This is a genomic window from Anaeromyxobacter sp. SG66, assembly GCF_022690805.1.
GTDB lineage: Bacteria > Myxococcota > Myxococcia > Myxococcales > Anaeromyxobacteraceae > Anaeromyxobacter > Anaeromyxobacter soli.
Map to the genome: position 1 here is coordinate 1 of NZ_JALCZC010000006.1, position 54611 is coordinate 54611.

56 protein-coding genes and 2 tRNA genes (1 of these 58 running past the window's edge) are annotated in these 54611 nt (G+C 72.3%); 24 read left to right on the forward strand and 34 right to left on the reverse strand.

Translation table 11 applies throughout. The features are described 5' to 3' along the window. Positions 1-138 precede the first annotated feature (138 nt). Positions 139-1146 carry a YafY family protein gene (locus MNZ39_RS03440; RefSeq protein ID WP_242334517.1) on the reverse strand — a complete coding sequence of 336 codons (1008 nt, stop codon included), beginning with the start codon at positions 1144-1146 and terminating at the stop codon, positions 139-141. Positions 1147-1227: 81 nt separating this feature from the next. Between MNZ39_RS03440 and MNZ39_RS03445 the strand changes: the two genes are divergently transcribed. After that, positions 1228-1893: a DUF1054 family protein gene (locus tag MNZ39_RS03445; RefSeq protein ID WP_242334520.1), complete on the forward strand. Its 666-nt coding sequence runs from the start codon at positions 1228-1230 to the stop codon at positions 1891-1893. A gap of 28 nt (positions 1894-1921) precedes the next feature. On the opposite strand, the gene MNZ39_RS03450 is transcribed toward MNZ39_RS03445, so the two are convergent. After that, positions 1922-2749, reverse strand: a complete 828-nt coding sequence (locus MNZ39_RS03450) for a hypothetical protein (protein ID WP_242334523.1) — start codon at positions 2747-2749, stop codon at positions 1922-1924. A 165-nt stretch (positions 2750-2914) separates the two neighbouring features. Here MNZ39_RS03450 and MNZ39_RS03455 point away from each other — a divergent pair, with 165 nt between their 5' ends. The 4 genes from MNZ39_RS03455 (at position 2915) to MNZ39_RS03470 (ending at position 6838) form a co-directional block, all read left to right on the forward strand. Beyond that, a complete protein-coding gene (locus tag MNZ39_RS03455; protein ID WP_242334525.1) occupies positions 2915-4468 on the forward strand; it encodes a HAMP domain-containing sensor histidine kinase in 1554 nt (517 codons plus the stop codon). Beyond that, complete coding sequence (locus MNZ39_RS03460; RefSeq protein WP_242334528.1) at positions 4465-5886, forward strand: pitrilysin family protein; 1422 nt, start codon at positions 4465-4467, stop codon at positions 5884-5886. The genes MNZ39_RS03455 and MNZ39_RS03460 overlap by 4 nt, the downstream gene beginning before the upstream one ends. A gap of 136 nt (positions 5887-6022) precedes the next feature. Further along, the gene (locus MNZ39_RS03465; protein ID WP_242334531.1) at positions 6023-6481 is read left to right on the forward strand and encodes a bacteriohemerythrin; all 459 of its coding nucleotides are present in this window, start codon (positions 6023-6025) and stop codon (positions 6479-6481) included. Positions 6482-6526: 45 nt separating this feature from the next. Further along, a complete protein-coding gene (locus MNZ39_RS03470) occupies positions 6527-6838 on the forward strand; it encodes a hypothetical protein (RefSeq protein WP_242334534.1) in 312 nt (103 codons plus the stop codon). Here the strand turns inward: MNZ39_RS03470 and MNZ39_RS03475 are convergent. The 4 genes from MNZ39_RS03475 to dapF are packed head-to-tail and all read right to left on the reverse strand — an operon-like array spanning position 6835 to position 11790. Further along, positions 6835-7629, reverse strand: a complete 795-nt coding sequence (locus MNZ39_RS03475) for a PhzF family phenazine biosynthesis protein (RefSeq protein ID WP_242334537.1) — start codon at positions 7627-7629, stop codon at positions 6835-6837. The genes MNZ39_RS03470 and MNZ39_RS03475 overlap by 4 nt on opposite strands. Before the next feature lie 22 nt (positions 7630-7651). Next, positions 7652-9109: a DUF4388 domain-containing protein gene (locus tag MNZ39_RS03480; protein WP_242334540.1), complete on the reverse strand. Its 1458-nt coding sequence runs from the start codon at positions 9107-9109 to the stop codon at positions 7652-7654. Between the two features lie 9 nt (positions 9110-9118). Further along, the gene (locus MNZ39_RS03485) at positions 9119-10987 is read right to left on the reverse strand and encodes a response regulator (RefSeq protein ID WP_242334543.1); all 1869 of its coding nucleotides are present in this window, start codon (positions 10985-10987) and stop codon (positions 9119-9121) included. A gap of 2 nt (positions 10988-10989) precedes the next feature. Then, positions 10990-11790 (reverse strand): diaminopimelate epimerase, encoded by an 801-nt coding sequence (dapF, locus tag MNZ39_RS03490; RefSeq protein WP_242334546.1) that lies wholly within the window; start codon positions 11788-11790, stop codon positions 10990-10992. Here dapF and MNZ39_RS03495 point away from each other — a divergent pair. Both MNZ39_RS03495 and argE read left to right on the forward strand, forming a co-directional pair. After that, complete coding sequence (locus MNZ39_RS03495; protein WP_242334549.1) at positions 11735-13216, forward strand: formimidoylglutamate deiminase; 1482 nt, start codon at positions 11735-11737, stop codon at positions 13214-13216. The genes dapF and MNZ39_RS03495 overlap by 56 nt on opposite strands. 52 nt (positions 13217-13268) lie before the next feature. Next, positions 13269-14384, forward strand: a complete 1116-nt coding sequence (gene argE, locus MNZ39_RS03500; RefSeq protein ID WP_242334552.1) for an acetylornithine deacetylase — start codon at positions 13269-13271, stop codon at positions 14382-14384. A gap of 142 nt (positions 14385-14526) precedes the next feature. Here the strand turns inward: argE and MNZ39_RS03505 are convergent, their stop codons facing one another. Then, entirely contained in the window at positions 14527-17223 is a 2697-nt protein-coding gene (locus MNZ39_RS03505) for an SNF2-related protein (RefSeq protein WP_242334554.1), read from the reverse strand. Positions 17224-17370: 147 nt separating this feature from the next. Here MNZ39_RS03505 and MNZ39_RS03510 point away from each other — a divergent pair. Both MNZ39_RS03510 and MNZ39_RS03515 read left to right on the forward strand, forming a co-directional pair. After that, positions 17371-17442: transfer RNA gene (locus tag MNZ39_RS03510), tRNA-Val, on the forward strand. A 16-nt stretch (positions 17443-17458) separates the two neighbouring features. Continuing rightward, positions 17459-17535, forward strand: a tRNA-Asp gene (locus MNZ39_RS03515). Here the strand turns inward: MNZ39_RS03515 and xerC are convergent. The 10 genes from xerC to MNZ39_RS03565 form a co-directional block, all read right to left on the reverse strand. Next, positions 17523-18872, reverse strand: a complete 1350-nt coding sequence (gene xerC / locus MNZ39_RS03520; protein ID WP_242334556.1) for a tyrosine recombinase XerC — start codon at positions 18870-18872, stop codon at positions 17523-17525. The genes MNZ39_RS03515 and xerC overlap by 13 nt on opposite strands. Next, the gene (locus MNZ39_RS24795; protein ID WP_242334558.1) at positions 18869-19354 is read right to left on the reverse strand and encodes a helix-turn-helix domain-containing protein; all 486 of its coding nucleotides are present in this window, start codon (positions 19352-19354) and stop codon (positions 18869-18871) included. The genes xerC and MNZ39_RS24795 overlap by 4 nt, the downstream gene beginning before the upstream one ends. Next, positions 19351-20574, reverse strand: coding sequence for a hypothetical protein (locus MNZ39_RS03530; RefSeq protein ID WP_242334561.1), 1224 nt, complete (start codon positions 20572-20574; stop codon positions 19351-19353). The genes MNZ39_RS24795 and MNZ39_RS03530 overlap by 4 nt, the downstream gene beginning before the upstream one ends. Positions 20575-20577: 3 nt before the next feature. Next, a complete protein-coding gene (locus MNZ39_RS03535) occupies positions 20578-21897 on the reverse strand; it encodes a DUF3987 domain-containing protein (protein WP_242334564.1) in 1320 nt (439 codons plus the stop codon). An 88-nt stretch (positions 21898-21985) separates the two neighbouring features. Further along, a complete protein-coding gene (locus MNZ39_RS03540; RefSeq protein WP_242334567.1) occupies positions 21986-22189 on the reverse strand; it encodes a helix-turn-helix transcriptional regulator in 204 nt (67 codons plus the stop codon). A 57-nt stretch (positions 22190-22246) separates the two neighbouring features. Continuing rightward, the gene (locus MNZ39_RS03545; protein WP_242334570.1) at positions 22247-22987 is read right to left on the reverse strand and encodes a hypothetical protein; all 741 of its coding nucleotides are present in this window, start codon (positions 22985-22987) and stop codon (positions 22247-22249) included. Between the two features lie 4 nt (positions 22988-22991). Beyond that, complete coding sequence (locus MNZ39_RS03550) at positions 22992-23468, reverse strand: very short patch repair endonuclease (RefSeq protein ID WP_242334573.1); 477 nt, start codon at positions 23466-23468, stop codon at positions 22992-22994. Continuing rightward, positions 23465-24454, reverse strand: coding sequence for a hypothetical protein (locus tag MNZ39_RS03555; protein ID WP_242334576.1), 990 nt, complete (start codon positions 24452-24454; stop codon positions 23465-23467). Before MNZ39_RS03555 ends, MNZ39_RS03550 begins: the two co-directional genes overlap by 4 nt. Before the next feature lie 197 nt (positions 24455-24651). Continuing rightward, positions 24652-26391: an AAA family ATPase gene (locus MNZ39_RS03560; protein ID WP_242334579.1), complete on the reverse strand. Its 1740-nt coding sequence runs from the start codon at positions 26389-26391 to the stop codon at positions 24652-24654. Continuing rightward, positions 26384-27709, reverse strand: a complete 1326-nt coding sequence (locus tag MNZ39_RS03565) for a DNA cytosine methyltransferase (RefSeq protein WP_242334582.1) — start codon at positions 27707-27709, stop codon at positions 26384-26386. The genes MNZ39_RS03560 and MNZ39_RS03565 overlap by 8 nt, the downstream gene beginning before the upstream one ends. Before the next feature lie 343 nt (positions 27710-28052). On the opposite strand from MNZ39_RS03565, the gene MNZ39_RS03570 reads away from it, so the two are divergent. After that, positions 28053-28928, forward strand: coding sequence for a DUF6744 family protein (locus tag MNZ39_RS03570; RefSeq protein WP_242334585.1), 876 nt, complete (start codon positions 28053-28055; stop codon positions 28926-28928). A 69-nt stretch (positions 28929-28997) separates the two neighbouring features. Here MNZ39_RS03570 and MNZ39_RS03575 read toward each other — a convergent pair whose 3' ends face one another. Next, complete coding sequence (locus MNZ39_RS03575) at positions 28998-29549, reverse strand: hypothetical protein (RefSeq protein WP_242334588.1); 552 nt, start codon at positions 29547-29549, stop codon at positions 28998-29000. Between the two features lie 239 nt (positions 29550-29788). Further along, on the reverse strand, positions 29789-30241 hold the full coding sequence (locus tag MNZ39_RS03580; protein WP_242334590.1) for a hypothetical protein: 453 nt from the start codon (positions 30239-30241) through the stop codon (positions 29789-29791). Positions 30242-30599: 358 nt separating this feature from the next. Here MNZ39_RS03580 and MNZ39_RS03585 point away from each other — a divergent pair, with 358 nt between their 5' ends. Further along, positions 30600-31754, forward strand: a complete 1155-nt coding sequence (locus MNZ39_RS03585; protein WP_242334593.1) for an AAA family ATPase — start codon at positions 30600-30602, stop codon at positions 31752-31754. Continuing rightward, positions 31751-33019: a VWA domain-containing protein gene (locus MNZ39_RS03590; protein ID WP_242334595.1), complete on the forward strand. Its 1269-nt coding sequence runs from the start codon at positions 31751-31753 to the stop codon at positions 33017-33019. Before MNZ39_RS03585 ends, MNZ39_RS03590 begins: the two co-directional genes overlap by 4 nt. Positions 33020-33246: 227 nt before the next feature. Here the strand turns inward: MNZ39_RS03590 and MNZ39_RS03595 are convergent, their stop codons facing one another. Continuing rightward, complete coding sequence (locus MNZ39_RS03595) at positions 33247-34161, reverse strand: hypothetical protein (RefSeq protein WP_242334598.1); 915 nt, start codon at positions 34159-34161, stop codon at positions 33247-33249. A 384-nt stretch (positions 34162-34545) separates the two neighbouring features. Between MNZ39_RS03595 and MNZ39_RS03600 the strand changes: the two genes are divergently transcribed. From MNZ39_RS03600 to MNZ39_RS03615, 4 genes are all read left to right on the forward strand, one after another. Further along, positions 34546-35337 (forward strand): Rad52/Rad22 family DNA repair protein, encoded by a 792-nt coding sequence (locus MNZ39_RS03600; RefSeq protein WP_242334601.1) that lies wholly within the window; start codon positions 34546-34548, stop codon positions 35335-35337. Between the two features lie 2 nt (positions 35338-35339). Then, a complete protein-coding gene (locus MNZ39_RS03605) occupies positions 35340-36137 on the forward strand; it encodes a PD-(D/E)XK nuclease family protein (protein ID WP_242334604.1) in 798 nt (265 codons plus the stop codon). Positions 36138-36704: 567 nt separating this feature from the next. Continuing rightward, positions 36705-37793, forward strand: a complete 1089-nt coding sequence (dndB, locus tag MNZ39_RS03610) for a DNA sulfur modification protein DndB (protein ID WP_242334607.1) — start codon at positions 36705-36707, stop codon at positions 37791-37793. Positions 37794-37803: 10 nt separating this feature from the next. After that, the gene (locus MNZ39_RS03615) at positions 37804-38010 is read left to right on the forward strand and encodes a hypothetical protein (protein WP_242334611.1); all 207 of its coding nucleotides are present in this window, start codon (positions 37804-37806) and stop codon (positions 38008-38010) included. Positions 38011-38106: 96 nt separating this feature from the next. On the opposite strand, the gene MNZ39_RS03620 is transcribed toward MNZ39_RS03615, so the two are convergent. Next, entirely contained in the window at positions 38107-38988 is an 882-nt protein-coding gene (locus MNZ39_RS03620) for a hypothetical protein (RefSeq protein ID WP_242334614.1), read from the reverse strand. Between the two features lie 44 nt (positions 38989-39032). On the opposite strand from MNZ39_RS03620, the gene MNZ39_RS03625 reads away from it, so the two are divergent. Beyond that, positions 39033-39347, forward strand: coding sequence for a hypothetical protein (locus tag MNZ39_RS03625; RefSeq protein ID WP_242334617.1), 315 nt, complete (start codon positions 39033-39035; stop codon positions 39345-39347). A 456-nt stretch (positions 39348-39803) separates the two neighbouring features. On the opposite strand, the gene MNZ39_RS24800 is transcribed toward MNZ39_RS03625, so the two are convergent. After that, complete coding sequence (locus MNZ39_RS24800) at positions 39804-40571, reverse strand: AraC family transcriptional regulator (protein WP_242334620.1); 768 nt, start codon at positions 40569-40571, stop codon at positions 39804-39806. Positions 40572-40735: 164 nt separating this feature from the next. On the opposite strand from MNZ39_RS24800, the gene MNZ39_RS03635 reads away from it, so the two are divergent. Continuing rightward, positions 40736-41086: an antibiotic biosynthesis monooxygenase family protein gene (locus MNZ39_RS03635; RefSeq protein ID WP_242334622.1), complete on the forward strand. Its 351-nt coding sequence runs from the start codon at positions 40736-40738 to the stop codon at positions 41084-41086. A gap of 121 nt (positions 41087-41207) precedes the next feature. Here the strand turns inward: MNZ39_RS03635 and MNZ39_RS03640 are convergent, their stop codons facing one another. The 7 genes from MNZ39_RS03640 to MNZ39_RS03670 all read right to left on the reverse strand — a co-directional run bounded on the left by MNZ39_RS03640 (position 41208) and on the right by MNZ39_RS03670 (position 46429). Then, positions 41208-41678, reverse strand: a complete 471-nt coding sequence (locus MNZ39_RS03640; RefSeq protein WP_242334625.1) for an SRPBCC family protein — start codon at positions 41676-41678, stop codon at positions 41208-41210. 30 nt (positions 41679-41708) lie between these two features. After that, positions 41709-42134 carry an SRPBCC domain-containing protein gene (locus MNZ39_RS03645; protein WP_242334628.1) on the reverse strand — a complete coding sequence of 142 codons (426 nt, stop codon included), beginning with the start codon at positions 42132-42134 and terminating at the stop codon, positions 41709-41711. Further along, positions 42131-42457 (reverse strand): helix-turn-helix transcriptional regulator, encoded by a 327-nt coding sequence (locus tag MNZ39_RS03650; RefSeq protein ID WP_242334631.1) that lies wholly within the window; start codon positions 42455-42457, stop codon positions 42131-42133. The genes MNZ39_RS03645 and MNZ39_RS03650 overlap by 4 nt, the downstream gene beginning before the upstream one ends. Positions 42458-42614: 157 nt before the next feature. Continuing rightward, a complete protein-coding gene (locus MNZ39_RS03655; RefSeq protein ID WP_242334634.1) occupies positions 42615-42800 on the reverse strand; it encodes a hypothetical protein in 186 nt (61 codons plus the stop codon). A gap of 358 nt (positions 42801-43158) precedes the next feature. After that, entirely contained in the window at positions 43159-43953 is a 795-nt protein-coding gene (locus MNZ39_RS03660) for an SDR family NAD(P)-dependent oxidoreductase (RefSeq protein ID WP_242334637.1), read from the reverse strand. A 119-nt stretch (positions 43954-44072) separates the two neighbouring features. After that, entirely contained in the window at positions 44073-45461 is a 1389-nt protein-coding gene (locus tag MNZ39_RS03665) for an aminotransferase class V-fold PLP-dependent enzyme (protein ID WP_242334640.1), read from the reverse strand. 107 nt (positions 45462-45568) lie between these two features. Further along, positions 45569-46429, reverse strand: coding sequence for an aldo/keto reductase (locus MNZ39_RS03670; protein WP_242334643.1), 861 nt, complete (start codon positions 46427-46429; stop codon positions 45569-45571). 211 nt (positions 46430-46640) lie between these two features. Here MNZ39_RS03670 and MNZ39_RS03675 point away from each other — a divergent pair, with 211 nt between their 5' ends. Further along, positions 46641-47183, forward strand: a complete 543-nt coding sequence (locus MNZ39_RS03675) for a YgjV family protein (RefSeq protein WP_242334646.1) — start codon at positions 46641-46643, stop codon at positions 47181-47183. A 20-nt stretch (positions 47184-47203) separates the two neighbouring features. Here the strand turns inward: MNZ39_RS03675 and MNZ39_RS03680 are convergent, their stop codons facing one another. Next, positions 47204-47491 (reverse strand): hypothetical protein, encoded by a 288-nt coding sequence (locus MNZ39_RS03680; RefSeq protein WP_242334648.1) that lies wholly within the window; start codon positions 47489-47491, stop codon positions 47204-47206. A 230-nt stretch (positions 47492-47721) separates the two neighbouring features. On the opposite strand from MNZ39_RS03680, the gene MNZ39_RS03685 reads away from it, so the two are divergent. After that, the gene (locus MNZ39_RS03685; RefSeq protein WP_242334651.1) at positions 47722-48915 is read left to right on the forward strand and encodes an MFS transporter; all 1194 of its coding nucleotides are present in this window, start codon (positions 47722-47724) and stop codon (positions 48913-48915) included. A 62-nt stretch (positions 48916-48977) separates the two neighbouring features. Here MNZ39_RS03685 and MNZ39_RS03690 read toward each other — a convergent pair whose 3' ends face one another. The 4 genes from MNZ39_RS03690 to MNZ39_RS03705 all read right to left on the reverse strand — a co-directional run bounded on the left by MNZ39_RS03690 (position 48978) and on the right by MNZ39_RS03705 (position 51378). Continuing rightward, positions 48978-49859, reverse strand: coding sequence for a hypothetical protein (locus MNZ39_RS03690; RefSeq protein WP_242334654.1), 882 nt, complete (start codon positions 49857-49859; stop codon positions 48978-48980). 132 nt (positions 49860-49991) lie between these two features. After that, positions 49992-50588: a TMEM175 family protein gene (locus tag MNZ39_RS03695; RefSeq protein ID WP_242334656.1), complete on the reverse strand. Its 597-nt coding sequence runs from the start codon at positions 50586-50588 to the stop codon at positions 49992-49994. Positions 50589-50725: 137 nt separating this feature from the next. Continuing rightward, positions 50726-50959, reverse strand: coding sequence for a hypothetical protein (locus MNZ39_RS03700; protein ID WP_242334659.1), 234 nt, complete (start codon positions 50957-50959; stop codon positions 50726-50728). 83 nt (positions 50960-51042) lie between these two features. Beyond that, a complete protein-coding gene (locus MNZ39_RS03705) occupies positions 51043-51378 on the reverse strand; it encodes a helix-turn-helix transcriptional regulator (RefSeq protein WP_242334661.1) in 336 nt (111 codons plus the stop codon). A gap of 137 nt (positions 51379-51515) precedes the next feature. Between MNZ39_RS03705 and MNZ39_RS03710 the strand changes: the two genes are divergently transcribed. The 4 genes from MNZ39_RS03710 to MNZ39_RS03725 all read left to right on the forward strand — a co-directional run. Continuing rightward, a complete protein-coding gene (locus tag MNZ39_RS03710) occupies positions 51516-51941 on the forward strand; it encodes a DoxX family protein (protein ID WP_242334664.1) in 426 nt (141 codons plus the stop codon). A 204-nt stretch (positions 51942-52145) separates the two neighbouring features. Further along, a complete protein-coding gene (locus tag MNZ39_RS03715) occupies positions 52146-52778 on the forward strand; it encodes an outer membrane beta-barrel protein (RefSeq protein WP_242334667.1) in 633 nt (210 codons plus the stop codon). A 105-nt stretch (positions 52779-52883) separates the two neighbouring features. Continuing rightward, positions 52884-53249 (forward strand): VOC family protein, encoded by a 366-nt coding sequence (locus tag MNZ39_RS03720; RefSeq protein WP_242334670.1) that lies wholly within the window; start codon positions 52884-52886, stop codon positions 53247-53249. Positions 53250-53449: 200 nt separating this feature from the next. Next, a protein-coding gene (locus MNZ39_RS03725; protein WP_242334673.1) for a sodium-dependent transporter crosses the window boundary here: on the forward strand, positions 53450-54611 show its 5' portion. The gene runs 206 nt beyond the window's last position; 1162 of the gene's 1368 nt are visible here — the first part of the coding sequence; the start codon lies at positions 53450-53452; its stop codon lies beyond the right edge, outside the window.

Consider the following 54611-nt stretch of genomic DNA (forward strand, 5'->3'; position numbering starts at 1 on the left):
CGGCGGCGGCCTTGCGGGCGGCGGCCTTCGGGGCCGGGGCCTGGGCCGGCTTCGGCGCGGCGGACCTCGGCGCCGCGCGCCGCGCCGGAGCGCGGGACGCCGGGGCCGCGGGCGACGCCTTGCGTCCCTTCGCCGCGCTCACGCGAGCCCCCGCTCGAGGCCGGCGAGCACCGTGCGCGCCTTCTCGCGCAAGGCCTTCGGCTGGAGGAGCTCCGCGCGATCGCCGAGCGCGAGCACGTGCCGCAAGAGCCCCTCCTCGTTCGTGGCGTCCACCTCGACGAGCGTCGCGCCGCCGTCCTCCGCGAGCCTCGCGCGCGGGCCGAACGAGGCGATCACCTCGGCGGGCACGGGCGGCTCGAGCCGGATCCGGCAGCGGACCGCGCCGTGGACGTCGTACTCCCAGATCTCGCGGGTGGCGAAGTCGGCGAGCGAGAAGTCCTTGCGCGTCGCGAAGTCCGGCGTGCGGGGCGCCGACGGGTTCATGGCGAGCGAGACGATGCGCTTGAGGTGGAACGTGCGGATCGCCTGGCGCAGGTGGCAGAAGCCCGCGAGGAACCAGGCGCCGCCGCGCTGGAAGAGACCGTACGGATCGACGTCGCGCTCGGTCGTCTGGCGCCGCTCCGCGCCGAGGTACACGACGTGGACGCGCTTCTTGTGCGCGACCGCGCGCGAGAGCTCCTCCACGCGCGCGCCGACGTCCACGCCGTCGCCCTCCTCGGGCGCGGAGAGCTGGCGCGTCGCGAGCGCCGCGGCCTCGGAGGCGCCCGGCGCCCGCGCCGCGAAGGAGAGCTTGTTGAGCGCGTGGGCGAGGTCGCGGGAGTAGGGGAACGTCCCGCTCGCGAGCGCCGCCGAGCCGGCGAGGTAGAGGAGGGCGAGGTCCTCCGGCGGGAGCCGCAGGTCGGGCAGGTAGAACTCGTCCCGCTCGATGAGGTAGCCGGCGGGGAGGTCCTCGTCCCCCGCGGCGTAGCGCACGGGGATCCCGAGCTCGAGCAGGTCCGCCTTGTCCCGCTCGAACTTGCGGATCGCGGCCTCGCCCTTCCCGCCGTAGTCCTCGGGGAACTGCTCCTGGATCTCGCGCCAGGAGACGGGCTCGGCGGCCTTGAGCAGGAGCGCCGCGAGGTCGAGGAGCCGCTGGTCCTTCTGCATCGGAGGGGTGAACCTAGGCCCACGCCGCCCGGGCCGTCAACGTGTGTTAGGATCGTCCGCCCAATTGCGCTGGGGGCGCTCATGGCAGGCCTCGGCCTCGGTCCACCCGACTTCGGGATGTTCGAGATCGACGATCCCGACGCGCGGTCCGCCGCGCTCACGGGAAAGCTTCAGCCGAAGCTCGTCGAGCTCGGGAACCACTGCCTCTCCGGCCTGTCCCGCGTCGCCGGGCGGGAGCTCTTCGTCCACCCCGGCAAGATCGTCCACCGCCGGGGCGTCGCCCCCGACGAGGCGCTCGTCACGTTCTGCGAGAGCCCGAAGGGCTACCGCGGGATCCCCTACCTCGCGGTGGTCGCGACGCGCGAGCACCTGCACGCGCGCGTGGGCGTGAAGGGGGACTCCCCGTCGCGCGCCGCGCTGCAGGCCGCCCTCGCGCGCGAGGCGCCGAACCTCGCGCGGAAGGGCAAGCCGTTCCGCAAGCTCCGCAGCTTCCGGGACTGGAACTACGAGGAGCTCCCCGAGCTCGCGCCCGCGCACACCGCGGCCTTCTGGCTGGAGCTCGCGGAGGACCTCGCCCCCGGCGCGGTGGGGCTCGACGTCGGGATCGCGTGGACGAGCGAGGAGGCGCGGAGCCTGTCGCTCGGCGATCTCCTCGGCGTGTTCCGCGACCTCGCGCCCGTGTTCAAGCTGCTCGCGAACGCGAGCGTGAGCAGCCCGATCACCGGCGGTGAGGCGCAGCCCGCCTGAGCAGGCCTGCGCGTTCCCGGGCCCGCCGCTACGCGGCGGTTCCGCCGGCGGGCTCGCTCCCCTCGCCCTTCCCCTTGGCGCTCTCGGCGAGGCGGCGCTCCTCCCGCGCGGCCTGCCGCACCGCCTCGACGAGCTCGTCGTGCTCCTTGCGGAGCGTGTCGTGGCGGCGGCGCAGCTCGGTGTAGCGGTCGGCCGCGAGCTCGAGCTCGCCCTTCTGCACCATGTAGACCCGCTTCTCGGTCTCGAGCCGCCCGCGGATGGCCTTGAGATCTCGCTCCAGCTCGGCGACCCGCTTGCGCGCCTCCGCGAGCTTCGACTCGGCCTTGTCGGCGCGATCCTTCTCGGCGGCGAGGCGGCCGTCGTCCACGGCGGGAGCCGCGGCGGGCACCGCGACCGGGGCCGGCGCGGGGGTCGGGGCGCGAGGCGCCTCGACCGGGCGGCTCCGCGCGCGCTCGAGCTGGGCCGCAGCCTTCTGCAGCTCGCCCTCCACCGCGCGGGCCCGCTCCGCCTGGTGCGCCGCCTCGGCGCGCGCCTCCGCGAGCCGCGCCCCGAGCTTGTCGATCTCCTCGCGCAGCGCCGGCGCGCCGCCCGCGCGCCGCGCGGCCTCCGCCTGCTCGAAGGCCTTCTTCTTCGCGCGCTCGAGATCACCCCGCAGCGCCGAGGCCTCCTCGCGCGTCTTCTTCGCCTCCGCGCGCGCGTCCTGGGCCGCCTTGCGCGCCGCCTCGGCGTCCGCCTCGAGCTTCGCGCGGTCGCCGGTGCGCGCGGCGAGCTCGGCGCGCGCACCGCGGGCAGAGAGGAAGAAGGCGACGGCTGCGAGGACGCCGACGAGGGCGAGGAAGGCGAAGAGTCCGGTCATGGCGGATGTGCTCCGGTGGAGGACCTCCGTAACTAACAGACCTTCCAGCCTCTTGGAAGGAACGCGGCGGGCGTGCGCTCGGCCGCCGCGCTCCGCTCCGCGGGAGGTTAGGAACGATTCGGCGGGGCCGCGCCTTTCGGACGCGCTAGGATCCCCGCCCCTCGAATGCGCCGCGTCGCCACCCGCATCTTCCTCACCTTCGCCGTGGCCCTCGCCGCCTTCGGCGCCGTCGCCGCGTTCGCCATCGTCCGGCTGCACGACGCCCGCCGCGACCTCCGCCTCCTCTCGACGGGCTACCAGCCGCTCACCCGCATCGCGGCGCAGCTCGAGACGAAGGACTGGGTCGCGGCCCGGGCGCTGGAGGCGCGGGCCCTCGATCGCGCCGCGCGCCAGGCGTACCTCCCGGTGGCGCGCGCGCACTTCCCGGCCCTCGTCCGGGAGAAGATCGAGGAGGCGAACCGCGTCATCGCCGACGCCCGGCTCCTCGCCCGCGACGAGGACGCGCGCTTCCTCGACGACGTGCAGGGGCGGCTCGCCGCGCTCGGCACCCGCTGGTCGGAGTACGACGCCAAGGCGCGCGCGCTCTTCGACGCGCTCGAGGCCGGCGAGGGGCAGGATCCGCGGACGGCCGCCGCCTTCGAGGCGCACGCGCAGGAGGTCCGCCAGCTCGAGAAGGGGCTCTCGCTCGACGTGAAGCTCCTCCAGGTCGCGCTGGAGAGCCAGACCGCCGATCGTGTCCGGGCGGCCGAGCGGGCGGAGGGCCGGACGGTGGCGCTCATCGTCCTCTACTCGCTCGGCGCGCTCGCGATCGGCGTGGGCGCCGCCCTGCTCTCGCAGCGGCTCCTCGCGCCCATCCAGACGCTCACCGAGGGGGTGAAGGCCGTCGCCGCGGGCGATCTCACGCGCATGGTCGACGTGAGGAGCGACGACGAGATCGGGCTGCTCGCCGGGGAGTTCAACGCCATGGCGGCCTCGCTCGGGCGGCAGCGCGACGAGCTCCGGCGGGCGGAGCGGCTCGCCGCGGTCGGCCGCATCTCCGCCCAGATCACGCACGAGATCCGCAACCCGCTGAACGCGATCGGCCTCAACGCCGAGCTCCTCGCCGAGGAGCTCGCGGAGCTGTCCGCTCCCCGCGAGGCGACGCAGCTCGTGGCGGCCATCTCGCGCGAGGTCGATCGCCTGAACGGCGTGGCCGAGGAGTACCTGCGGTTCGCGCGGCTGCCGAAGCCTGCGCTCGAGCGCCAGGACCTGAACGAGCTCCTCGCTGGCCTGCTCGACTTCCTCGCCCCGGAGCTCGCGGCCGCCCGGATCGAGCTCCATCGCGAGCTCGAGCCGGGGCTGCCCACCGTGCAGGCGGACGAGGGCCAGCTCCGCGCCGTGTTCCTCAACCTTCTCCGCAACAGCCGGGAGGCCATGCCCTCGGGCGGGATCGTGACGGTGCGCACCCGCCGCGCGGGGGAAGCGATCGAGGCCGAGGTCGCCGATACGGGCGGGGGGATCCCCCCAGGGGATCTGACGCGCATCTTCGAGGCCTTTTACTCGACGAAGGAGCGCGGCACCGGTCTCGGTCTCGCCTTCACCCGGCAGGTGGTAGAGGAGCACGGAGGCTCGATCCGCTGCGACAGCGCGGTCGGTCGAGGGACGACGTTCGCCGTCCGCCTGCCGGCGGCGGCGGACGAGCAGACTGCAACACCCACGGAGGTCGTGAGTACGAGATGAGGCAGCCGAGGCACGAGATCCGGCGGAAGCGCCGCAAGCTCCTTCCGCAGAAGGCCGGCGCGATGATCCGCGCCGGCGATCCCCGCCAGCGCGTCGCGGCGCGTCCGAGGCCCCCGCGCGAGAACTGGGGGGAGGTGCATCGCTCCGTGCTGTCGAACGGGCTGCGCGTGCTCACGGCGCGCGCGCCGGGCCTCCACTCGGCCATGATCGCGCTCTACGTGCGCGCCGGCTCGAGACACGAGACCGCCGCTCGGAACGGGGTCTCGCACTTCCTCGAGCACCTGTTCTTCCGAGGCTCGGTGGCCTGGCCGGACACGGTCGCGATGAACGCGGCGGTGGAGAGCGCCGGCGGGAGCCTGAACGGCATCACCGCGCGCGACCACGGCTGCTATTACACGCCCATCCACCCGGACGAGGTCGGCACCGGGCTCGCCATCCTCGGCGACCTCATCCGCCGGCCGCTCCTCAAGGAGATGGACGTCGAGCGCGAGGTGATCCTGGAGGAGATCCTCGACGAGGTGGACGCCGACGGCCGCGACATCGACCCGGACAACCTCTCGAAGCGCATCGTCTTCGGCGATCACCCGCTCGGCTACAAGATCGCGGGGACGCCGGAGATCGTGCGGCGCCTCTCGCGGCGAGACGTGCGGGCGCACCACGAGCGCTTCTACAGCGGGGCGAACCTCGTCCTGGCGGTGGCGGGTCCCGTGCGGGCGAGCGACGTGGAGGAGCTCGCCGAGGAGCACCTCGGACGCCTGCCCCGCGGCAAGGCCAGCACCGACCTCGCGCCGCCGCCCTGGCCGGGCGGGCCGCGCCTCGAGCTCGTGGACCACGACGACGCCCAGGCGGAGTTCTCGGTCTCGTTCCCCTGCCCTCCGGAGCGCCACGCCGACTACCCGGTCCACCTCTGCATCCGGCGCATCCTCGACGACGGGCTCTCCTCCCGGCTGCCGTTCGAGATCGTCGAGCGGCGCGGCCTCGCCTACTCGCTGCACGCCGGGATCGACACGTTCGCCGACGCGGGCATGACGGTCGTGGACGGCGCGTGCGCCCCGCGCAAGCTCCCGCGCGTGCTGGAGGAGGTCCTGCGGGTCCTCGGCCAGCTCGCCGAGCAGCCCATGCCGGAGGAGGAGCTGCTGCGCGTCCAGCGGCGCCACCGCATGACCCTCGCCTTCTCGCTCGACAGCGCGGCCGACCTCGCCGGCTGGTACGGCGCGGGCGAGGTGCTCTCCGCGCCCGAGAGCTTCGAGGAGCGCTGCCGCCGCGTCGAGCGCGTCACCCCCGCCGACGTGCAGCGCGTCGCGGCCGAGACGTTCCGGCGCCGGAACCTCGTCGCGGTGGTCGTCGGCCCCTCCGGCCGTCGCGACCGCGCCAGCCTGTCGCGGCTGGTCGCGACCACGACCGCCATCCCCACTTAGAGTGTGGGCGAAGGCGCGCACGCCGCTCCTCTCGGGGCGGTCGTGATGTCCGTCAACCGTGGGCGTGTCAGCGGGCTCCAGGGCTCGTACCCTCCGTCAGAGGACCGCGCGACCATGGCGCGGGAGGGGAGATTCCATGGCGCTCCGCTGGACGTCGGCCCTGTCGCTTGGCGTGGCCGAACTGGACGCGCAGCACGAGGAGCTGTTCCGCCGCTTCGACCGGCTCCTCGACGCCATGCTCCGGCGCGACCGCAGCGAGGCGACGAGCCTCATCGGCTTCCTCCAGCACTACACCCGCGATCACTTCGCCGCGGAGGAGCGGCTCATGCGCGAGGTGGCGTACCCCGACGCCGCCCTCCACGCCGCCGAGCACCTCGCCTTCGGCGCCGAGATCGACGCGCTCTCGAACCTGTTCGCGGTGGAGGGTGCGAGCGCGCGGCTCGTGCTCCGGCTGGAGCGCGAGGTGACCGGCTGGCTGCAGGATCACGTCTACTCGACCGACCATGCGCTCGCCCGCTTCCTGCTCGCGCGGGCGCCCGGGCCCACGCCCGTCACCGGGAGCCCGGCGCGCCAGCGGCGCGCCTCGGAGGCGTGATCCCGTGGCCCGCCGCCGGGACGGGTGCTAACGTCCTGGGCTCCCATGGCGGACTTCGTCACGCGCGCGGTCGAGCGACTCCGGCAGGACCCCGGCTTCAGCCGGAACCGCTACTTCCACGCGCTCTCCTCGCCCGAGGGGAAGCGGGCTCTGCGCATCCACCGCCACCTGCGCTCGCTCGAGCGCGACCTGTCGGCGGGCGCGGCCGCGACCGTGGCGCACGACGCGGAGCGGGTGCGCCTCGTCCTGCGCGGGAAGCGCTCGTCCCGCACGGCCTGGCTCACGCGCGCGGAGTTCCGGCTCCTGTGCACGAGCCCGATCGTCCGCGCCGCGCTCGGCGACCCCGACCTTCCCTAGCGGTCCTGCAGCTCGAGCTCGCCCGTGAGGTAGGGCGCGACTCGCCCGGCGAGCACCACCGCGTCCTCGCGGTCCTCGCATTCGACGACGCCGCCGCGGCGCGACACCTGATGCGCGAGCAGCCGGCGGCGCCCCAGGCGCCCGGCCCAATAGGGCGCGAGGGTGCAGTGCGCCGAGCCGGTCACCGGGTCCTCGGGGATGCCGGCCTGGGGCGTGAAGTAGCGCGAGACGAAGTCGGCGCCGCGGCTCCCCGGCGCCGTGATCGCGAGCCCCGCCGCGTCGAGCGCCGCGACCGCCGCGAGGTCGGGCGCCGCGGCGCGCACCGCCTCCTCGCTCTCGAGGACCGCGACGAGATCGCGCGCGAGGAGCGTCGCGAGCGGGCGGCGGCCGAGCGCGCGGAGGAGCGGCTCCGGCGGCTCGACGGGCCTCGCCGGACGGCGCGGGAACGTCATGACGAGGCGCTCGCCCTCGCCGCGCGCGACGGCGAGCGGGCCGCTCTGCGAGCGGAACGTCACCGCCGCGCGGCCGGGCTCGAGCCGGGAGAGCACGACGAAGCCGGCGGCGAGCGTCGCGTGGCCGCAGAGGTCCACCTCGACCGTCGGCGTGAACCAGCGGATGGCGTACCCGTCGCCCTCGCGCACCAGGAACGCGGTCTCGGAGAGCGCGTTCTCGGCGGCGATGGCTCGGAGCGTGTCGTCCGGGAGCCAGCCGTCGAGGACGCACACGGCGGCCGGGTTCCCGGCGAACACGCGCTCGGCGAACGCGTCCACCTGCCAGATCGGGATCCGCACCTGGAGCTCCTCCCGCGCCCGCTCAGTACATCGCGGCGCGCGCGCCCGCGCCGGCGAGGAGCGCGCGCAGCCCCTCCGCGGCGTCGCTCCCCTCGAAGGCGAATCCGCCCGGCGCCTGGCGGAGCGACTCCGGCACCGCCGCCTCGGATGGCCCGCAGACGACCACGGGGAGGCGGAGCACGTTCGCGAGCTCGGCGAGGAGCGGCGCGTCGTCGTCGGCGGGGAGCAGGACGAGCGCGCCGACGGCGCCCGCCGCGAAGGGCCGCCAGAGCGGCCGCTGCGCGCGCTCGCCGGGGAGCTCGGTCAGGTCGAGGCGTACGCCCTCGCCGAGCGTGACGCGCCCGAGCGTGCCGAAGCCGGCGGGGGCCTCGACCTCCGCGTGGAAGCCGGGGACGGTCTGGAAGCGCTGGAGCGCCGCGCGGCGCGCGAGCGGGCCGCCGCCGGCGAGGACGACCTTGCCCACCGCCTGCGCGCCGGAGGAGCGGCCGCGCGCGATGCGCGCCCGCAGCGCGTGGAGCTCGGCCGGGCCGAGCAGCGGCGTGACCTCCGCGGGGGCCGGTCCGGCGAGGCGGCGCGCGTAGCCGCGCTCGAGGAGCGCGACGAGCGCGCGGACGGTCTCGAGGTCGGAGGCGCGGCAGCGGTCCACCACGTCCTGGAAGCGGCGCGGCCCGGCGAGGAGCGCGACCACCTCCTCGGTGACCGGGTGCAGGCCGGCGGGGATCTCGCTCGGGTGGACGGCGAGCTCGACGAGATCGCCGGGCGGCGGGAGCGCCGGCAGGAGCCGCGCGAGCTCGTCGGCCTGGCGCAGCCCCTCGAGGACGAGCTCCTCGACGCGCCGGTCGATCCGCCGCGGCCCGGCGAGCGCGCCTGGCACGAACGCGAACTGCCCCTCGCGCCGGGTGAGGAGCCGCCACAGCGCCTTCTCGCCCACCGCCGCGCCCATCGCGGCGTCCACGACGCGCCCATCGGAGAGCGCGATCTCGGCGCGCTCTCCCTCGCGCTCCACGGTGAGCCGGCCGGTCTTGCGGTTCCCGGCGAGGATCTGGAGGAGGTCGGCGATGGGGATCTGCGCGAGGTTCCCCTCGATCTCGCGGGTCTCGCCGGAGACCGCGCGGGCGGCGTCGACGCGGCGGAAGATCTGCTCGATTCGGGCGAGGACCTCGTCGAGGTTGAACGGCTTGCGCAGGAACGTGCCGAGGCGCGCGCGCTCCGGATCGACGTTCTCGCCGGTGAGGACGACGGGGATCCGCTCGGTGCGCGGGTTCGTGCGGAGGATGCGCACGAAGGTGCGCGGGTCGAGGAGCCCCGCGCGCTCGTCGAGGAGGACGAGGTCGGGGAAGCGGAGGATCGCGATCTGCAGCGCCCGCGAGGCGTCGCGGGCGGCGTGGACCTGGTAGCCGCGCTGGCGCAGCGCCGGGGCGAGGGCGCGCACCGTCGCGGCGTCGGGGTCGGCGATGAGGATCTTGCGACCGGGGGCCATCTCGCCTCGCTAGAGGGGCTGCAGGTCGTAGAGGTGCTGGAGCTTCGCGACGAGCGCGTCCACGAGCGGCGCGTCGGAGGTGTGGAACACCCGGCCCCCGGGGCCGGCCAGGAGCGCGTAGGCGGAGTGCTCGGAGAGGAAGAGCACGAAGGCGTGATCGGCGAAGCGCTTGTCGCCGTCGAGGTAGACCTCGGTGACGAGCGGGTGCACGATCGGCGCCGCGTCGCGGCCGCGGGGGCCGAGCAGGTACACCCGCGCGGACGGATCCCCGGCGCGCGCCGCGGCGTCGCCGGGCGGGAGCGCCTGCACGAGCGCGGCGAGCCCGCGCCCGCCCTGCCCGCCGACGTACAGCATCCCCCGCGCCCGCGGGTCGCGCGCGATCTCGCGGGCGGCCTCGCGCTGGGCGGCGGCGAGGAGGTCGCCCTCGACGCGCGCCCGCGCGGAGGGCGAGCTCTCCGGGATGGGGCCCGCGCCGGAGAGCAGCAGGTCCGAGAGCTCCCAGAACGCGGCCGGGTCGAGGTCGTCGAGGTGCAGGCGGCGGACGAGCGAGCCGCGCTGCTCCAGGATGCGCCCGCGCGCCCAGTGGAGCAGCTCGTCGAAGTCCTCCCCGTCCTTCGGGAACGTCGCGGCGCCCATGGAGAGGAGCACCGGGCAGCGCTCCTCGACGCGCTGGATCGCGTCCTCGCGCCGGACCTCCTCGACCGCGCGGCGCAGGAACATGAGCGCGCCGAAGTGGTCGGTCTCGGGGAGGAGCACGTAGTACTCGCTCTCCGAGACCTTCGCGAGGATGTCGGCGTCCCGTCCCACGCGCGCCACCGCCGCGACGAGGTCGCGCACCGCGCGGCGGTACGGCTCGCGCCCCGCCTCCTTGCGCATCTGCTCGGCGTTGTCGAGGGAGAGGACCACGAGCGAGAAGGACCGCGCGTAGCGGCGGGCCTTGTAGAACTCCTTGCCCGCGTAGTCCACGAAGTAGGCGAGGTTGTAGGCGCCGGTCTCGCGGTCGCGCAGGCCCACCCGCTCCACCGCCTGGAAGCGGCGCGCGTTCTTCACCGCGATGGCGGTGAAGTCGGCGATGGTCGCGGCGGCCTGGTGCTCCTCGGCGCCGAAGGGGCCGGCGGCGCGATCGGAGAGGAGCGCCACGCCGACCGGCTCGTCGTCCGCGACGAGCGGCACGAGCATGGCCTCGCCCGCGCCGGCGAACGGCGCCTCGAACGGCGCGCCGCCGCGCAGCGGCTCCGCCCACTCCGCGCCGGCGGGGTCGATCCGCGCCGGCAGCGCCGCGCGATCCACCACGCCGCGGTAGGCGCGGAGCAGGAGCTCGCCGCGCTCGCCGGCGGTCCAGAGCGCCGCGCCCTGCGCGTCGGTGACGCGCGCGAGCACGGAGAGCGCCAGGTCCTGGAGCCGCTCGCCGTCGAGCGTCGAGAGGATCTGCAGCCCCTGCCGGTAGAGCGCCTGGGCGCGGGTGAGGTCGAGGTTCTCGGAGACGAGCTGCGAGTGCTCGCGCCGGAGCTGCACGCGGCCGAGCGCGCGCTCCGCGACGGCGACGAGCTCCTCGGGCTCGACCGGCTTCGTGAGGAAGTCCGCGCAGCCGGCCTTCATGGCCTCGACCGCCATCCGCACGTCCTCGCGCCCCGTCACCGCCACCGCCTCGAGCTCGGGGTCGCGCCGCTTCGCCTCGCGCACGAGGGCGACGCCGTCCATGCCCGGCATGACGATGTCGGTGACCACGAGCTCGAAGCGCTCCTCGGCGAGGAGCGCCAGCGCCTCCTCGGCGGAGGAGGCCGTGCGCGTGGCGTGCCCGGCGTTCGCGAGCGCGCGGCCGAACAGCTCGAGGAAGAGCCGCTCGTCGTCGACGACGAGGATCCTGCCGGTCGCCATCCCTAGAGGTCCGCCTCGCCGGCGAACACCCGCGCGGCCGGGCCGCGCATCGTCACGCGCGTGAGGTCCTCGCCCACGGTGATCTCGAGGGTGCCGCCCGGGAGCCGCACCTCCACCGGGGTCCGGACCGGCGCCGCGCCCGCGCGCACCGCGGCCACCGCCGCGGCGCAGGCGCCCGTCCCGCACGCGTCGGTGAGCCCCGCCCCCCGCTCCCACACCACGAGGTCGATCCCGCCGCCGTGGCCGGGGCGCGCGAAGCCGACGTTCACGCCGCCCGCCACGGCCCGCTCGATCGCGGGCCCGATGGCGGCCGCGCGCTCGCGGGTGGGGACGTCGAAGAGGACGGCGTGCGGGTTCCCCATCGAGATGCGCGCGGCGCGGAGGGTCTCGCCCTCCACCCGGAACTCCTCGTCCCCGAGGACCCGCGCCGGTCCCATCTCGACCGAGACGCTGGACGGGATACCGGCCGCGTCGCGGTGCACGGCGCAGCGCTTCGGGCCGGAGTCGGTGTCGATGACGAGCTCGCCCGAGAGGCCGCGCGTCTCGGCGAGGTGCCGGGCGACGCAGCGGATCCCGTTCCCGCACATGGCCGCCACCGAGCCGTCGGAGTTGAAGATGTGCATCGTGGCGGCGGCGCCGGGCGTCCGGGGAGGCAGGACGGTCAAGACGCCGTCGGCGCCGATGCCGCGGCGCCGGTCGCAGAGGCGCCGGGCGCGGTCGGGGTCCATCAGGGGCCCGTCCACGACGATGAAGTCGTTCCCGAGCCCGTGGTACTTCACGAAGGAGAGCGGCACGAGGCGCATCATAGCTCGCCTGCCGCTCCGCGCCTCCCCCGTGCCCGGCCCAACGCGCGCCTACCTGCCCGATCTCCTGCTCGCCGGCGGCGAGCTGCGCGCCGGCGCGGCGCTCACCGTCCGGGACGGGGCGGTCGTGGCCGTCGGCGAGCCGCCGCCGGGCGCCGAGCAGATCCCGCTCCGGCGCCGGCTCCTCGTCCCCGGCCTCGTCTCCGCCCACGGCCACTCCTTCCAGCGGGCCATCCGCGGGCGGACCGAGCGGCGCGGCGCGGGCCGCGAGGACTTCTGGAGCTGGCGCGCCGCCATGTACGCCGCCGCGAACCGGCTCGGCCCGGACGACCTCGAGGCGGTCGCGCGGATGGCGTTCCACGAGCTCGCGCGCGCCGGGGTCACCGCGGTGGGCGAGTTCCACTACCTGCACCGCGACCCGCACGGCCGCCCGTACGCCGAGCCCGCCGAGCTCGCCCTGCGGGTCGTGCGGGCGGCCCGCGACGTCGGGCTCCGGGTCGTGCTCCTGCGCGCCGCCTACGCGCGCGCCGGCCACGACCTCCCGGCCGATCCGCTCCAGCGCCGCTTCGTCGAGCCCAGCGTCGACGCCTACCTCGCCGGGCTCGACGAGCTCGCCTCGGAGCTCCAGGGCGATCCCCTCGCCACCGTCGGCGTCGCGCCCCACAGCGTCCGCGCCTGCCCCGAGCCGTGGCTCGCCGCGCTCGCCGCCGAGGCGCGGCGGCGGCGGCTCCCGCTCCACGTGCACGCCGCCGAGCAGCCGGCGGAGGTCCTCGCCTGCCGCGCCGAGCACGGCCTCTCCCCGGTCGCCCTCCTCGCCCGCGCCGGCGCGCTCCACCCGGGCGCGACGCTCGTGCACGCCATCCACCTCGACGACGCCGACGTGCGCGCCATCGGCGCCGCGGGCGCGACGGTGTGCGCGTGCCCGCTCACCGAGCGGAACCTGGGCGACGGCGTCGTCCCCGCCGACCGGCTCGTCGCGGCGGGCGCGCGGCTCGCGCTCGGCGCGGACTCGCTCGCCGAGATCGACCTGCTCGGCGAGGCGCGCGCGCTCGAGCTGCAGCTCCGGCTCGTGCGCGGGGAGCGCAACGTGCTCGACGAGCCCGCGGGGACGCTCGCGGCGCGGCTCCTCGGCGCCGCCACCACGGGCGGCATGCGCGCGCTCGGGCTCCGCGGCGGGACGCTCGCGCCGGGCGAGCCGGCCGACTTCGTGGCGGTCGATCTCGACGACCCGTCCATCGCCGGCGCGGCGCCCGAGGCGCTCCTCCCCACGGTGGTCTTCGCGCTCGCGCGGACGGCGATCCGGGAGGTGCACGTCGCGGGCGAGGCGGTGATCGCGGCCGGCGACGCGGCTCCCGGGAGGGTGCCCGCCGCGCGGATCCTCGCGGATTTCCGCGCGGCGATGGGCCGGCTGTGGGGCGCCGCCTGACGCGGTGACGAGAAGCCGGCGCGCCGGCCGCAGGTCGTCTAGGCTCCTCGCCATGGATCTCGTCCCGCTCCTCCGCTCCCTCATCGCGATCGACTCGACCTCCACGCGGTCGAACCTGCCCATGCTCGACCTGCTCGAGCGAGAGGCGCGCGCGCTCGGCTTCGAGACGCGCCGCCAGGCCTGGGTCGACGCGAACGGCGTCGAGAAGGGCAACCTCGTCTGCCGGCGCGGGCCGGCCGCGGGCGGCGGCCTCGCGCTCGTCGGTCACTCGGACTGCGTGCCGTTCGACGCGACCTGGGGCGAGGCGCTCCTCGGCGAGGAGCGCGACGGGCGGATCTACGGGCGGGGCGCGGCGGACACGAAGGGCTTCCTCGCCGCGGCGCTCGTCGCCGCCTCGCGCGCCGCGCCGGGGCGGCACCCGCTCTCCCTCCTCTTCACGGCCGACGAGGAGATCGGCTGCCTGGGCGCGAAGCGCCTCCTCGCCGAGGGCCGGGTGCACCCGCGCCACGCGATCGTGGGCGAGCCCACCTCGCTCACGCCGGTGCGCGCGCACAAGGGCTACTGCGCGGTGGAGGTGGTGCTCACCGGGGTGGAGGGGCACAGCGCCTACCCGGAGGTCGGCGCCTCCGCCATCCACGCCGCCGGGCGGCTCTTCCCCGAGCTCGAGAAGATCGGCGAGGCGCTGCGCGCCGAGGCGGACGGCGCGTTCTCGCCGCCGCACACCACCTGGAACGTCGGCGTCATCCAGGGCGGCAAGGCGCGGAACATCATCGCGGGCGAATGCCGCTTCACCTACGAGTGGCGGCCGATCCCGGGGCAGGATCCGCGCAAGGCGCTGCGCCTCGTCGAGGACGCCTGCGCGCGGCTCGCGCGGTCGAACGGCGGCAAGGTGCAGATCGAGGTGACGCCGCTCCGCACCGACGCCGCCGCGGTCACTCCCGCGGAGGCCGAGATCGTGCGCTTCCTGGAGGCGGAGAGCGGGAACCGGCCGACGACGGTGCCGTTCGGCACCGAGCTGCCCGAGGTGATCGGGCTCGGCGCCGAGGCGTGCGTCTTCGGCCCGGGCGACATCCGCGTGGCGCACCGGACCGGCGAGTACGTGGAGATCGCGCAGCTCGAGCGGGCGGCGGAGATCCTGGCGCACGCGATCGAACGGTTCTGCGGGTAGGGGAGCTCGTCGCTTCATCCCACGAGGCGCGCGAGCCCGTCGCCGAGACGGGCGCAAGACGAGCGAAGCGCCGAGGCGTGCTCGGTCGTACGCCGCAGCGTGCAGCGACGCGTCCGCCCGTCGCAGGTTCGTGCGCCCGAGGCTACGGAACGACGACCGCCGCCGCCTCGAGCTCGAGCTTCGCCTTGTCGATCGCCCGCGCCACGATCTCGCGGTGCTGGCGCAGGATGGCGAGCGCGCCCTCGATGCGGGCGCGCGGCGCGCCGCCCTGGAAGGCGGACTCGATGAGCCGCTCCTCCTCGGAGTCGGCGTGGAAGGCGAGCAGCTCGTGGGCCTCCTCGCGGCGCCGGGCGAGGATCTCGAGCGCCTCCCGCTCGGCCGCCTCGCGCGCGGCCTCGAGGACCGCGGCCGGCGCGGCGCCGACCTTCGCGTCCTGCACGTCCTCGATCTCGTCCTCGAGCCGCTGGGCGCCGCCGGGCACGTGCTTGTGGACGCCCTCCAGGTCGACGAGCACCGACACCGGGGAGAGATCGAGGTAGCGCGACGCCTGGCGGGAGGCGACGCGCGCGCCGGGCGCGAGGTCTGCGCTCGAGGCGAGGCGCGGCTCGAAGCGCGCGTAGAGCCCGCCGCGGCGGGGCGCCCACTCGCGCTTCAAGGCGGCGGAGCGGCCCGCCTCGCCATCGCGGACGAGCCCGACCAGCGCCTCGACGAGCTTGTGCCCGGTCGCGAACCACTGCAGCTCGTCGCGGGCGACCGCGGTCTCGCGCCAGAACGAGCCGAGGTAGGTGACCGGCTCCTCCGGCATCTCCATCCCGGGGAGCGCCTCGATGCGCATGCCGGAGCCCAGCGTGAAGGCGACCTCGAACGGGTGGACGTTCTGGTCGGTGTCCACCTCCATGCCGATCCGCTGGCCCACGTCCGTCGCGAGGTCCTCGAGCTCCTCCTCGAGCCAGCGCGAGAGCGTGACGAGCGCCTGCTCCACGGCTTCGCCGGCGGCCTGCGCGCCGCCGATGCCCTCCGGCACCTCCTCGCCCATGCGCTCGAACGCGTTCGTGACGAGGCGCGACAGCTCGGGGATGGAGGCGGAGCGGATGTCGAGGAGCGGGTCGCCCTCGTGCTGCGCCGTGCGGGCGGCGGCGACGCGCTCGGCGAGGTCCTTCCGGAAGGCCTCGCGCGTGCGCTCGGTGCGCTTGCGGCGGAGCGCGTCGAGCTCCTCGGGGAGCGAGGCGAGCACCGCGTCGAGGCCGCCCACCGGCTCCTCGAAGATGCCGATCTCCTTCTCGTAGAGGTCGGCGAGGAACGCCTCCTCGCCCGGCTCGACCACGAGGTGGATCTCGACCGGGCGGTGCTGCCCGAGCCGGTCGAGGCGGCCGATGCGCTGCTCCAGCACGAGCGGCGACTCGGGGAGGTCGGCGCAGACGAGCTGGCTCGCGAACTGGAAGTTGCGCCCCTCGCCGCCGGACTCGCCGGAGAGGAGGACCATCGGCCCCTCGGGATCGCGGAAGCGCGCCACGAGCCGGTCGCGGCCCTCGAGCGAGGGCGCGTCGTCGTAGAGGAGGGCCTCGAGCCCGGCGCCGCCGATGCCGGCCTGCAGCTCGCGGAGCGCCTCGACGTCGTGGCCGAAGACGAGGACCTTCTCGCCGCCCTTCGCGAGCCGGGCGCAGAGCTCCACGAGCGCGGCGCGCTTCTCGCCCTCCCCGACGTCCTTGCGGCGCAGCACGCGGGCGGTGAACGCGCCGACCTTCACGCGCCGGTTGCGGATGAGGCGGGCGGAGAGGCTGTAGCGGTCGGCCAGGTGGGAGAGGAGCGTGAGGCGGTCGGCGGGCTCGTCGCGGGTGAAGACCTCGTCGCCGGGGGCGAGCTCGCGCAGCCGCGCGAGCGCGTCCTCGGGGGAGCCGCCGGCGAGGAGCTTCCGCGCGACGTCCGCGTAGGCGTCGTGCTGCTCGAGGCGGACGAGGAACTCGTCGAGCGTGGTCGAGGGGACCGGCTCGACGAGCGAGAGGAGCCGGAAGTACTCGCGCGGATCGAGGCGCACCGGCGTGGCGGTGAGGAGGAGCACGCCGTAGGAGGCGCGGCAGAGCGGCGCGACGGCGGCGTGGAGCGCGTCGTCGGCGAGGTGGTGGGCCTCGTCCACGACGAGGAGGTCGAACGGGATCTCGGCCGCGACGTCCACGAGCTCCGGGTCGTCGCGGAGCGCCTCGAACGAGACGATCGCGTGGGGCGAGCGCGCGAGCGCCGCCTCGGCGCCGCCGAGCGCGGCGATCCGCTCCGGCGTGAGCAGCGAGAAGAGCGCGTTGAACTTGTGGAACAGCTCGGCGAGCCACTGGAAGGCGAGGTGCTCGGGGACGATCACGAGCACGCGCTCGGCGATGCCGAGCTGGCGCATGCCGGCGAAGACGAGCCCTGCCTCGACGGTCTTGCCGAGGCCGACCTCGTCGGCGAGCACGAAGCGCGGCAGCCGGTCCGAGAGGATGCGGCCCGCGGCGCCGACCTGGTGCGGGAGCACGTGGACGCGCGACGAGAGCAGCGCGCCGAGCGAGTCGGCGCGGCGGAGCGCCTCGAGCCGGTTCACGCGGGTGCGGAGCGCGAACGCGGCGGCGGAGGCCTGCTCGCCGGCGGCGAGGGCGTCGAGCGGTCCACCGGCCCCCGCCTTCTCGAGCGGGGTGTCCGCCGGGACCTCGGTGAGCGCGGGGTCGCGGCCGGAGACGACCGTCACGCCCTCGCGGCCGGCGAAGCGGACCGCCAGGCGCCGCCCTTCGTCGGCGATCTGGACGATCACCCCAACGCCCCAGCCGCGCTGCGCGCGGTGGATCACCTTCGTCCCCGTTTTCCAGGCCATCCGTGGCGCCCCCGTTACCATGCGTACCCGGGCCGGTCCAGCGTGACCACCTCCCGCCGGAGCCCCGCCGCGGCGGCCCGTCCCAGGCGCGGCCACCGTTGACATGCGGGTCTGCTCAAGCTAGAAACCCGTCCGCTTTCGCGCCTTGGGCGGATAGCTCAGGGGTAGAGCGTCGCCCTTACAAGGCGAGGGTCACAGGTTCGAAGCCTGTTCCGCCCATCCAAGTGTTCGACTTGGGGTGTTAGTTAAGTCGGTTATAACGCCGGCCTGTCACGCCGGAGGCCAGGGGTTCGAGTCCCCTACACCCCGCCACTCCCGGACCCCCCGGAGCCGAAAGGTTCCGGGGGGTTCTGCTTTCCGGGGGCCGGCGTAGCCCCGCCGGCCCCCGTCGTCTCCGCCACGTCTCCACCGCCGGCGGCCACGGCGAGCCGCGGGAGGCGGACCAGCGTCCCCTCCTTGAGCTCGATCTTCAGCTTCATCACCGCCTCGCAGCGCACGAGCCAAGCCAGCGTCCGGTACAGGTCGAAGGCATCCTTCGGCCTCGGGTGGGTGATCGCGGTGAGCACGTCCTTCGACGCCCCCGCCTCCATCGCGAGGGAGATGAAGGTCCGGCGCGAGTCGTAGTGCCGCCGCTTCCGCAGCCCGAGGCGCTCCAGGTCTTCGTGGAAGTCCTCGAGCGCCTTCCGGACGTCCCGGTGGGTGCCGTTGATCGTCGGGATGACGAGGTCGTCCTGAGTGGGCGCCCGGCCCATCCTCTTCGCCCAGCCGGTGAGCTTCCAGGAGGCGAGGATCTTGGCGAGCGTCGGGTGGACGGGGACCTCGAACACCGCCCTCGTCTTCGTGCTCTTCACCACCTTCAAGTGCGAGTTGTACGACACCGACGAGACGAGCCGCCCGAGCGGCTCGACCTGCGGCTCGTAGTCGCCCCACCGCAGGGCGGAGACCTGGCCGGTACGGAGGCCGGTCAGGAACTCGATCCCGTAGCCGACGCGGCGGTGCTCGGGGATGAGCGGCGAGGAGATGAGGGTCTCCGTCTCCGCCACGTTGAAGACCGCGCCCTGGCGCCAGGTCGGGTCCTTGTCCTCGATCACCGGCAGGTCCTCGCGCCGGACCGCGATGGGGTTCGACTGGAGGATCTCGTCCAGCACGGCGTCCTGGAACGCCTGCTTCACCGTGAAGAAGATCGTCCTCACCGTGCGCGGCGCGAGCGTGCCGCCACGGCTGGACGGCGCCCGCCGCAGGGCCTTCACGAGCTGCCGGGCGTGCTTGGGCCGCACGTCCTGCATCTTGATGTCGCCGATGACGGGCACGACGTGGTCCTCGATCCTCTGCTTCTCCTGCTTGCCGGACGGGACGCCGTCCGCGATGCGCTGCTCCACCCAGCCGGCGAGGTACTTCGATGCCACCTGGAGCTTCGGTTCCCCGACCTCGTCCTCCTCCTTCTCCGGGGAGTTGGCCTTGCAGTCGCAGCCATCCTCGCCGTGTTTCTCTGCAAGGTGCGCTTCGCGGCGCACCGCCCACCTCTTCGTCGCCTCCTTCGCGGTCACGGGCGACTTCACCCGCTCCCGAATCGGCGTGCCGTCCGGCGCGATGGTGTGGATGTCCACCTCGTAGCCGCCGGTCCTGAACTTCCTGATCTTGATGCTCACCGCCGAGACCTCCTCGGCGGCACACTTCCTTCGCGGACCGAGCGTAGCAGGGTGGCCCGACTGACGATCCACCTGCCCCCCACCTTGGACGCGCCCGGGAGCGCGCCGGCGGCCGCGAGCCGGTAGACGCCCTTCACCGACCTTCGGAGGAGCTGCGCCGCCTCGGGGATGGACATGATCTCGGTCCCGGTGGCGCCGATGGTGTTGCCGGTGGTGTTGCCGGTGCCGGCCGCGACCTCGCCACCGAGCTGGAGCCGGGCGAGCGCGACGAGCTGCTCGTCCGGCGTCATCGCGCACCCACCCCTCGCGCAGTACGCCCACGGGCTCGGCGGGTACGTGTACGGCACCCGCAGCACGCAGGCGCAGCTCCTGCACAGCCAGCCCTCCGGCGGCCTCGAGGTCTTGCCGGCAGACGTCGGCGAAGCGGCCCCGGTCTCGGTCTCGCCGAAGATGGCGGGGTTCTCCTGGCGGGCGCCGGTCACGGGAGCTCCGTCGGGAGCCGTGGGAGCCCGGCCGGCAGGCTGGGCAGCTCGGTGCCGCCCAGCCACGAGGCAGATGGCGAGGTGCTTCGGACGTGGCGGAGCCGGGCGCGGTGGACGGCCTCCTCGGGGAGCATCGCGAGGACCTCCTCCACCGACTTCGCCCCGCACGAGGCGTGCGCGCAGAAGAACGCGCCGACGTTTGCGGCGGAGTTCGGCGGGAAGATCACCGACGCGGAAGTCGGCGAGACGTTCGAGGCGAGCGGCGCGCTGTGGCAGTCGTTCCAGGGGCAGACGACCGCGGAGAGACCGCGGGTGAGGGCGGATCCCAGGAGGCAGGCCTCCTCGAACGCGAGCTCCAAGAGCGACGGCGCGGTCGTCGTCCAGGTCCGCCGCGTGACCGCCGCCGGCGACATGGTGGGCGCGGGCAGCGCCGCGGTCAGGCGGGCGAGGTCGAGGGTGCGCCCTCCGGTGTAGAGGACCTGCCGCGGCGCGGCGGCAGGCTCCCGCCGATACCCCGGGAACCAGGCGTTGTTCGCGTTGTCCGTAGCTGGGTCGAACCCGGCACCGCGCAGCCGGGCGAGCGCGCCGAACGCCACCCGGGCCGTGGCGTAGGCCATCCTCCAGGTGGTCCCGCCGTCGCCGGTCTCGGTGTCGAACGGGATCGCGAGCGGGATGAGCACCCGCCACTTCGGCGTGGCCGGCGTGAACCCACCACTCTGGTGGGTGACGGCCGCGATCCCGAGCTCGACGAGCACGCGCCAGAGGGCGTCCCAGGTCCCGGTGCCGTCGCAGTCGAGGGTGAGGATGTGGATGCGCTTGGTGTGGGCGGTGAGCCGCTCGCCGTTGTCGGTCGTGATCGGGCTGTAGATGTTCCCCTCGCCCTTCGGCGCCACCATCGTCGCCCACGTCGCGTGCTGCGAGGCCAGACCGGACCAGGTGAACGAGTACGGGACGCCGTCGGCGGTGCGGCGCAGGTGCTCCCAGATGGTGATGGTGACGTTCTCCACGGCCTGCCCCACGGCCCCGGCGACCGCCGCGCCGCAGAGCGCGACGAGCTCGGGGGCGTGGAGGAGCTCCTGGGCATCGAACGCTGCGCGGGCGGCGGCCTTCGCGGCGGCGTCGACGAGCGGGAGGCCGCGCGCCGCCACGAACCGGGAGAAGGCGGCCCGGTTCGTGGCGAAGAGCGCCGTCGTGAACTGCTCGGTGCCCGGCGCGGTCACGAACTACCCCTGCACGAGGTTCGGGTTGACCATGAACCGTGGCTCCGCGCCCTGGAACGGCGACGGGACCTGGATGATGTCCTCGGCCGCGAGCAGCGGGTCCCACACCGTGTTGAACGCCTTCGCGGTCAGTCCGTTGCCACCGCGGAGCCGGTCCCGCAGCTCGGGCCGGGTGAACGTTCCGCCGTTCACCGCCTCCAGCTTCCGTGCCGCGCGGATGACCCTGCCCTCGGCGTGCTCGAAGTCCTTCGACTTCATCAGCCCGAGGAGCTTGGCGACGACCTTCCCCGAGTAGGACACGACGTCCCACCCTGCGGCCATGTGCGAACCCGCGATGACGGCCGACCCATCGGCGAAGGCCAGCACCATGGCGAGCCTCATCGCGAGGATGTGGGCGCGCTCGGTCGCCGCCTCCACCAGCGGCGTCTCGTCCTGCCGGTTGTAGTGCACGTGGTAGCGCGCGTGGTTGATGCTGATCGCCTCGGGGCTCAGCGTCACCTCGCGGCCGCGCAGGCGCTCCAGGTGGCCGCGGAGCGTGACGATGAGAGCCGCGCGCGCCGCGTCGTCGACCGGGGGCCGGATCGGGATCGCGGCTGTGCGCTCCCCCGCGAAGAAGAGGAAGCGGTTCACGAAGCCCGAGCGGACCAGGCCCTCCGTGAGCCCGCGCGCGAGGTAGTCGGGCGTGGACGCCGCGAGGATCGTCCCGCGCGCGTTCGTGCAGACGATGCGGGACGACCGCGTGGAGAGCTGCATCTGCGCCGGCGCGTCGAAGAGGTTGAGGTGGAAGCCGACGAAGTTGCCGGCGTGGTCGCGGGCCGCCTTCTCGAGGAACGTGCCGTACTCGTCGAACAGGTAGAGCGCGGAGCGCCCGCTCTGGACCGTGGGCGGCTGGGAGTGGGGCTTCACGCCCGGCGGCCACCACGGGCGGTCGGCGAGAGCTTCGAGGAGGCCCTCACCGCTGCCTTGTCCGCGGACGATCTCGAACGGATCGGGCTCGCCAGGCTGCGTCGACCGCGGGCGCAGCGGATCGAGCACCACGTCCACGGCGTCGTTCATCGCGGTCGTCTTGCGCGTCCGCGCGGTCTCGCCGAGCAGGCACACGAAGAGGATCGGCAGGATGAACCCCGTCCCGGCGCGGAGGCGGATGCTGAGCGTCGCGAGCGCGGAGAGGACGCCGATGATGCCGGCGAAGATCAGCTCGTCGGGGGCTTCCGTCGTGTTGCAGATGAGGTTGTAGTAGTCGACGGTGGCGCCGATCCAGGCGCTCTCGGGAAACTGCGGGTGGTCGCTGTCGGTCGGGTTGGTAGAATGGGGGAGCGGCATGTGTGTGTCCTCGCACGGCTGCTTGCGGTCGCCGGCTAGGGCGACCGACCGAACGCCCCCGCCCTGCGGGGGCTTCGTGTTTGTGGGGCTACCTGTCGGTGGTGATGCTCCCGGGCGGGAGGCCCAGGGCCTTCTCGATCCGGCTCGCGAGACTCGCGGGCGGCTCGTGGACCCGGTGGAGCCACGCGCTCAGCGTGCTCACCGGCGTCTTCGTCTTGCGCGCGAGCCGGGCCAGGGTCGACCCCTGGCGGGCCAGCTCGGCCTTCAGCTTGCGGACGTCGATGTTCGGCATTCGGCTTCTCCTCGTGGTGGTGCACCAGCACCACGAGGAGAGCTTGGCCCCGTACGCTCAGGAGCGAGTTGAACGAGAACGTGCGCCGGCGATCTCGTTCCGCCGTTGCGCCAGCGGCCACGGCGCAAAGAACTTCGCGTCGTCGAACGGCGTCACGTCATCGAAGTCGTTCAGGACGCGCCGAGCCATTCGGGCGAGCTTCGGCATGCGCTTGTACCAGCGGCTCCAGTTCGTCCGGTAGTCATCGCCTGGAAGGTCGATCCCGACGGCCACGGCGACGAGCGCGAGCTCCTTGTGCGTGACCTTCAACTTCCTCTCGCGTGCGTACTTGACCACCGCCGCGCCCATCATGAGGTCCACGTCGCGTAGCGGCTCGGTCTGCCCGAAGTTGTCCTTGAACACCGTGAGCGTGTCGGCGAGCCGAGCCTGGGCCTGAACTGCCCGGTGCACGTCCCGCGCGTTCTCAGCGATGCGGCCGACGTCGATGCTCGCCTCGGTCCCCTTCAGCGTCAGGCTGCCACGTTCGATCTTCGGCGGCCGCGGCAAGTCCACGGCGGCGTCGCGGAACTCGAACACCCAGTCGATGAGGCGCATGAAGCTGTCCATCTTGAGCGCCGTGTCGACCGAGTAGCGCGCCAGCAACAGGATCGAGTTGGCGTGGTCGCCGAAGTGAGCGCGGACCTCCGCGACCGCGTTCTCCCGCGCGGCCCGGGGGACTTCGGGGAGGTCCCTGCGATGCCGCAGCCGCTGGTGATGCCCTCGGGGGGCTGCACTTCGCGTTTCGCGCCGACGCCCCATCGCTCTACTCCCGCGCGGACCGCGAACGGGGGGCCGGCCGCGCGATCAGGCGCCGCTTCACGACGGCCGCGACCCTCGCCGCGCAGCGAGCGACCGGCTCGTGCTCCCAGAAGCGGACCACGACCCACCCCTCATCCCGAAGCCGCTCCGCGGTCTCGTGGTCGCGACGCTTGTTCCGCTCGATCTTCGCGCGCCACCATTCGGCGTTCGCCTTCGGCCACGAACAGTGCTTCGGGCACCCGTGCCAGAAGCAGCCGTCCATGAACACCGCGACCCTGGCCCCCCGGAACACGAGGTCGGCCCGTCGCCGGTACGTCTCGACCGGCCGGGCGTCCACCGCGAACCGCAGGCCGAGGAGGTGAACGGCGGAGCGCAGCGCGAGCTCCGGAGTCGTGTCGCGGCGCCGCGTCGCGCTCATCCGGCGCGTGACGTCCGCCGAGCCGGGCAGCGGCCCTGCGCTCGGGTATCGACGCGCGATCATGCGACGCCGAGCCCCTCGCAGACGATGTCGAGGAGGTCGTTCGGTCGGGCGATGGTGATCGTCCCCGCGAAGGTGTTCGTGGTCGAGGGGTGCTCGACGACCCCCTCGGGGCCGACCACCACCGCTCGGGCCCGCTTCACGAGGCCGGTCTTCGCCTCGGCGAGATACGCGAGCGCCTGCTCATAGCCGGCGCGAGCCACGACCTGCGGGCTCCAGGAGTACTTGCACTCGAAGAGCACCGCGTCTTCTCCGGGACGCACGAGCGCCACGTCTGCGCCGAGCGGCCCCCCGGCCCCCGGCACGCCGGCCGCGGCAGCGGCGTACGGAGACGGTGCACCGTAGGAGGACCACATCCCCCCCGCCTCGAACCAGAGATCCCAGACGCGACCGTCCTTCGCGAGGACCGAGTAGGCGGGCCCGGACGATCCACCCGACAGGGGGCGGAGCCACGTCACCTCCGACCCGCACGCCTTCAGCGACACCAGCACGGAGCCCAGGACCGCCAGGTGGAAGAGACGCCAGCGCAGCTCCTCGTCTGGCGCGATCAGCCGCGTCGCGAACTCCACGGGGGACTCCTCGACGGCCCGCAGCTCGTCCGCGACGGGGGCGACGAGGTGCCACGGGCGGCCTTCGTGGCGCAGGGCGACGATGTCCGGGCGCCGCGGCCGGATCGGGGACGCGGAGCGCAGGGGATCTTGTTCGAGAAGTACCTCGGCGATCTCGAGCTGCTTCCGCACCCGGCCATCCGCATCCGGCCACGCGGACACCGCGTCCCTCCTCGCCTCGACGAGCTTCTCGATGGTCCATCGAAGGGTGGTGACGAGCAGCGTGTCCGCCAGCCGCTCCCGGGCGCGACCGATGAACCGGGTAGGAGGCCAGCCCCCCGCCTTGCGCGTCTCGCTCCACGACACCCCCGAGAACGGGGCGAGATCCTCGCGCCGCTCCCGCCTTGACTCCGCGGGGAGCGCGTCGATCCACGCGGCCACGGACGTAGGCCACCCGGCGAGCCACCGCTCCGCGCGCTGAAGCAGAACCCGTCGCGCCCGGCGCTCCACGTCCCGGCGCGACCAAGCGCGCTCGGACATGAGGTCGGGGACGGAGAGCAGCGCGTCGAGGAGTTCGCCGCGGCCGCTCCAGCCGCTCAGGACCTCGCGAAGGCCCGCGTCGGGGATCGGCGGGGGCTCTACCCGAGCGACGGCAGGAGGCTCTTGATCCACGCCCACTCCGGTGCCGGAAGCGCCTTGTGCTTGCCGATGACGCGCTTCTCGAGCTCGGTGAGGTCGTTAGGGTCGAGGCGCGCGAGCCACGTCCCTACGTTCACGAGGTACGCCTCGGCCACGAGGCGCGCCTCCTCGTCGGACAGGACGGCCGGCGCCCCGGCTTCGCGCCGCTCTGCCTCCGCTCGAACGGCCGGATCCGCCACCCCCGCGGACAGGTACTCGAGCATCCGCAGGAAGAGCGCCGGGCCGAGCGCGGTCGACTCGGCCTCGGAGTGCGCCGTGTACAGCTTCGTGATCGCCTCGCGGACCGGCTCCGACGCGCTCGCGCCGGCTTTCGCGATGACCACCTCGAATCGCTCCGGGGCAAGGGGCGGGATCGGCACGCGAACGAACCGCCTGCCCAGCGCCTGGCCGAACCGGAACACCCGCTGCGCGTCGAGCGCGTTGTAGGTGCCGAGGAGCCGCCACTGGTCCCCGGCGAGGAACTTCACCGGGCCCTTCGCCTTCTCCGGATCCTCGAGGCCTTCGATCCCCTCGACCTTGCAGGGGGGCTCCCCGTGGTTCCAGCCGAGCTCGACGAGCGGAGCCGACACGGCCGGAGACACGCGGCCGAGCGTCACGGCCTTGTCCGAGAGCCACGTCAGCATCCCGCCGAAGATCTTGTCCATGTCGGCGCGGTTCGTCTCGTCGAGCACGAGCCAGCGATCCTGTTGGATCGCCTTCAAGACGTGCCCGGGTCGGAACCGCAGCCGGCCCTCGTCGTCAACGGTCTCGCCGCCGACGAGTTCGCGAGCTGTCCACCCCTCTTCGGGCGTCGCCCAGTACGGCTCGTTCAGCTCCGCCTCGTCGAAGCCGAACGCCGCAGGGTCGTTCGCGATCTCCGCCAGGACCTCCTGCAACAGCGCCGTCTTGCCGGTCCCGGGAGGTCCGACGAGGATCACGGCGGGCGAGCTCTGGATCGCGAGTCGCACCATCCGCCGGATTCGGTCGTCGAACTCGAGCGCGGCGACGAACCCCTTGGCCGGGGCAGGCCTCGCAGGCGAGGCCGCGACCGGAGCGAGATCCGCAGGCAGCGCCGCGGGGCTCCACTCCGGCGCCGCGTCGACTGCGGTGCCCAGGGCGCGGCTGACCGTGAACGCCTTCAGCTCCGCCGGGGTGATGCCGTACTCGGCGGCCAGGGCCTCTTCCAGTTTCGCCCTCGTTGGCTTCCCGGCGAAGGCGTGATCGCGCAGGAGGAACACCATCAACGCCTCGTCCGGCAGGCGCTGCTTCGGCTTGGTGGCGTCGAACGCTGCGCCGAGGATCTTGGCGGCGTCCACGAGGAGCCCGTTCCTGATGTCGCCCGAGGCCCCGCCCCCGTTCTTCTTGAACAGGCTCTCCGCGATGGTGCCGTGCCCGCGGCTCGCCACGTTCCAGACCGTCATCCGGCCGGAGGCCTCGACGGCATTCCACTTCGGGACCGAGCCTGGCCTCTCGTCGTCGCGCACGAACGGCCGCACGCGGCCGATCTCATGACCGGGGAGGACGACGAAGATCTCCTGGACGGCCTTGTTGACGGCGTCGATGGAGACCGGGATCTGAATCGCCTGGAGGCGCTTCGCGGTGACGAAGGCCTCCGCTGCGGACGCCGTCTTCGAGGAGAGGTCAACCGCAGCGAGTTGTCGCAGCGCGGTCCCGACGGCGGTGGCGGAGAGCTTAGCCAAGTGCGAGCGTTAGTTGATCTTTGCGCTTTCGCGCCGCCCAAGGGCTCTGTCCGAAGAGCAGCTTGTAGCGCGGCGCGAGGATGAACGGGAGGCGTTCCTCCGGATACTGGCGGAGCACGTCCAGGGTGATCCGCCCCTTGAACATCGACACGGGCACCATACCCAAAAGCGCCTCAAAGATCTGCTTCGCCATGAGCGGCGGCACGGCGTTGCCGACCTGCTTGTACTGCGCGCCTCGCGGACCGACGAACCTGAAGCGGTCGGGGAATCCCTGGAACCGCGCCGCTTCGCGGACGGTGATCGCGCGGTCCTGCACCGGGTGCGTGTACGCGCCCGAGGTGACGTTGCCGCACTCGGTCGTGATCGTGTGCGCGGGGTGCGTGCGGTCGAGGCGGCGGTACGTCGTCGTGTGGTCGCTCGGGCGGACCTCGAGGAACCGCGTCGGCAGGATGTCCTTCGGGATGTTGTGCCAGTTTCCCCCCTCGGGGACAGCGCGGATCCGAGCGAGGTTCACCTCATCGGTGTCCGACGACCAGTGGTTGTACAGGCGCCGGGCCCCCTCGCGCATCATCTCGGCGTAGGGCGTCGCATCGTCGGCGAGGGACGGCATCGCCGCGTCGTCTTCACCTCCGCCGGCATCGACGGGCGGCAGGTCCTGGATCGCCTCGGCGACCGTCTTGAACTCGCTCTCCGGTATGCGGCCGAGCACTCCGCGCTCGGCAACCGTGGGGAAGTACGGCTGCGACTCGCGGCTGCCGAGCACGACCGTGCGGTAACGCAGTTGCGGCACGCCGAACCACGCCGCGTTCATCACGTCGGCCGCGAGGTAATACCCGAGCGACTCGAGCTCCTCGAAGACCGCGATGGCGAGCGACCGATTGTGAACGTCGCTCACGAGCGCGGGCACGTTCTCCATCAGGAAGAAGCGCGGCTTGAGCTCCCGGACGAACTTCGCGAACGCCCAGAACGCGAAGTTACGCTCGTCCTTCGGATCGCGAGGACCTCGCTGCGAGACGCCCTGGCACATCGGCCCGCCGATGACGACGTCGATGGGGCCGATCTCCTTGACGATCTTCTTCGGCGAGAGCTCGCGGATGTCGCTGGTCCAGACCTTCGCGTGGCGGTGGTTCTGCGCGAACGTCGCGGCGGCGTCCTCGTTGATCTCGATCCCGCCCACGACGCGGCCGCCCGCCCACTCGAAGCCGCAGCTCAGGCCTCCCGCCCCGGAGAACAGGTCGATGGCGCGGAGTCCGCGGTTTGCGCGAGCCCTCGTCGCCCGAGCGCGCCGGGTCGTCGTCCTCGTACCCTTCGTCGGCATCCCGCCTCCTCCCCCGAGGAGCTTCATGCCGGCCACTCCGCCGAACGACGGGTGGGGCCTCCGCGGGGGTAGATGCCGCAAGTATCAGGAACCTCTGACAAACCGGCTTCGGGGAGCACCTTGGAACCGTACCGGATGTGATCGGGTTGTCAACGAACCAACCCGTCACCGCATCGCTACGATCTGCCCGGGACCTCTCAGCAAAACGCTCGAAAGGCTCGGGATAAGTAGTTGGTAGGGGATCCTGCCACCGCGCGGCCGAGGCCGTGCCGGTCGCCCGCCGCGTCCTGCGGCGGCGCTCACCAACATCCACGCGCTCCTCGGGCGCGACCAGGAGGTCCCCGTGACCTTCGACAAGCTCACGTCCGCACTGAACCAGGGCGGACAGCACCTCGGCGACCTCATCTGGTGGACGCTCGCCGAGGCCCGGATCGACAGGTCCACCTTGGAGAAGATCTGGGCCGGCGCGCAGCTCGCGCCGGAGCACCTGCCCGACCCGCCCACCGCGGAGAAGGCTCTCAAGGCGGCGGTCCGGGAAGCCGCCGTCGGTCAGCCCGACCGCCTGATCCGGCTTGGGAAGGAGGACGAGGCCGAGATCGTCTTTGCCGTCGTGCGCGAGACGAAGCACGCGGACGGCAGCGTGACGTACCAGCAGGAGACCCGCATCGTCCTCGACCGGAAGGCCGAGTCCGTCTCCAGCGACATCGCCGCCCACGACCTCGCCGGCGTCATCACCACCCGGTTCGGCGAGTTGCGCTCGACGCACACGCCGGACGACGTCCGCCGGGCGATGATGAAGACCCTGGACGCCTGCGCGGCCGTGACGCTTCGCGATCACGGCGGGGTCTACTGGGTCCCGGCGCCCTACGCCGAGTTGGTCCGGCGCCTCCAGACGGCCATCGAGAAGATCGGCAGCTCGCGCGTGTACCTCCTGCCGGTACACGCATCCGCTGACGCGAATCGCACGCTCGGGGACGCGGCGAAGCTCGCCATCGAGGACGAGCTCGCGGCGCTCAAGACCGAGGTCGAGGGGTTCATGGCGTCGCCGCCCGACCGGCCCTCTACGCTCGTGCGCCGGCTCGATGCGTTCGAGGCGCTAAAGATGAAGGCGGCGCTGTACCGGGACGTCCTCCAGGTCCGCGTGCAGGACCTCGAAAAGACGCTCGAGGACCTCACCGGCAGCGTCGAGCACCTGTTGAACGAGAAGGTCGCGGCTTGAGATGCACGGCGAGCGGAGGGTCAACGAATCGCCCGCGCTCGCCGTGCGTCTGGTACCAGCCTAAATCGCCTACGTCCCGATCCCGGAGACCTTCACGAGGTCACCCCGCATCCCGTCCTTAACGAGCCCGACACCCGGCGCGTACCAGCGGCTCGCGTCCATCTTCTTGCCCCGGTAGTAGATGTCGATCCGCACGCAGTTCTTGAACTCGCCGGCCGGCACCTTCACAGTTACTCCCCTCGCCCCAACTTTGTAGACCACGTTCTCGTCGTCCTTCCACTTGGAGCCGACCTTGAGCGGGAAGCGAAGGACGGCCTCCATCTTCTCGTTGCGTCCGAGTGGCGAAGTGATGGCTCTGAAGGCAGTGACGCCGTCGTTTCCTTGCCGGTAGAGGGCGTCGCCGACAAGGTCCCCGATTACCGAGTTCCCGGTCTTCTGGACCTCGCGGGTTCGCGCCTCATCCTCCGTCGCGGTCAGAACCTCAACCGTAAACTTGCCCATCTTGCCCTGGTACTCGTAGCGGGCCCCCGCCTTCATCGGGAGGAACTCTGCGTCCGACTGCGCGAGGGCAGCGGGCGCGGAGCACAGCAGCGCGATAGCGACGGCAAGTCGAGTGTTCACTTCGTTCCCCTCCGATGACGTTCACACAGCGTGGACCAAAACTCGCTGTACGGCTCCAGATCCTGATGCTTCGCGCGCCAGTGCGCGTCGATCCCGTCCCAGCCGTTTCCGGCGAAGACGTGACCGCACTCGGGGCACGTCCTCGCGCCATCGAACGGCATGCGCTTGGCGCAGCAGCGGCAGCTTCCGGCCATTCGCGCTCTCCTTCGAGTGGTCCGCGCGGAGTCGGTCCGGCGCGGCTACAGCGACGCGGCGGTCCGGCCTACGCTACTAACGTCACTGCAGGTGGAGTTGAAGATCGTTTCCTCTTCGGCACCGCACTCCGGCCCGCAAAGGATGCAGGCTCTCGCCTTCAGGCAGAGATCCTCTCCCATGTTGGGGCCGCCGGGCTTGCTGATCTTGGCGTACTTCGCACTACAGAATGCATACACGCCCTTGTCCTGGATGCACTTGCGCATGCACGCCCGGGCCTCATCGCGTCCTTCGGGCGTGCGCGCCCGGGCCAACCTGGCGGCGCGAGCGGTGGCCTCGGAAGCAGCGGCAGCCGCGGCTTCGCGACGTTGCTGAGCCTTGTTGATCTGTTCGCTGACTTGCCCAACAACGGCGATGCCAACCACGATAGCGATCTGTGCCCAGGTCGGGAGTGAGCGGAACTTCGTCCAGATAGACTTGAGCGAGTTCTTGATCCCCATTGCGCCCCCCTACTCACCGTAGGGGGCCACAGTAGCAAAGCTCTGGGGTTCGGGTGGCGGCCTCAACGTCCCGTTCATGCGGGACGGACGGGACGCCTGGGACGCGCGGGAGCCGCGGGACGGGCTCCGCCTCGTGAACGCCGGGCCCTCGTCTCCGTCTAGGATCATCATCACCAAGATCCTGATCTTCCTTGGCATAAGCAGTTGAAGGAGCTTCTTCAGCTCCTCTCACCCGCCGTACCGACCGCAACGGGCGCCGCTGCGTCCTCCGTGTCCCGGCCGTCCCGTTCGTCCCGCCGGGTCCCCCCTGTCCCGCTCGTCCCAACCGTCCCGCGCGTCACGCGCGGAAGGAGAAGTCATGCCTGAGATCCAGAAGCCCAACCCGCTGTACCAACTTCGCACCGACCTCGCCGCCCGGTTCCCCGAGCGGAAAGACGTCATCGACGGCGCCCTCGCGGCCGTCCTCGCCGGCGAGCACGTCCTGCTCCTCGGCCCGCCCGGCACGGCGAAGTCCGCGCTCGCCCGCGCCATCGCCCAGGCCTTCGGCGGCAGCTACTTCGAGCGCCTGCTCACGAAGTTCTCGACGCCCGAGGAGCTCTTCGGCGCGATCTCGCTGAAGGCCCTGGAGCAGGACCGCTTCGCCCGCGTCGTTTCGGGGAAGCTTCCCGAGGCCGAGTTCGCGTTCGTGGACGAGGTCTTCAAGGCGAACAGCGCGATCTTGAACTCGCTCCTCACACTCGTGAACGAGCGCGTCTTCCACAACGACGGGCAGCCCGTGGCGTGTCCGCTCGTGACGATGTTCGGCGCCTCGAACGAGCTCCCCGAGGGCAAGGAGCTGGAGGCGCTGTTCGACCGCTTCCTTCTGCGCTTCGACATCGGCTACCTGCTCCGCCCCGGGAACCTGAAGCTCGTGCTCGCCGCGCCCGACCCGGCCGCGGCGCCGGTCATGACCATGAAGGACGTGCGCGCCGCTCAGGCCGAGGCGGCGAAGGTCACGATCTCCGACGAGACCATCGACGCGCTCATCCAGATCCGCGACGCCTGCAAGGCCGAGGGAATCGTCGCTTCCGACCGCCGCTGGAAGAAGTCGCTCAAGCTCGCCCAGGGTACGGCGTACATGGCTGGCGAGAGGAAGACATCGCCCGAGGACCTCGCGATCCTCGTCGACTCCCTTTGGCGCGAGCCGAAGGACCGTCCGAAGGTGGCCCGCCTCGTCGGCAAGCTCGCCGACCCCATCGGCGCGCAGGCGGCGGAGATCCTCGATGCCGCCCGGGAGACCGCCGCGAAGGTTGCGGCGCTCGTGTCCGGCGACCGCAAGGCCTACATCGCCCAGGCCGCGCAGGCGCTGGAGCAGTTCGGCGCTCAGCAGAAGAAGCTCGCGCAGCTCGCCAAGGGCGCCGGGCGCCGCGCGTCCGTCATCATCCAGGACTCGACTGACGAGATCGTCGCGCTGCACACGGAGCTCGCGCGCAACGTCAGCGCCGGCCTGGGCCTCCGGAGCGCCCGGTCATGAAGAGGATCATCTTCAACGTGCCCCGGTGGCACGCCTACCTCCACCGCGACGCACGCGGCCTGGAGATCGCGAAGGACAACGACGACCCCGTCCGGAAGTTCGAGGACGAGGTGTTCGACAAGCTGTACTCGGGCGAGGCCGAGCTGCTGCCGGAGCGGCAGCAGGACGCGAAGCTCCGGACGTGGGCGAACGGCGTCCACACCGCCTGCGAGCAGCTCCCCGCCTTCGCGCGACTCGCCTCGGAGTGCAGGGGCGAGCCGATGGCCGCCGGCACGGCGGTCGAGGCCCTCATGGCGGAGCTGAAGCCGCAGGTCCCCGAGGGCCAGGACGAGGAGCCGCCCGAGACGATCAGGCGGGGGCTCGGCCGCGCCTGCGAGAAGGCCTCACAGGCGGTCGACGAGCTGCGCGAGACGATGGAGGGGCTCGCCGACGTCGGGCTCATCCCCGGGACCGAGACGGCCACGGGCGGGGCGATGTGCGCGAAGACCGTCCGGGTGCTCGCAGCCCGGCTCCGGGCCGACGCGAGGCTGAAGCAGATCGCCCTGCTCGCGGGGCGGTTCAAGCGCATCGCCGCCTCGAAACGGCGCCATAAGTACCGCCACGGTGCGGACGAGATTTCCGACATCGAGATCGGCGCCGAGCTCGGGCGCCTCCTGCCGGCGGAGCTCGTGAAGCTCGCGAACCCCCGACTCCGCCCCGTGCTCATGCGGAACCTCGTCGAGAGATCCGCGCTCCAGTACCAGATCATCGGGAACGAGCCGCTCGGGAAGGGCCCGCTCGTGGTCCTCCTCGACAAGTCCGGGTCGATGGACGGGCCGCGGGACGTCTGGGCCACCGCGCTCGCGCTCGCCCTGCTCGACCAGGCGCACCGGGAGCGCCGGATGTTCGCGTTCATCTGCTTCGACGCCCGCGTGAAGTTCGAGACGGTCGTGAAGCCCGGCGAGATGCTCCCGGAGAAGGGGTTGTTCGTGTCGTGCGCCGGCGGGACGGAGATCGCCGTCGCGGTCGCCCGGGGCCTGGAGCTGATCGCCTCGGACCAGGGGAAGCTCAACAAGGCGGACCTGGTGCTCGTCACGGACGGCGGGAGCGACACCGCGTCCGCCCCCGCGCTGCGCGACCTCGCCCTGAAGCTCGGGGTGACGTCGCTCGGGCTGGGCATCGGGGTCGAGCGGGACTGGCTCATGCCCTGGTGCAACGACATTCAGGTCGTGCAGGATCTCAACAACATAGACGACGCGAGCGCCGAGATGCTGTTCGCGTCGTAACGGAGCCGTATCTCGGCTCCGCGCTCCTCCGAGACCACCTTCGGCAGGCCTGCCGGATCGGAGGAGTAGATGGGTGCCGTTCTCGTCGTGCTTCGCAACCCGACGTTCCAGAGGGTCGTGATCGGCGTTCTGCTGGTGATCGCCGACCTGATCGCAAAGGACCTGTCGGCGAAGAAGCCGCGGTAGCCGAGGCGGATCGCGTCGCCCTTGCCGGGGCGCGATCCGCTCTACTCGGCCCACCGCTCGCGCCGCTTGTCCGTCGCGTCGCGAGCCTTCTCGATGGTCTTGCAGGTCAGTAGCAGGTCGAGCGCGGCACGCACCCTGTGGTTCCGGAAGATCTTCCCCGTGCGCACGTCGTGCGGCGGGACGATAGGCGGACCGAGCGTATAGAAGAAATGCGGGTCCCACTCCTGCGAGGGGATCTCCTTCAAGAAGTCGTGCGGGTCCGTCCCGACCTCGTAACCGTCGACGTGGCGGATCGACTGGAGCTTCCCGTAGTAGCGGAAGCCGAGGTAGTTCGGCGGCTCCTTGGGCCACCGATCACCGACCGGGTGGAAGTAGCGCCCCATCTTCTCGACGATGTCGACGTTGGAGATGCCCCACCCCTTCGGCGTGTCGAGGCTCAGGGAGACGACGTAGACGAGGTTCGACTCCTGATCTTGAACGGGCATCGCGGTCTCCAGGTACGTGAGGAACTCGTCGAGGACGCGCCCTTCCGCGCGGTCGCCCTTCCGCCGCGCCGCGCGGGTCAGCTTGGCTACGTCGCGCCAGCTCCGGTGGAGCACGGGGACGCCCATCACCTCTGAAGCGAGCCTCGGGGTCGCATACTCCGCTGAGCACTCGCTCAAGACGACGATGAGGCGCGGCTTCCGTGCGGCGTACTGTCGAAGCTGATCGAGCGACGGCAGCGTCCAGCCCCGCTTCGCCTCAACGATCACCCGGACGTCCCCGGCCTCGATCTCGATGTCGGTGATGCCCTTCTCGGCCGCGTACTCCTGCAAGTGGACCCCGTTGACGGGCGTCGGCGGGTCACCGGGGAGCACGTCCTTGAGAAGGAGCGTTGCGAGCGAGGGGCTCTGCCGGAGCGTCCACCCGAGGCTGAAGGTGATCGCGTTCTCGTTGAGCCCCAGCAACTCGAACACCGTTTCTATCGCGCGGCCGTGAAGTCGTAGGTCGGGCACGCAGCGAGCAAACCGTCCGGTGAACCATCTGTCAACTTCCCGCGGCGCGACCGTAGGCGAGCCCACTCGTACGGCGTCGCCGCCGGAACCGCGCCGTTCGCAACCGCAGTGGGCGCGCGTCGTGACTGGAGAACCCGTGATCGTCGAGTGCAACGGGGAGCGGTTCGAGCTCGGCGCCTTCGACATCCGCGTCCGGTGCCCGCGCTGCGGCGAGGAGACCAGCGTTCCTCGCGACCTTCCCCTCGCGGCCGCTTGAGCCGCGACCTTCACCCCCGGTGCTCCTCGACGGCCCCAAGCCGACGGGCAGCGCCACGACCGGGCACTCCGTGCCCAAGGAGCAGCACCATGACGCACGAGGAGAAGAAGAAGCTCTACGCGGCGCTCGCGGCGCCGTTCGCGGAGGAGGCAGTCGAGAGGACCGACGGGCGGGTGACCGGCAAGGGCTACTCGACCGTCGGGCTGAAGTACCAGTTCGTTGTGAACCGGATGAACGAGGTCCTCGGCCTGGGCGGGTGGCGGGTTCACCGCACGATTCGCACCAAGGAGATCACCACGGCCAAGGGTCGGCCCGCCTACGAGTCGGTCGCGGAGGTAACCATCGAGCTCGGCGAGTGGATCGACGGGAACTTCGTCGCGTGGGCAGACGCGGTTGCGGACGGCGGCCACGTCAGCATGAGCGAACCCGACTCGATCAAGGGCAGCTACACGAACGCGGTGAAGAAGTGCTGCGCGTTCTTCGGAGTGGGCCGACAGGCCTACGAGGGCACGCTCGACGACGACAACGTGCCCCAGGATGGCGACGTCGCGCCCGTGACGCACGTCGCGCCCCCGTCGTCCGCGCCGGTGGCCCAGCGCCCCGCCTCACCGCCCCCGCCGCCGGTGGTCCAGACGCTCCCGACGAGGCCCTCCGCGCCGCCGCGCAACAGGCTCACGAGCAAGCAGCTCGCCGCGATCTGGGCCATCGCGCGGAAGCTCGGGTTCGAGCAGCAGGCGCTCCGCCAGATGGTGAAGTCGAAGTTCAACGCGCAGCCGGAGTTCCTGACGCGGGACCAGGCGTCCGCCCTCATCGGCTCGCTCGCGCAGGAGGCCGGAAACGGGCACGCCGACGAGATGCGGCAGCCGGGCGAGGAGGGCTAGACGTGCCGAAGCCCAACATGCCCGAGGGGCTCTACGTCTCGGTCTCGCAGGTGAAGGCCTACCTGCTGTGTCCGCGGAAGTACGAGCTGAAGTACGTCCGGGGCGCCGAGCCGGAGTTCGTCCCCATCGCGCTCGCGTTCGGGTCCGCGTTCCATGAGGCGCTCGCGGCGTACTACCAGGAGCTCAAGACGACGGGTGAGCCGCTCCGGCGGGATCTCGTGCTCGACGTCTTCCGCTCCGCCTGGGATCGCGCCTCGGACGGTCCGGTCCCGCTCCAGGCGGACGAAGAGGACGACCTCGCCGGCGTCGTGGACCGCGGGGTCTCGATGCTGCATGCCTTTCACGAGCACGCGGCGAAGAGCGGCAACGTGGAGGTCGAGGCGGTCGAGCACGGCTTCGCGATCACGCTCCACGACCCCGAGTCGGGCGCGCCGATGGAGGAGCAGCTCGTGGGCACGATGGACCTCGTCATCCGCGAGGGCGCGGTCCGGGTGGTGGTCGAGCACAAGACCGCCGCCCGGCGCTACACCGAGGACCAGCTCCGGTTCGACGTGCAGCCCACGGCCTACAAGATCGCCGCGCGGGAGTCCGGGATCGGGGATGTGGCGCTCCGGTTCCAGGTCGTGACCAAGACCAAGGTGCCGGTCGTTCAGGTCGCCGACGTCCACCGGGACGACGGGGACGAGGCGGACTTCACGCGCATCGCGGCGGGCGTCCTCAAGGCCATCGACGCCGGGGTGAGCTACCCGGTTCGAGGGTGGGCGTGCCGGTCGTGCCCGTTCTCGTCGGCGTGCCGGTGAAGTGTCGCGAAGGGCCCCTGCCCTTCGCGTTTAGCCCTCCGATCCGAACAAGCGTCCCCACCGTCCCGTCCCAGACCTCCCCAAAAACTTTCGAGGCCGGAGGGTGGGGGTGGGGGTCGATTCTTCGAGGCCCGGGGGTGTCGATCCTCTCCCCGGGCAACCCGGGACGTCCCCCCACCAGAAGAAGAACTCGCGGCCCCGCCGAACCCCCTCACGCGAGGCCGCGACGCAGGGAACCCTGTCCCCCCTCGACGGGGGGTGTTTGCCGCGTTCGATAGCCCTAGCCGTGGGCGAGGCAGGGGCAGAAACCCTTGCAGAAACGAACCCCTTTAACGCCCCATCAGGGACAGGCCGGGCGGACGCAGGGGGAACTGGCAGCCAGAACAACAGCTTGCGCCACACAGACTCTCTTGGATGCCGTATAGACTCTATCGCCACAGAGCAGAGACTCTTTACTTCAACGCGAGAGAGTCCTAGAAGGTTCCCTCAAGAGCTCGCACGCATCCCGGGGCTGCGCGATAGGCGCGCTCGACCCCACCCACATAGAGCTCGGTAAGGAGAAGTCCCATGAAGGTCACGTTCCCGGCGATGGAGGGCGTCATCGGCCAGCGGAAGTACTACGCCTGCCTCATGAAGCTGAGCTCCATCCCCAAGATGTTCACTTTCCGTGACTGGGCGGAGTTCACGCCCGAGCAGCGGGAGCAGCGCGTCCTCAACAAGAAGCGGATCCCGGACATCACCAAGTACATCGTCGACAACGAGGACGGCTACCTCTTCGCCAGCATCACCGCCTCGTACAAGTGCGCCGCGACGTTCAAGCCGGCGAAGGAGGGGGCGCCCATCGGCGAGCTGGAGATGGAGTTCGAGGACGCGAACTTCGTCATCAACGACGGCCAGCACCGCTGCGCCGCCATCGCGGCGGCGATCCACCAGAACCCGGCGCTCGGGGACGAGTCCATCTCGGTGCTGCTCTTCCCGTACGAGAACCTGCCGCGGGTCCAGCAGATGTTCTCGGACCTGAACCGCTTCGTGGCGAAGACGTCCAAGTCGCTCGACATCCTCTACGACAAGCGCGACCTGATCTCCCGGATCACGCTGGAGGTCATCGAGAAGGTGCCGGTCTTCAAGGGCATGGTGGACAAGGACTCGGCTTCGCTGCCGACCCGGTCCCCCAAGCTCTTCAGCCTGGCCGCCATCTACGACGCCAACGAGGAGCTCCTCGGCGACGGCAACGAGCCGGAGCTGACGCACAACGAGGCCACCGCGAAGGCCGTCGACTTCTGGATCGCGGTGTCCAAGGTCATCCCCGACTGGGGCAAGGTGAAGAACGGGGACCTCAAGGCCGTGGAGCTCCGGCAGGAGTTCATCTGCGCCCACTCCGTCGTGCTCCGGGCGCTCGGCGCGGCCGGCGCCGAGCTGATGACGCAGTACCCGACCGACTGGAAGGGCAAGCTCATCGAGCTCAACTCCATCGACTGGCGGAAGGTCAACCCCGAGTGGGAGAACGTCTGCATCATCGCCAACTCGGTGGTGTCGAACCGGCAGGCCCGCCACGCGACCAAGGCGTACCTGAAGAACAAGCTCGGCCTGACCCTCAACGAGTCCGAGGCCCGCGCCATCAAGCCGGTGCCCACCCTCGTCGAGTCGGCGTCCTAGGGAGGCGGCCATGATCTGCAACCAGGATCACGATGGCGACCTGCCGAAGAGCGAGTTCGACAAGCTGCCGCTGTCGCAGCGGGGGCGCTGGCGTCACATCTGCGCCGGCTGCGCCTACGAGCTCGGGCGGCTCCACGGCGAGGAGGCGGCGTACCGGCTCCGGGAGCGCGTGCGCGCCCTGGAGCAGAAGCTGATCGACGTGCAGCACGCGGCGTAGCCTGCACCTGATGTGGGCCCGGAGGGGCGCGGGGCATCCCCGCGCCCCTCTCGTTTTGGAGCACAGGCCAGTCCCGGGAGCGCCCTGGCACGACTCCTACGCCACCACCCTCAGCTTCACGCGGTAGCCGCGGGCGGTGGCCTTCTCCTCCTCGGAGCGCCCCGCGGCGCTTCCGAGCTTCCGGAGCTGCTCCAGGGCCGCGAGGCGGCGCTGGAGCCCGTCCTCCAGGAGTTTCCGGTAACGGGCGAGCTTCTTGAGCTCGGCCTCGTCCGGCAGCGCGAGCGTGGCGATGGCCTTGCGGAGGTCCTCCTGGATCGCGTCGAGCTGGTCGCCCTGAGCCAGGAGCGACGCCATCACCACCCGGGCGGCGTGGGCGAGGGCGAGGTACGCATCGCGGGGGACGACCGGGTCGTCCTTCTTCCCCCTCACGCGCTCTTGGAGCTCGTCGCAGGCCTTCAGGATGTCCGCGGGGACGCCGGGGACGGAGAGCTCGACGAACGTGATCGCGCCGGCCAGGAGCTGGTAGCGCCGGCGGAACTCCTCGTCGCGCTCCAGCGGGAGGGGCTCCGCCTCCCAGGTGGTGATCGCCCTCGCCATCCCGCTCATCGCCGTCGTGAGGGTGCTGCACGTCTCCGCCGAGCCGGTGTGACCGAGGAGCTCCTCGATCCGGGCGAGCGACGCGCCCTGCTCGATCTTCCCGAGCCGCTCCAGCTTCCACAGGTCGTCGGCCACGAGCGCCACGAGCTGCGCCTGGGCCTCGTCCGCGGGCGCGAGCCCCTCGAAGACGGCGTCCATCCGGCGCTCGTACTCTACGGCGTCCTCGCCGGGCAGCAGAAGGTGCTTGCCCGCGAGCCCGTGCCGGACGGCGTTCAGCGCCGAGCGGGTCTTGCCCTTCTCCGTCTTCGGGCCGGTTGCCCTGCCCTCCGCCGTGAGGGTCTTCACCTGCGCGGCCAGTTCCTTGATGTCGACGAGCTTCATGTCGAGATCGTCTCGCGCGGCGCGGGTCGGTGGGAAGAGCGGAGTTGGCCTTGTTCGAGGAGGGTTTGCCTCGCGAGGTCGTCTCGATCTGCTTGTGGGTGTACACGGCCGGCGGCATCATCATCCGCATGAGCAAGTACACGCTGACCGCCTACGTGCAGACAGAAGTCGAGATCCGGGACCTCTCGACCGGACGCAACCAGCAGCGGGTGCTGAAGCCAAACGAACCGCAGGCGGTCGAGATGCAGGCGCCCACCGACATCGTCGTGTTCACGGGGCCGCAGTACCCGGGCGCGGGCAGCATCGTGGTGGAGCCTTCACCGGAGCCCGGCATTCGGATCGTGCCGGGGAGGCGCTGATGAACCCGCCCATGGAGATCCTCGACCAGATCGGGAACAACGCCGCGGGCGCCACCGTCATCGTGAGCGCCCACTTGCACAAGCCCGCGAACAAGGGGCGGCCTTGTCCCCGAGGGTGCGGCCGGGTCTACCACGCCACCGGATCCGCCCCGGACATGCAGGTAACGTCGTCCTGAACCGCGTCTCCGCCAGCTCTCCGCGAGCGGCGTGGAACCGTTGCGAACGGCGTAGAACATGAGGGAGGGAGAGGGACATCGAAACGCCCGGCCGCCAGCACGGTTACGCGAAGTTCGTGTGCCGCCGCTGGTTTGGCGCTGACGCGCCGGGCGCCTTCGAGTCCCCTACACCCCGCCACCTCTCGAGGCCGGGATCCTGAACAAGGGTCCCGGCCTTGGTGTTTCTGGGCCAAGGCCTGCCCGCCGCGGCGCCGATAGCCCCTGCTTCCGTCTCGCCCCGTCAGCAGAGCTCACCGGCCGCGAGGAGCCGGCCCGGGGGCTGGCCGGTGACGGCCCTGAACTCGCGGATGAAGTGCGACTGATCGTAGTAGCCGGCCTCGTATGGCACGCTCGACAGCGTCGCTCCCCGGCGGTGGACCTCCACCGCGTGGCGCAGGCGCAGGAGCGAGGCGAGCTGCCGGGGCGACGCGCCGACGTCCCGCCGAAAGCGTTTCTCGAGGGCGTCGTGGGAGAGCCCCAGGCGCCGCGCGAGCTCGCCGACGCGCACGTGGCCGCGACGGGCCCGGATCTCCCCGATCGCGGCCTGGACGACCCCATCCGGCGGGCCCGGCCTCCAGCGCGAGACGAGGAACGCCTCCAGGACTGCGAGGCGCTCGGCAGCAGAGGTCGCCTCGGCGAGCCGCGCCGCGGCGCGCTCCACTGCGTCGCGGGGCACGAGCGCGTCCATGGGCAGCGTCTCGCCGCGGAGCTCGTGCAGGGGCACACCGAGGAACGACGCGGCTCCCCCCTCGCGGAACTTCACGAGCACCACGCCGCCCCCCGCCGACGTGCGGACGCGGCGGCTGGTCCCGTGCAGGCCGGTGACCGTGGCGTCGGGGAGACGGCGCGCCTCCGCCCCCTCGAGCAGCGCCGCCGAGCCGCCGTAGCGGAGGCCGATCACGATCCCGGGCTCGGGGAGCAGCGTGCGCGTCGCCTCCTCCCGCGCCTCGACGATCTCGAGGGCGTGGACGAACGGCGCGAGGCGCGCGCTCGGCTGGAAGGACCGCACCTGCACCCTCCCGTCTTGCCGGCGCGCGGGCCTGCGCGCAAGGCAATGAGTTCGTACAAGCCGCGCCCGAGCGAGGCTCCTAAGTCACGTGCCGCGAACGTCCACCGAGTGCTCCTCGCACCGGAGGGCTCCATCACCCCGCGCCACCCGATGAGGCCATCGCCATGACCCTGCTGACCACCGCGCTCGACGATCCCCGGCTGCGCTTCCGCATCGACTGCTTCAGCGTACCCGCCGCCTCTCGGGCCGAGTTCGAGGAGGCCACCCGCCGCAACCTGGACTTCATCTCGACCCTCCCCGGCTTCCGCGGTCACCTCGTCTTCCGGAAGAGGGGTGGGCAGACCGCCTTCGATGTGGTGACGCTCGCGGTCTGGGAGAGCCAGGAGGCGATCGACCGGGCCGCGACTGCGGTGCGCGCCCACTACGAGCGGATCGGGTTCGACCGGGCCGCCTCGCTGGAGCGGTGGCAGGTCCGGTCCGAGCTCGGCGGCTACGAGATCCTGCGCGGACCCTAAAGCCTCACCCGCGCGCGCGGCGCAGGAAGGACCTCGAGCGAAACCTCGGGGACTCCGGGTCGGGACTCCAACCTCCACGCCGCGCACGCTCGGGGCTCGCGGCGCTGGCCATCCCGGTGCTTCACGTCGTCCGCTCGAGCTCCGCCGCGAGCCGGTCGAAGTTCTGCTCGTTGGCCGGGACGACGATCGGCTTCACCCTCGCGCAGTGCTCAGCGGTCTCGTGCCACATGCGCCAGGTGACGCGGGTCGCGCCACCGCTCTGTTCGTCCAGCGTGATCGTCATCTCGAAGGGATGGCCTACCGACAGGTGGCGGAAGACGATGCGCCTCGGCTCCTCCACCGCGAGGAAGACGCTCTCGTTCGGATGGTCGACGCCGTCCGGCCCGTGCATGACGAAGCGCCAGGTGCCGCCCGGGCGCAGGTCGAACACCTCGAAGGTGCTGCTGAAGCCCTGCGGTCCCCACCAGCGCGCCAGGCGCGACGGATCACGAAACGCCTCGAACACGCGCTCGGGCGGAGCCGCGAACGTGCGCGAGCTCACGATCTCGCGCTCCGAGGCATCGCCGCCTTTGCCCTCTCGTCGAACGGACATGGTCTCCTCCGGCAGAAAAGTGCTCGCCGCCTACCGCTTCACGAATCGGTCGGCCATCGCGCCGAGCACGTACTTCCAGCCCTCCGCGTGCATGCGGCCCATCTCGTCGTCCGGGACGTTCGTGTGCCGCAGCGTCACCTCGGTGTCGCTGCCCCGCGCCTCGAGCGTGACGGTCACGACCGACTCGACGCCGCGCGTCGCCTCCGACATCCAGGTGTGCTGGATGCGCCTCGCGCGCTCGAGCGCGACGAACCGGCCGTAGTGCGCCCAGGAGCGGCCGGCGTGATCGACGGAATGGTAGAAGAGGCCGTCCACGACCGGGTTGATGATCGCGCGGGCGGTCCCGTACCACGGGCTTCCCGGGCTCCGGTGGTCGAGCCAGACGTCGTAGACCTGCGCCGGGGTCGCCGGGATGGTGCGCTTCACGGTCAGCTCGGTGGTCTTGATCTCGTTCATGATCGCTTCCTCTTCTCCGCGAAGAACGCCTCCATGCGATCGAGGCGCTCGGTCCAGAACTGCTCGAGCTTCGAGGCCCACCGCACCACCTCGCGCAGCGGCGCCGGCTCGAGCGCGAGCGTGTGCTCGCGGCCGCGACGCGTGCGACGGACCAGCCCGGCGCGCTCGAGCACCTTGATGTGCTTCGAGATCGCGTTGAGCGACATCGCGAACGGCGCCGCCACGTCCGTCACCCGCGCCGGCCCGCGCGCCAGCTGATCCAGGATGGCCCGGCGGGTCGGATCGGCGACCGCGGCGAAGACGATGTCGGATCGGTAGTTCAACCTGACGGTTGAATATGGACGGGGCGCTGCGGTGTCAAGGGCACGTGCGGGAGGCGGCCGCGATCACGGGTCGACCGGCGCACGAGGCCGGGATCCTGAACAAAGGTCCCGGCCCTCGGTGATTCTGGCCCGCTCCGCGACAGGTCGACTGTCGCGATCAATGCCCCTGAAACCGCGCGTAGGTCACGCCATCCCAGGTGAGGACCTGGCAGGCCGGGTCGAAAACTCCGGCGAAGGTCCTGCCGCCCGACCGGCCCGTCACGGTCAGTCCCGAGCACGTGTACGTACCGGACTCGCTGACGTCGGAGTGGTCGTAGACGAAGCTCCCGCTCGCGAAGCTCACGGCCCAGCTTCCGAGGACCGGCCCATTCGGCCCGAGACCGACTTCGTGCTGCTCGATCGACCTGAACGCGGCGCTCTCGATCGCTGCGCAGGCATCCGCGAAGGGGCCTCCCGTGCAGGCCGCGTCGGCCGCGCCTCCGTCGGTGTGCGTCGCGGCGCGACCGCAGGCGACGGCAAGAAGCAGGAGTACACGTGGAGCTCGCATGACTCAGGGTAAACGAAAGGCGCGAGCCGCGTCTATTCTCGACGGCCGCCGACAGCGGTGCGCGTGCTTCGTGCGACAGCGGATTACTCTCGTATACCGTACGCTCCCCATCTTCCGCGGGGAGGCCCGTCTCACCACGGCCGGAATGGCCGATTCACACGATCGCTCGAACCACGCCGCCATCCACGCGCAGGGCCGCGCCGTTGGTGGCGCTGGCTTGCGTGCTGGAGACGTACACGATGAGGTGGGCGGCCTCCTCCGGGGTGGCGAAGCGCTGGAGCAGCGACGTCGGCCGCGCCGTCGCGAAGAACTGCCGCTCCATCTCCTGCTCGCCGATCTTCCGCTCCTGCGCGAGCTGCCGCACGAACTCGACGACGCCCTCGGAGCTCGTCGGGCCCGGGAGGACGGCGTTCACGGTCACCCCCGTGCCCCGCGTGCGCTCGGCGAGCCCGCGCGCCACCGCGAGCTGCGCGGTCTTGGAGACCCCGTAGTGGATCATCTCCACCGGGATCTGGAGCGCCGACTCGCTCGACACGAAGACGATCCGGCCCCAGCCCCTCGCGAGCATCCGCGGGAAGTGGTGGCGCGCGAGGCGCACGCCGCTCATCACGTTCGTCTCGAACATCCGCGTCCATGCCTCGTCCGTGATCTGCTCGAAGGGCACCGGCTCGAAGACGCCCGCGTTGTTCACGAGCACGTCGACGTCGGGGACCGCGCGGACGAGCGTATCCACCCCGGCGGCGACCGACACGTCCCCGGCGACGCCGCGCACGCGCGCCTGCGGCTCCGCGCGGAGGATGGCCTGCACCGCTTCCTTCACGCGGGCCTCGGTGCGGCCGTTCACGACCACCTCGGCACCTTCGCGCGCGAACTCTTGCGCCGCCGCGCGGCCGATGCCGGCGGTGGACCCGGTGACGAGCACCCTCTTTCCGGCGAGTCCGAGATCCATGAAATCTCTCCTCCCGACCTGATCCTCGAAGCTTCGGCGTGGTCGAGCACCCGACCCTTCACGGTCCGTTCGGCCACCCGCTCCCCGTGGTCGAGGGCCGCGGTCGCGGTCCCCTGCCGTCACGCTCCGCGGGTGGGCCCTCGCTCCCCCGCCTCCGCCGCCCTCCGCATCGCCTCGAGCGACCGCTCCACGTCGTCGTCCGTGGTCGCCCACGAGCAGACGCTGATCCGCATGGCGGTGTGGCCCTGCCAGACGGTGCCGCCGCACCAGCAGGTACCGTCCGCCTGGATCGCCGCGATCACCCGCCGCGTGCGCTCCGGCTCGCCGAAGGACACGAGCACCTGGTTCAGCGTGACCTCGTTCAGCACGCGGTGCCCCGCCCCGGCGAGCCCCTCGGCGAAGCGCCGCGCGTGGCGGCAGCTTCGCTCGATGAGGTCCGCGAGCCCGGCGCGCCCGAGCGCGCGCAGCGCGGCCCAGACCTCCACGCCGCGCGCCCGGCGCGACAGCTCCGGCGTGTAGTCCGCCGGATCCCGCTCCGTGCCTACCGGCAGGTAGGCGGCGGTCATGCCCATGGCGGCGCGCAGGGGGGCGCCGTCACGGACGAGCGCGATCCCGCTGTCGTACGGCACGTTCAGCCACTTGTGCGCGTCGGTCGCCCAGGAGTCCGCGCCCTCGATCCCGCTCGCGAGCCCCGCGCGTCCGGGCGCGGCCCGGGCCCAGAGGCCGAAGGCTCCGTCCACGTGCACCCACGCGCCGGCCTCGTGCGCGCGGGGCACGAGCTCGGAGAAGGCGTCGAACGCGCCGGTGTTCACGTTGCCAGCCTGGAGGCAGACGATGGTCGGCCCGGAGAGCCGGGGCAGAGCTTCGGGGCGCATCCGGCCCTGCCCGTCCACGGGGACGCTCACGACGCGGTCGCGCCCGAGGCCCAGCATCGCGAGGGCCTTCATCACGCTCGGGTGCGCCTCGGCGCCGACGACGACCGCGATCTCCGGCGCGCCGAAGAGGCCGCGCGCCTCGACGTCCCACCCCGCTCGCGCCAGCACGGCGTGCCGTGCGGCGGCGAGCGCGGTCAGGTTCGCGACCGTCGCGCCGGTCACGAACCCGCCCGCCGTTCCGGGCGGCAACCCGAGCGCCTCGACGACCCACCGCAGCGCGACGTCCTCCAGCGCGGCCGTTCCGGGCGTCACGTCGCGCCGGGCCGAGTTCTGGTCCCACGCCGTCGCGAGCACGTTCGCGGCCACCGTGACCGGGAGCGCCCCGCCGATCACGAACCCGAAGAAGCGCGGCCCGGCCATGGCCATGGTGGCCGGTGACACGAGCGCGTCCAGCTCCGCGAGCACCGTGCTCGGGTCGCTCGGCTCGGCGGGGAGCGCGCGGTCCAGGGCGGCGAGCCGCTTCACCGCCTCCGGAGAGGGCGCCACGGAGCGCGTCCGGAGCTCGCGGAGGTACGCCGAGGCACGCGTGGCTGCGTCCTGCAGGAGACTGCCGGTCACGTCGTCGCGATCCACGGTTCCCTCCTCGCGCGCCCGCGTACGCGGGGCCGCATGCGCGCCCGGGACGCGGCGCGACGGACTGGAGCGCTGACATGTTCGCGAGCGCCCGCCTCGTCAAGGCTTCACAGCACCTCGAGCGGCCGCTCCTCCTCCGGCGGCGGGAAGGCGCCGTCCAGCTCGGCGAGGTCTTCCCGGGTCAGGCGGAGGTCGAGCGCGGCGCGGTTCTCCTCGACGTGCGCCGGGGTGCCGGCCTTCGGGATGGCGTTCACTCCGTCGAGCCTGAGGATCCAGGCGAGCGCGATCTGCGCCGGCGTCGCGCCGTGCCGCTCGGCGACGTTCGCGAGGGCGGCGTCGTCGCGGAGCAGGCGCCCCTGCTCGTAGGGCGAGTACGCCATGACCGGGATGCCCCGCGCGCGGCACCAGGGCAAGAGGCCGAGCTCGATGCCGCGGCGGGAGAGGTTGTAGAGCACCTGGTCCGCCTGCACCTGCGACCCGCCCGGCACGCCGGACAGCTCCTCCAGATCCGGCACGTCGAGGTTGCTGACGCCCCAGTGCCGGATCTTCCCGGCCTCGACGAGCTCCTGGAAGGCGAGGACGGTCTCCTCGAGTGGGAACGCGCCGCGCCAGTGCAGGAGGTACAGGTCGATGCGGTCCGTCCCGAGCCGCCGCAGGCTCCGCTCGCAGGCGGCGATCGTGCCGGCGCGCGAGGCGTTCGTCGGGAGGACCTTGCTCACCAGGAAGACCTCGTCGCGCCGCCCGGCGATGACCTCCCCGACGAGCTCCTCGGCACGCCCGTCGGCGTACAGCTCCGCCGTGTCGATGAGCGTGAGGCCGAGGTCCAACCCGAGCTCGAGCGCGGCCCGCTCCGTCGCCCGGAGGGAGGGATCCTCGGCCATGAACCAGGTGCCCAGCCCCAGGGCAGGGATCCGCTCGCCGAGCGGGAGCGCGATCGTTCGCACGCCGGAGACCGATGACGCTGGCATGCCGAGACGATCGGATCGCCCTCGCCGTGACGCAACCAGGAGCGGGACTCGAGGCCCGCTGCTCGCGGATCTCGAGGGTCACGTGCTCGCGCGGGCGCGTTGCGCCTCCGGCGGCGCGGTGGCAGCATTCGCGCCCCGGCCCGGCCGGGCGACGCACGCGCGATGCCCGCGCGACCGTGCGCCCCGCGGTCCGGTCGAGGAGCTTCGCGACATGCACCCGTTCTCCCCGGCGCAGGTGGTCGGGTACGTCGCTCTCGTGCTGGGGGTCTCCGGCTTTCTCCAGCGCGACGACCGCCGCATGAAGCTCCTCGTCGCCAGCGAGTGCTTCGTCTACGTCGTCCACTTCACGCTGCTCGGGCGCCCGCCGGCCGCCTCGAGCGCGCTCGTCTCAGGGGTTCGCACGCTCCTCTCGGTGCGGTTCCGCTCGGCGTGGCTCGCCGCCGCGAGCGTCGCCGTGAACGTGGGCCTCGCCGTGGCGCTCTCGACCCGCGGCGCCGGGTGGATCCCCGTCGTGGGCTCGAGCCTCGGGGCGATCGCGGTGTTCACGATGCGGGGCGTCCCGATGCGGCTCGTGCTGCTCGCGAGCACCTCGCTGTGGCTCGCGAACAACGTCCTCAGCCGGTCCCTCGGCGGCACCGTGCTCGAGTCGCTCATCGCGGCCACGAGCATCTCGACCATCCTCCGCATGACCCTCGCGGAGCGCGCGGCAGCCGCCGAGAGCGCGCGGTCCGGGGCGGAAGGCGCGACGCCGTGAAGGGTGCGCGACCGCTCAGGTCACGCCGCGCGTCCGGGGGGAGGCATCGGCCCGCGCTGGACGGGCACCTCGTCGCTCGCCCGGGTTGCCGCGACCGCGCTCGACACCGACACGGCGCCGAGCAGGACGACCATGCTCGTCAGGGCGGCCTGGAGGACCAGCGCCTCGACGAGCACCACGGTGCAGATGGCCCACACGCCCAGCAGCAGCGCGAGCCCGGCGAGCTCGCGGCTGAGGAGCGCGTCCGCCACCGTGCGGCGACGGATCTCGGTGATCCCGTTGGAGCGGTGGCGAATTCGATAGCGCACGGCGCCTCAACACTCCGCTGGCCGCGGGATTCCCGGCGAGCCGCGCAACCATATCCGCCTCGAGCCGACGCCGCTCGTGCCTCTTCCCCGCCCTCCTGGAACATGCTGTCGCGCCGAGGGATTCGGCAGCGGGAAGTCAGGCGGCCCCCCGCCAGGTCTTCCGCAGGGCCGGCCCGGGCGTCACCTCCACCCACATGCGCCGCCGCGCTGCGGTATGTCTGCGGGCCTCGATGAGCGCCCCCGTCCGCCGACTCCTGTGGCTCCTCGCCGGCACGGCCGGCCTCACCGTCGCGAACCTGTACTACAGCCAGCCGCTCCTGCCGATGATCGCGGCCGAGCTGCACGTCGCGCCCCGCACCGCCGGCCTCGTCTCGACGGCCACGCAGATCGGGTACGCGGTGGGCATGCTGCTCCTCGTCCCGCTCGGCGACGGGCACGAGCGGCGGCGGCTCATCGTGGCGATGACGGGCGCGGTCAGCGCGGCGCTCGTCGCCGTCGCGGCCGCGCCGGGCCTCGGGGCGCTGCTCGCCGCGAGCTTCCTCCTCGGCGCGACGACGATCGTGCCGCAGCTCGTCGTCCCGTTCGCCGTCGCGGTCGCCGACCCCGCCGCGCGCGGCCGCTCGGTGGGGCTCGTGATGAGCGGGCTCCTCGTCGGCATCCTCCTCTCGCGCACGGTGAGCGGCGTGCTCGGCGCGCACCTCGGCTGGCGCGCGACGTACGCGGGCGCGGCGGGGACGATGCTGCTCCTCGCGATCGCGCTCCGCTTCGTGCTCCCGGCGCAGGCGCCGCCGTCCCGCGCGCGCTGGGCGGACCTCCTCGCCTCGCTGCCCCGCCTCGTGCGCGAGGAGCCGCTGCTCCGCCGGCACGCGCTCCTCGGCGCGCTCGCGTTCGCCGCGTTCAGCGTGTTCTGGACCACCCTCGCCTTCCACCTCGCGCTCCCGCCGCTCGGCTACGGCTCCAGCGTCGCCGGGCTCTTCGGGGTGGTGGGTGTATCGGGCGCGATCGCCGCGCCGGTCGCGGGCCGCCTCGCCGACCGCCACGGCTCGCGAGTCGTGAACCTCGGCGCGATCCTCGCGGTGCTCGCCTCGTTCGGCGTGCTCTGGCTGGGACGGACGAGCCTCGCCGGGCTCGCCGCGGGCGTCGTGCTCCTCGACTTCGGCGCCCAGGCGAACCACATCTCGAACCAGACCATCGTCCTCGGCCTCTCGGCCGAGAAGCGCAACCGCATCAACACCGTCTACATGGTGACCTACTTCGCGGGCGGCGCCGCCGGCTCGACCGCCGGCGCGTGGGCGTGGAGCGCCGGCGGCTGGTCCGCCGTGTGCGCCGCCGGGGCGGCGTTCTCGGCGATCGCGATCGTCGCGTGGGCGACGGTGGGTCATCGCCACGCCGTCGCGGCCTCCGAGGCGGTGGCGAGGGGCTAGGAGCAGAGCCCGACCGGTGCCGGAGCCCTGCGCGGTCGACGGCGCTCGCCTCCCGGCCGGCCTCACCTCGCCCCGGCCACCGCCTTCAGCGCCTTCTCGATCGCGTCGGGCGCGCAGCGGATGTTCATGAAGCTGTGCGAGCCCATCATCTTCAAATCAGGGAAGTTCACCGCGATCCGGAAGCGGGCGTAGAGCGCGCGCACGTCACCGCCGGTGACGAGGAGCTCGTACGGCAGGTGCCCCGTGGAGCGGAGCGGCTTGGAGTCGATCTCGTTCATGATGCGGGCGTCGCCCGAGCAGCCGTCGGAGAGCGCCACGCCGAACACCGTCTGCGTGCCGCCGGGCAGGTCGATGCGGTAGACCTTGCTCGCGCCCCCGCGCCGCTCGGCGAGCCCGGCCTCGATCGCCTTCACCGCCTCGTCGTGGCTCGCGAAGTGGCCGAGCTTGGACGGCTCGTCGAAGTACTCCATGCCGACCATGTAGTGGTACTTGCGCAGGTCCTTCGCGCTCTTGCCCTCGGAGGGCCCGTACTCCTCGGCCCGCCCCAGCGCGCCCTCGAGCGAGGCCGCGACGGGAGCGAGGTCGCCCGGGAGGCGATAGGCCGCCGCCATGTACGAGGGGTTCGTGTAGGCGACCTGGACCTCCTCGCCGACCTTCGTGATCGTGACGCGCTGGGCGGCGGCATAGCCGCCGGACGGCGTCTTCGCAGCCTCGGACTTGAGGCTCTCGTTCGTCACCGCGAGGACGAGGGCGCCGGGGTACGGCGCGTAGCTCCCGGCGATCTCGAAGCCCGCCGCCTGGAGCTTCTGCCGGGCGGTCCTCGCGGCACCGTCCACGTCTCCAGGCGCGCGCGAGGCGAGCACGAAGGGCTTCATCGTGGGGTCGGCCGCGAGGGCCGGGGAGGCGAGGAGGAGCAGGCTGGCGAGAGCGAACCGGTGGTTCATGGGTGGGGTCCTTTGGCGGCGGCGCCGCGCGACCGTGCGATCGGTCGATCGAGCTTGAGAGCCAGCGCGTGGCGCGACGATTCCGGACAGGATGTCGCACCGCGGGCACGCCAACCGCCTCGAGCCGTCGCCTCAGGTGGCGCTCTCCCTCGGCGCGTCGAGCCGCCGCTCGATCCGCCTGTCCGGGATCAACCAGAGGATCGCGACGAGGACGTAGAGCGCGTACGAGAGCCACGGGTGGACGAACGCGAGCCCGATCCCGAGCGCGTAGAAGAAGGGCGAGGTCTTCCCCTTCCAGTCGCTCCCGATGGCGCGGGCGAGCGTCGAGCCGGGGCCCTCGTGCGCGACGATCGAGCCCTGCAAGAGGAAGTACGCGATGGCGGCCGAGAGCAGCACGCAGCCGTACACCGCCGCCGGCCACGGCTCGTTCGGGCTCTCGCCCACCCAGTGCGTCGTGAACGGCACGAGCGAAAGCCAGAACAGGAGGTGCAGGTTCGCCCACAGGATGCGCCCGCTCACGTGGTGCGTGGCGTGCAGCATGTGGTGGTGGTTGTTCCAGTAGAGCCCGACGTACACGAAGCTGAGCACGTAGCTCAGGAACACCGGCACGAGCGGGCGCAGCGCGGAGAGGTCGTGGCCTCCCTCGGGGACGCGCAGCTCGAGCACCATGATCGTGATGACGATGGCGAGCACGCCGTCGCTGAACGCCTCGAGCCGGGTCTTGCCCATGCGTCGTACTTAACCCGCCGCGAGGGCGGCGCGCCGCGCGTGCCGTTCTGCCAGGCTCTTCGTGGCCGGGCACGCCGATGCCCCGCCTCACGGTGGTACTGGACGTCAGCGGCGCTCGCGGCCTCGAGAGGCGCCGCTCACGCCGCGAGCGGCAGGCTCGTCTCGAGCGCCCCCGTCTCGACCCCGACCAGCTCCGCCGCGTCGCGCGCGGAGAGCCGCCGGCGCTCGACGAGGACGCGGCCGGCGAAGACGCGCGCCTCACGGGCGCGGGCCGCGTCGCTCAGGTAGAGCGAGGCGTGCAACGCGCGACGCGCCTCCGCGGGCACGGCGGGATCGACGAGCAGCATCGGGACGAGGGACCAGGTGTTCATCGCATGCTCCTGGCCCCTCTATTTAAATCGACGTCCGTCGATTTCAACCGAAACGCTTCCGCGTGAGGCCACCTCCTGTCCGCTCAGCGGCCGCGCGCCCGTCGTTCCGCGGGCTTGGGCCGGCTCGCGCCCGAGAGGGTCCGCACGCGCAGCGCGTCGAGGTACGCCTCCATCACGTCCCGCCGGAAGCGGTAGTAGGCGAAGTGCCCGTCCCGCCGCCGCTCGAGGAGCTGCGCGTTCACGAGCTCCTTCAGGTGGTGCGACACCGTGGACTGGCAGAGCGCGGCCGACTCGACGACGGACGAGCACGGCACCTCGCCGCCCGCCGCCGCCGCGCGCTCGAGGATCTCGCAGCGCTGCGGATCGGCGAGCGCCTTGGCGATGCTGCAGAATTCTTCGTCGGTGAGCCCGACCGGCATGGTGACGCCCCCCCCGGCGGGTATCGATAACCGTCGATGATTCGCGAGTCAAGGCGCACCTTGGCCGGCGCGTGTGGGAGACCGCGTCGCCGCCGAATAGGCTCGCCAGGCGCCGGCCCGGCGTTAGGTATCGGGCCATGGACACCCGTGCACTGGCCGCGACCGCGGCGCGTCTCGAGACCCCCAGCTACTCCGCGCTGCGCTTCGTCGCCGGCGCGATGTTCATGTTCCACGGCTCCCAGAAGATCCTCGGCTGGCTCGCCGCCGGGCCCGGCCCCGCGGCCGGCACGCAGCTCTGGTTCGGCGGCCTCATCGAGCTCGTCGCCGGGGCGCTCATCGCGCTCGGGCTCTTCACGCGCGCCGCGGCGTTCCTGGCCTCGGGCACGATGGCCGTCGCCTACGTCCAGTTCCACTGGAAGCTCGCCCTCTCCGGCTTCGCCTGGCTCCCCGCCGTGAACAAGGGCGAGCTCGCCGCGCTGTACTGCTTCCTGTTCCTGTACGTGACCGCGCGCGGGCCCGGGGCGGTCTCGCTCGACGCGCTGCGCGGATCGCGCGGCCGCTGACGCGCCGGCGGCTGTGGCTCGATCGCGTGACGTGGCGGGGGTGCCGCGCCCGTGCGCCGGGCTCACGTGCGAGGACGTGCCCCGCGAGCGCACACTCGGCCGCCGAAGGGGCGGAGATCGCTAGTGAGCAGATCCACCGTCCGTCCGTGGCACGATGGGTGAATGACCGGGCCGCAGCGGTTCCCACCTCACGAGGAGAGATCCATGCGCAAGCTGCTCCCTGCCCTTTTCGCCCTCACGCTGCTCGCGGTCCCCTTCGCCTCGCACGCCCAGGTCTCGCTCGGCCTCAGGCTGGGCTACGGCCCGGCGCTCGGCGACGCCGCGAAGGACTCCAGGATGTCCGACGGCATCAAGAGCCAGATCCCGATCCAGCTCGACGCCACGTACGCGCTGACACCGAGCTTCGGCCTCGGCGGCTACGTCTCCTACGGCTTCGGCCAGATCGGGGACGAGTTCGCCCAGCTCTGCGATCAGGTCGACTGCTCCACGCGCGTCGTCCGGGCCGGCGTGCAGGGCATCTACACCTTCGCGCCCATGGGGCAGCTCCGGCCGTTCGCGGGCGTGGGCGCCGGGTACGAGTGGGGCAGCATGAGCGCGGAGGCCGGCGGCCAGAAGGTCTCCTTCTCGTTCCGCGGGTTCGAGCTCCTGAACCTCACCGGCGGCGCGGACTACGTGGTGAGCCCGCAGCTCGCGGTCGGGCCCTACATCGGGCTCAGCCTCGCGCGCTACTCGAACACCTCGATCGACGACGGCACGCAGACCATCTCCGGCGAGATCGACCAGAAGGCGATGCACGAGTGGCTGCAGTTCGGCATCCGTGGGCGGTTCGACCTGTAGGCTCTTGCTCGCGCTCCCCCCCGGCGCGCCGGTGGGGGAGCGGGCCTCCACGAGTGGCGGCGGCGCACCGCCGCCTTCGCTAGAATCGTCCGCACCGGAGGTGACATGCACAAGAGCAGGCTCTGCGCGGTGACGATCGACTGCGAGAAGGGGGATCTCGACGTGGCCTCGCGCTTCTGGTCGGGGGCGCTCGGGCGTCCCGAGCGCGAGCGCGAGGGGAACTACGTGACGCTCGAGGATCGCGACCGGCTCATCGTGCTGCTGCAGCGCGTCGATCATCCGAGCAGGGTTCACCTCGACCTCGAGACCGACGACATGGAGGCCGAGGTTCGCCGGCTCGAGGCGCTCGGGGCGAAGCGGGTCGCGCAGGTCCGGACCTGGTGGGTGATGGAGGCGCCCACCGGGCAGCGCTTCTGCGTCTGCCGCCCGCAGCGCGGGCCGCTCGGGGACGACGCGAACACGTGGCCGTGAGCGGCGCGGCCCCGGGCTCACGCGCCGCCGGCGCTCTTCCGTTACCTCGAGCTCGCGGCGACGGGCGTCCTCCGGGAGAGCCGCGCCGTCGTCGATTTCCTCGCGCGCGGCCCTGCGCCGTGTCCTCGCTCAAGATCGACGGGTCCCGGCGGTGTTAGATGGGCGGCCCGAAGCCCGGCCCATTCCCGCCGAGGAGCCGCATGTCCGCACCGAAGACTGCCAGCCGCGACGCTTTCGCCTCGACCCTCGGCGCCTTCGCCGCCACCGTGGGCTCCGCGATCGGGCTCGGCAACATCTGGAAGTTCCCCTACCTCACCGGCTCGAACGGCGGCGCCGCCTTCGTGCTCACCTACCTGCTCGCAGTGGCGCTCGTCGGGATCCCGGTGATGGCGGTGGAGCACGTCATCGGCCGGAGGATGCGGCTCGACGCCGTGCGGGCCTATGGCCGGGTGGTCCCCGGCCAGCGGTTCTGGGCGGCGATCGGGTGGGCGGGCCTCGCCTCGGCCCTGCTCATCATGGCGTTCTACACGGACGTCGCGGGCTGGGTGTTCGCCTACGTCTTCAAGTCGGCGGGTGCGTTCGTCTCCGGCAGGCCGCTCACCCCGGAGACCTTCGGTGCCCTCGCGAGCGGGACCTGGGAGCCCATCGCCTGGCAGGCGGTCGTCCTCGTGGTCACGACCGCCATCATCGCCGCCGGCGTCTCCCAGGGCATCGAGAAGGTCACGAAGACCCTCATGCCCCTCCTCTTCGGCCTCCTCCTCGTCTGCGACCTGCGCGCCCTCACGCTCCCGGGCGCCTTCGCCGGCGTCTCCTACCTGTTCAGCCCCGACCCCTCGAAGATCACGGCGAGCGTCCTGCTCTCCGCCCTCGGCCTCGCCTTCTTCAAGCTGTCGCTCGGCATGGGCACCATGACGACCTACGGGTCCTACATGCCGGACCAGACCCGCATCGTGCCGAACGCGACGCGCGTGGCCCTCGCCGACACGCTCGTGTCGCTGCTCGCGGGGCTCGCCATCTTCCCCGCGGTGTTCGCCTTCGGCGGCACGCCGGCCGGAGGCCCCGGGCTCCTCTTCAACACCATCCCGCTCGTCTTCGCCCGGATGCCGCTCGGCGGGCTCTTCACGGCGCTCTTCTTCGTCCTCGCGGCGATCGCCACGATCGGCGCGATGGTGAGCCTCATGGAGGTCCCGGTGGCCTTCTTCGTCGAGAAGGGCCACGTGCGCCGCCCGGCCGCCGCCGCGATCACCGGCGGCACGATGTTCGCGCTCGGCGTCCTCGCGACGCTCTCGCAGGGGCCCGTCCTCGCGGACGTGAAGCTCTTCGGCAAGACCTTCTTCGATCTGTTCGACTTCCTCTCCTCGA

Excerpts from the sequence above, each read along its gene's own strand:
- MNZ39_RS03590 (WP_242334595.1), top strand. The coding sequence starts at position 31,751 with ATGAAGAGGATCATCTTCAACGTGCCCCGGTGGCACGCCTACCTCCAC.
- MNZ39_RS03700 (WP_242334659.1), bottom strand. The coding sequence starts at position 50,959 with ATGAACACCTGGTCCCTCGTCCCGATGCTGCTCGTCGATCCCGCCGTG.
- MNZ39_RS03580 (WP_242334590.1), bottom strand. The coding sequence starts at position 30,241 with ATGGGGATCAAGAACTCGCTCAAGTCTATCTGGACGAAGTTCCGCTCA.
- MNZ39_RS03715 (WP_242334667.1), top strand. The coding sequence starts at position 52,146 with ATGCGCAAGCTGCTCCCTGCCCTTTTCGCCCTCACGCTGCTCGCGGTC.
- MNZ39_RS03480 (WP_242334540.1), bottom strand. The coding sequence starts at position 9,109 with ATGGCCCCCGGTCGCAAGATCCTCATCGCCGACCCCGACGCCGCGACG.
- MNZ39_RS03535 (WP_242334564.1), bottom strand. The coding sequence starts at position 21,897 with ATGCCGCTCCCCCATTCTACCAACCCGACCGACAGCGACCACCCGCAG.
- dapF (WP_242334546.1), bottom strand. The coding sequence starts at position 11,790 with ATGCGCCTCGTGCCGCTCTCCTTCGTGAAGTACCACGGGCTCGGGAAC.
- MNZ39_RS03640 (WP_242334625.1), bottom strand. The coding sequence starts at position 41,678 with ATGTCCGTTCGACGAGAGGGCAAAGGCGGCGATGCCTCGGAGCGCGAG.
- MNZ39_RS03495 (WP_242334549.1), top strand. The coding sequence starts at position 11,735 with ATGAAGTCGTTCCCGAGCCCGTGGTACTTCACGAAGGAGAGCGGCACG.
- MNZ39_RS03660 (WP_242334637.1), bottom strand. The coding sequence starts at position 43,953 with ATGGATCTCGGACTCGCCGGAAAGAGGGTGCTCGTCACCGGGTCCACC.
- MNZ39_RS03670 (WP_242334643.1), bottom strand. The coding sequence starts at position 46,429 with ATGCCAGCGTCATCGGTCTCCGGCGTGCGAACGATCGCGCTCCCGCTC.
- MNZ39_RS03675 (WP_242334646.1), top strand. The coding sequence starts at position 46,641 with ATGCACCCGTTCTCCCCGGCGCAGGTGGTCGGGTACGTCGCTCTCGTG.
- MNZ39_RS03620 (WP_242334614.1), bottom strand. The coding sequence starts at position 38,988 with ATGAAGCTCGTCGACATCAAGGAACTGGCCGCGCAGGTGAAGACCCTC.
- MNZ39_RS03695 (WP_242334656.1), bottom strand. The coding sequence starts at position 50,588 with ATGGGCAAGACCCGGCTCGAGGCGTTCAGCGACGGCGTGCTCGCCATC.
- MNZ39_RS03460 (WP_242334528.1), top strand. The coding sequence starts at position 4,465 with ATGAGGCAGCCGAGGCACGAGATCCGGCGGAAGCGCCGCAAGCTCCTT.
- MNZ39_RS03465 (WP_242334531.1), top strand. The coding sequence starts at position 6,023 with ATGGCGCTCCGCTGGACGTCGGCCCTGTCGCTTGGCGTGGCCGAACTG.
- MNZ39_RS03505 (WP_242334554.1), bottom strand. The coding sequence starts at position 17,223 with ATGGCCTGGAAAACGGGGACGAAGGTGATCCACCGCGCGCAGCGCGGC.
- MNZ39_RS03550 (WP_242334573.1), bottom strand. The coding sequence starts at position 23,468 with ATGATCGCGCGTCGATACCCGAGCGCAGGGCCGCTGCCCGGCTCGGCG.
- MNZ39_RS03685 (WP_242334651.1), top strand. The coding sequence starts at position 47,722 with ATGAGCGCCCCCGTCCGCCGACTCCTGTGGCTCCTCGCCGGCACGGCC.
- MNZ39_RS03615 (WP_242334611.1), top strand. The coding sequence starts at position 37,804 with ATGATCTGCAACCAGGATCACGATGGCGACCTGCCGAAGAGCGAGTTC.
- MNZ39_RS03690 (WP_242334654.1), bottom strand. The coding sequence starts at position 49,859 with ATGAACCACCGGTTCGCTCTCGCCAGCCTGCTCCTCCTCGCCTCCCCG.
- argE (WP_242334552.1), top strand. The coding sequence starts at position 13,269 with ATGGATCTCGTCCCGCTCCTCCGCTCCCTCATCGCGATCGACTCGACC.
- MNZ39_RS03565 (WP_242334582.1), bottom strand. The coding sequence starts at position 27,709 with ATGCCGACGAAGGGTACGAGGACGACGACCCGGCGCGCTCGGGCGACG.
- MNZ39_RS03440 (WP_242334517.1), bottom strand. The coding sequence starts at position 1,146 with ATGCAGAAGGACCAGCGGCTCCTCGACCTCGCGGCGCTCCTGCTCAAG.
- MNZ39_RS03445 (WP_242334520.1), top strand. The coding sequence starts at position 1,228 with ATGGCAGGCCTCGGCCTCGGTCCACCCGACTTCGGGATGTTCGAGATC.
- MNZ39_RS03485 (WP_242334543.1), bottom strand. The coding sequence starts at position 10,987 with ATGGCGACCGGCAGGATCCTCGTCGTCGACGACGAGCGGCTCTTCCTC.
- MNZ39_RS03455 (WP_242334525.1), top strand. The coding sequence starts at position 2,915 with ATGCGCCGCGTCGCCACCCGCATCTTCCTCACCTTCGCCGTGGCCCTC.
- MNZ39_RS03645 (WP_242334628.1), bottom strand. The coding sequence starts at position 42,134 with ATGAACGAGATCAAGACCACCGAGCTGACCGTGAAGCGCACCATCCCG.
- MNZ39_RS03450 (WP_242334523.1), bottom strand. The coding sequence starts at position 2,749 with ATGACCGGACTCTTCGCCTTCCTCGCCCTCGTCGGCGTCCTCGCAGCC.
- MNZ39_RS03545 (WP_242334570.1), bottom strand. The coding sequence starts at position 22,987 with ATGGGGCGTCGGCGCGAAACGCGAAGTGCAGCCCCCCGAGGGCATCAC.
- MNZ39_RS03585 (WP_242334593.1), top strand. The coding sequence starts at position 30,600 with ATGCCTGAGATCCAGAAGCCCAACCCGCTGTACCAACTTCGCACCGAC.
- MNZ39_RS03540 (WP_242334567.1), bottom strand. The coding sequence starts at position 22,189 with ATGCCGAACATCGACGTCCGCAAGCTGAAGGCCGAGCTGGCCCGCCAG.
- MNZ39_RS03705 (WP_242334661.1), bottom strand. The coding sequence starts at position 51,378 with ATGCCGGTCGGGCTCACCGACGAAGAATTCTGCAGCATCGCCAAGGCG.
- MNZ39_RS03720 (WP_242334670.1), top strand. The coding sequence starts at position 52,884 with ATGCACAAGAGCAGGCTCTGCGCGGTGACGATCGACTGCGAGAAGGGG.
- dndB (WP_242334607.1), top strand. The coding sequence starts at position 36,705 with ATGAAGGTCACGTTCCCGGCGATGGAGGGCGTCATCGGCCAGCGGAAG.
- MNZ39_RS03600 (WP_242334601.1), top strand. The coding sequence starts at position 34,546 with ATGACGCACGAGGAGAAGAAGAAGCTCTACGCGGCGCTCGCGGCGCCG.
- MNZ39_RS03635 (WP_242334622.1), top strand. The coding sequence starts at position 40,736 with ATGACCCTGCTGACCACCGCGCTCGACGATCCCCGGCTGCGCTTCCGC.
- MNZ39_RS03710 (WP_242334664.1), top strand. The coding sequence starts at position 51,516 with ATGGACACCCGTGCACTGGCCGCGACCGCGGCGCGTCTCGAGACCCCC.
- MNZ39_RS03470 (WP_242334534.1), top strand. The coding sequence starts at position 6,527 with ATGGCGGACTTCGTCACGCGCGCGGTCGAGCGACTCCGGCAGGACCCC.